This window comes from Bacillus sp. 179-C3.3 HS, from assembly GCF_047229225.1.
Classification (GTDB): Bacteria; Bacillota; Bacilli; order Bacillales; family Bacillaceae; genus Bacillus.
This window is the reverse complement of the sequence record NZ_JBFEFT010000008.1, coordinates 57,672-113,243: the sequence shown is the minus strand read 5'-3', so window position 1 is coordinate 113,243 and position 55,572 is coordinate 57,672. Positions and strand designations below refer to the sequence as shown.

Here is a 55,572-nt window from a genome sequence, read left to right as displayed (position 1 = left end):
AGTCAAACAATCGAAACGGCGCTACCAGCAGCCTAAGCCAAAAACAAAAAGCCAAATAAAAAATCGGGTCACTCATTTGCGAAGCGTGCCAACTGACCACAAATCAAAGCCCGTCCTTCTCAAAAAGAAAAGCCAAACGCATTTGACCGTGATTGAAGGCAAGAAAAACAAAAAGAAAAATCGTGCTTTGTTTTAAAATGTCCAGCTTTTTAAAAATTGCTCGGCCTTCTGTCTACCTAGATCGACGAGCGCCCTTTTCTTTTCTGTCATGAGCTGAAAATCAGTGGCGATGACGTGTTCGACAGGAATAAAAATAATATGACGTTCGTGTTTTGTGGCGATATGTCTTTCGTCATGTGCACCACGCATCGTTTCAAAAAGAGCGCCAAACAGTTCAAACGCATTGCGTATGGAGTGTTGAGGGCGTTCTTTTTCGTTTGGGGTTAACGTCACACCAATAATCGGTCTTTTTTTCTTTTCAGCAAATAACCAAATGGGGAAGTTACTAAGCACCCCGCCGTCCACAATGGTACAGATCCCTTTGGATGACTTCAGTTGAACAGGTTCGAAAAAATAAGGCAGACTACAGCTCATTCGAATGGCACGTGCAACGGAAAACCGGTCTGGGTTTAAGCCATAAGAGGGGAGGTCATCTGGGAGGACAAGGATTTTTCCATTTGTTAAATCGGAAGCGATGATTTTTAATGAATCTTTCTTTAGGTCGCCAAACACAGTCACCCCTTTTCGTTTCAACACTTCTGTGAGCCATTTTTCTAGCCGGTCTCCTTTGTACAGACCGAGACGCCAATAGATGGATACCCATCTCAGCATTTTAAACGGAATGAAGTGACACCTCTTATCCAATAATTGATGCTCATCCATTTCTTCTAAGAGCTTCACGATCTCCTGACTTGTAAAGCCAGCTGCAATTAGTGATGCAATGATGGATCCAGCACTTGTACCAGCAAGGCGGACAAATTCAAAGCCTCTCGCTTCAAGAGCTTGATAGGCACCTGCAAGCGCAGCACCTTTAATGCCTCCACCCGAGAAAACACCATCTATCTTCATCAAGGAGCCCCCTTTTCCTGTCACACTATTAATAGTGTAGGAGCTTTTGCCTTCAATTAGAACTTTAATCAAAAAGGACACCCTATTGCAGGGCGTCCTTTGTCTTAAGATTCTTGATTCGTTTGTTCGTTTCTTTTTTGGACCACTTTCAGCTGTGCACAACGTTCTTCGTTTTCTTCAAAGTATTGAACAAGATCGCCGATACGGTCGATACTGTTCCAGCTTAAATGATGCTCAATGCCTTCTACGTCATCATAAATTTTCTCTTCATCTACACCAATGATTCTTAAAAATTGCTCTAGCAGTTCATGTCTGTATACGAGACGTTTACCGATTTTTTTCCCTTTTGGTGTTAAAATCAGTCCACGATATTTCTCATAAATGAGGTATTCATCTTTATCTAGCTTCTGAACCATTTTTGTTACAGAGGAGGGATGGACAGCGAGGGCTTCTGCAATATCAGATACTCTGGCATATCCTTTTTCTTCTATCAGCATATAAATTTGTTCAATATAATCTTCCATACTTGGTGTAGTCATAAAACCCCTCCAAAATGCACCTTTACTTAATAATCATCCCAATTCTACACCATTGCCCTTTAAAAAACAAGAAGGGGCTAAAGCCTTATCGCTTGTAATTCCACTCATCTGACGCATATTTTGTTTTAGCTAAATGGTGAACAAACGATAATTCTTCATCTGTCAGTTCATACGGAACAAGCTCAATATTCAAACCTTTTTCAAATCCTCGCTTAAACGCAATCCGTGCATCGTCAATTGTACAAGTCCGGTCGGATATCGCATTGATGGCAACCGCTTTGTTTTTAAAACTGCGCTGCATGCGTTCTCTCACTCGATCGTTTGGATACAAAAACAAATCGAACAATTTGTCCTCATCTAAGTCAATTAAAATAGAGCCATGTTGGAGGATAACACCTTTTTGTCTCGTCTGTGCACTTCCTGCAACCTTTCTCCCTTCTACCACAAGCTCGTACCAAGAAGGTGCATCAAAACAGACAGAAGATCTTGGATTTTTTAAGCTTTCTTTTTCTTTTTCTGTACGAGGAATGGCAAAGTACGCATCGAGTCCAAGCTCTTTAAATCCCTCTAATATCCCTTCTGATATCACGCGGTACGCTTCTGTTACTGTTGCTGGCATTTCTGGATGTTCTTCAGACACGATCACACTGTATGTCAGTTCCTGATCATGAAGAACCCCCCGGCCTCCTGTTGGTCTCCTGACAAACCCTAAACCGTAACGCTCGACTGCTTCCATGTTAATTTCCTTTTCAACATGTTGAAAATAGCCAACAGACAAGGTCGCTGGATTCCAGCCATAAAAGCGAATGACTGGCGGGATGAGTTTCTCACTGTGCCAATAAAGTAAGGCTTCGTCCATTGCCATGTTAAAGGCAGGGTCTTGCTTTCCTGAGTCAATGAAACACCATTTCTCTTTTTGCATTTAAAAATCCCTTCTCTTTTACGTAGTCAATGTGAAATGACGGTGGTCACCACTGGTTTTGTCTCCCCATCAGTCTATCAAATCGTGGTGAAATTGAAAATAATTCTTTCTATTTAGGATGACAAGTTTCTTTTGCTTTACTATAATAGTATTTGTCTAAAACGTACCATCAAACAGGTCCCCCTGTATTGATGTTTAAGAAGGAGTCGAGTCGCATTGCCAATGTTCAACTATATCGTCCTCGCACTAGCTGGACTTTTCGTTCTTTATTCAATCGGCAATTTCATCTATCAGCAGCGAATTATGAAAACGCTGACGGAAGAAGAATTTATCAAAGGCTACCGAAAAGCACAGCTCATTGATGTGAGAGAGCCGAATGAATTTGAAGGCGGACATATTTTAGGGGCGAGAAACATCCCGCTTTCGCAGCTAAAGCAGCGTAAAAATGAAATACGCCCTGACAAGCCTGTCTATCTCTATTGTCAAAATAACTTACGAAGCGGAAAAGCCGCACAAACTTTACGTAAAAACGGCTGCCGTGAAATTTACAATTTAAAAGGCGGCTTTAAAAAATGGGGCGGCCGCATTAAAACGAAAAAATAAAAAAGACTCTGGGAGCTATGCCCCCTGAGTCTTTTTTTATTTCCTTTCAAAAACAAGGATCGGATTTCGTGCAGCCTTTGTTTCATCCATGCGCTTTACAACTGTTGTATGCGGCGCTTCCTGTACCACTTCTGGATTCTCTTCAGCTTCTTTTGCTATGTGAATCATCGCTTCAATGAATGCATCGAGGGTTTCTTTTGATTCCGTTTCTGTTGGTTCAATCATGATACATTCTTCTACATTCAGCGGGAAGTAGATGGTTGGCGGATGATAGCCGAAATCAAGTAATCGTTTCGCAATATCAAGGGTGCGTACACCTAATTTTTTCTGACGCTTCCCTGACAGAACAAATTCATGTTTACAATGGCGATCAAATGGGAGATCGTAATGGGCACTTAAGCGTCGCATCATATAGTTGGCATTAAGCACAGCATTGTCTGTGACAGCCTTAAGCCCATCAGGTCCCATTGAGCGAATATACGCGTATGCACGCACGTTAATACCAAAGTTTCCATAAAATGGTTTCACCCTGCCGATGGATTGTGGACGATCATCATCAAACTGAAAGCGCCCTTCCTTTTTGACTAGGACTGGTTTTGGCAAGTATGAGATCAGATCCTTTTTCACTCCGACTGGACCCGATCCAGGACCCCCGCCTCCGTGTGGACCTGTGAAAGTTTTATGAAGATTTAAATGAACAACGTCAAAGCCCATATCTCCTGGTCTTGCTCTACTTAACACGGCATTAAGGTTCGCTCCGTCATAATAAAGCTTTCCGCCTGCTCCATGAACGATTTCTGCCATTTCTACAATATTCTCTTCAAATAGTCCAAGTGTATTTGGATTTGTGAGCATGAGTGCGGCTGTTTCCTCATTTACAACACGCTTTAAGTCTTCTAAATCAACAAGACCGTTTTCATCAGATGCAACGGTAATTGTTTCAAACCCAGCCACTGTCGCAGAAGCAGGATTCGTTCCATGTGCAGAGTCAGGTACAATCACTTTTGTTCGCTTGAAATCTCCTCGTGCTTCATGGTACGCACGGATCATCATCAGCCCCGTCCATTCTCCATGTGCTCCTGCTGCTGGCTGTAATGTCACAGCATCCATCCCCGTAATTTCTTCAAGGTGTGCCCCTAGGTCATAAAGTAGTTCTAATGCACCCTGAACGGTGTCTGCCTCTTGAAGCGGGTGAACGTGAGAGAAACCTGCCAATCGCGCGACCTTCTCATTGATTTTCGGGTTATATTTCATTGTACAAGAGCCAAGCGGGTAAAAACCTGAATCTACCCCATGATTGCGTCTTGATAGCGCTGTGTAATGACGCATAATATCAAGTTCAGACACCTCAGGCAGCTCCGCGTCTTCATGACGGATATACGTTTCATCAAATAAATCTGGGAGCTCCTGCTCTGGTACATCTAAATCAGGTAAGCTATAACCAATTCTTCCTTCTTTGGATAATTCAAAAATAAGCGGCTGATCTTGTTTATTCATGGCGATCCCCCAATTCCTTAATGAACGTATCAATTTCTTCTTTTGTCCTTAGCTCTGTCACTGCAACAAGCATGTGGTTCTGAAGTTCAGGGTAGTCTAGACCTAAGTCATAGCCTCCAATGATCCCTTTTTCAAGCAAGCGTTTATTCGCTTCTTGCACAGGCTCGTTTAACTTGATCACAAATTCATTAAAATGTGCACCATCTATGTCCGCTTGTAGCCCATGTTTTGCGACCTGCGTTTTCGCATAATGCGCTTTTTGCACGTTTTGATATGCGATCTCTTTCATCCCCGATTTACCAAGGGCTGTCATGGCAACAGATGCAGCTAACGCATTTAGTGCCTGATTGGAACAAATATTTGACGTCGCTTTATCTCTTCTAATATGCTGCTCACGGGCTTGGAGTGTAAGTACAAAACCACGAACGCCATTTTCGTCCTCTGTTTGTCCAACCAAACGCCCCGGCACTTTTCTCATTAATTTTTTCGTAACAGCAAAGTAACCGCAATGTGGTCCGCCAAATGCTGCTGGAATGCCAAATGGTTGTGCATCCCCTACCACAATGTCTGCACCGAGTTTCCCTGGTGGCGTGAGTAAGCCAAGTGCAAGCGGATTGCTTGAAACGATGAATAAACTTTTCCCTTTATGGGCAATAGGTTCGATGTCTTTTAATGGCTCTACTACACCGAAAAAGTTAGGATATTGCACAAGTACAGCCGCGGTCTCTTCACACACTGCCTCTTCTAATGCAGCTATATTCGTGAGCCCGTTTTGCGTAGGCACCTCGACAACCTCGATATTCTGACCTTTGGCGTATGTTTTCAGTACTGCTCTTGATTCAGGATGAACCGCCTCAGAGACGACAACTTTTTTCTTTTTTGTATGTCCCGCAGCCAGCATCGCCGCTTCCGCTAATGCTGTTCCGCCATCGTACATGGAGGAGTTAGCAAGATCCATGCCTGTCAGTTCGGCAATCATTGTTTGAAACTCGAAGATTGCCTGCAATTCACCTTGTGAAATCTCCGGCTGATACGGTGTATATGCTGTATAAAATTCAGAACGTGAGATGACATGATCTACAATAATAGGCTGGTAATGATCGTATACACCGGCACCAAGAAATGATGCGTATGAAATGGTATCCTTGTTTTTTGCGGCAAGACGAGATAATTCTCGCACAAGCTCTGTCTCTGATGCAGCCTCTTTTATATTGTATAATCCTTTGAATCTGACTTTTTCAGGGATATCTGAGAAAAGCTCGTCAATCGACTCGACACCGATGACTTCTAGCATTTCTTTTTGATCTTGCTCTGTTTGCGGCAAATACCTGTGCTTCATCCGTTATTCCCCCTCGTTATTTAGCTCTTTTGTAAAATGGTGTGGCGACAATTTTGGCTTTTAAGCGTTTTTTTCGAACTTGCACTTCCACTTCTGTCCCGATCGTTGCCAAAGGCGATTGGATCAAGGCAAGCCCAATATTTTTCTTTAATGTTGGAGATTGTGTACCCGTTGTGACAAACCCAATTTGTTCCTCTCCTGAAAAGACAGGATAGTCTGTCCGCGGAATTCCTTTATCGATCATTTCAATTCCGACAAGCTTTCGCTCGGTGCCGGCTTCTTTTTGTTGTTTAAGGGCGGTTTTCCCAATAAAATCTATTTCTTTTTCCGTTTTAACAGCAAAACCGATTCCACCCTCTAAAGGTGAAATATCCTTTGATAGCTCCTGACCATACAGTGGCAGTCTCGCTTCAAATCTTAAGGTGTCCCGTGCACCTAAGCCGCATGGAATTAACCCTTTTGACTTGCCTGCTTCTAATAGCGAAGACCAAATATGGACGGCATCTTCTGCCTGACAATAGATTTCAAACCCGTCCTCACCTGTATAGCCTGTTCGTGATACAAGTACTTCTTTTTGTGTCACAACGGTTTCTGATAGAAACGTAAACGGCTTGAGTGATGCCACCTCTTCATCCGCAACATCGTTTATGATGTCGCGAGCAAGAGGCCCTTGGAGCGCTAACAGAGCGATTTGATCAGAGACATTGATAATCGACACATCGTCTTCATCTTGATGACTCAACAACCAATCAAGATCTTTCTCAATATTTGACGCATTAATGACAAGCAAATAGTTGTTTTTTTCCTTTTGATAGACAAGTAAGTCATCGACTGTCCCGCCATCTTCATAGCACATCGCTGTATACTGTATCTTACCGTCTGTTAGCTTCGAGATATCATTCGTTAATAATCGTTGTAAAAAAGGAAGGGCATCACGGCCTTTAACTTCAACCTCTCCCATGTGAGAAACATCGAAAAGCCCTGCCTTTGTCCTAACAGCCTCATGTTCTTCTTTAATGGAAGAAAATTGGACAGGTAATTCCCAGCCCCCGAAGTCAATGGTTTTTGCGCCAAACGTTTCATACGCGTGAAATAGCGGTGTTCGTTTCAACATCAATCGTTTCCCCCTTTTTTTAATCGTGCGAAACACAAGCTGAATTTTCAGAAAAAATCACAGCAAAAAAGGACAGAGAACTCCCTTTTAACAAAAAGAAGTCTCTGTCCTTTCACCTGAAAGTTTACAGCACAACATCATTGTGCGTTTTCCCCTTTGGTGGTTCGCTCGTATCTATGCAAACACTCTCCAGAGTTGCGTCCGGTAAGAGTACTTTTGCCTGAGAGATTCACTGAACAAGTTCAGCTTGCTCCTTCGGCGCCTGCCAGTGCTAAATAACCGCCAAGTCTCTCCCCATACCATCATCCGCTCATATTCTCAATCTTTATTGGACATACTATCAAAAAGAGTGACTTATGTTCTTGATCACTTACCAACATCCTACCATTAGAAATGGATCAAGGGCAACAGAAAAAATCATTAACATTTTTAAAATATGAAGCCAACATCGTTCGCTTTTATAAATATATATAGGCTTTAAAAGATCAATAAAAAAATGAAGCGTTTGAAAACAGAACAATTTCATCAATATCTTGATAGAAAGGCAGGTCATGTCATTGGATATTCAAACGATTTTTGATCAAGAGTGGGCCACTGAATTTCACCAGCGTCTTGCACACGATGGACCATGGGCAAATTGGGATCTATACCGTTTGGCCACACAAGTGCAGAAAGTGACGGCGATTAACTCATTTGAAGGCTTGCAAGCTCCTGCACACCTGACATCTTTTACGCCCTTAAAGCACCAACTCGAAGTAGCCAGAAGAGTCGTAGAAGACATGAATGGTAAAGCCATTTTAGCAGATGAAGTGGGTCTTGGAAAAACCGTTGAAGCAGGTCTCATTATCAAAGAATACATGATTCGTGGACTTGCCAAAAAAATACTCATACTCGTCCCTGCCTCTCTAGTATCACAATGGGTGCAAGAGCTGCGGACAAAATTTTATATTGACGCGGTCGAACAGAAAAAAAGCTATGTGTGGGAGCAATGTGATGTGGTTGTCTCATCGATCGATACAGCCAAAAGACAGCCACACCGAGAGACGATTTTATCCATTGCTTACGATATGGTCATTATTGATGAAGCCCATAAACTGAAAAACAACAAAACAAAAAACTATGAGTTTGTGAGAAATTTAAATAAGAAATTCTGTCTCTTGCTCACAGCAACGCCGATCCAAAACCGAATCGGAGAAATTTTCAACCTTGTCTCCCTTCTGAAACCAGGACATCTAGGAAATGAACACCAGTTTAAAGATGTCTTTGCCAACAAAGATCTACAGCTTGAAGATCACGACCAGTTAAAACAACTCGTCAACAAAGTTATGATTCGAAATCGTAGGCAAGACACTGGCATCGAATGGTCAAAACGTCACGTAAAGACGATTACGATTGATTTCTCTCCAACAGAACAAGCATTATACGATGAAATCTGTAAGCTCAAAGACAATCCATCTTATTCGAAACATATGTTTTCCATTATGACATTGGAGCGCGAATGCTGTTCAAGCCGAGAAGCCGTCTATATGACCATTAAAAAAATGCAAGAAGAAGAACAACACATCATAGGATCTTCTGCCACTGGACAAATCATGGAGAAAATCAACCAAGTGACCCAAAATTCAAAAGCATTAGAAGTCGTTAAGCTCATTCAGACACTCAATGAGAAAGTCATTATTTTTACTGAATACCGCGCGACACAAATTTATTTACAATGGTTTTTACAACAAAATGGTATTAGCTCCGTTCCGTTTCGAGGTGGCTTTAAACGGAGTAAAAAAGATTGGATGAAAGATTTATTTAGAGAGCGTGCCCAAGTTCTCATTGCGACAGAAGCAGGTGGTGAAGGAATCAACCTTCAATTTTGTAACCAAATCATCAACTACGACCTTCCATGGAACCCAATGCGTTTAGAACAGCGAATCGGACGTATCCACCGTCTTGGGCAGGAGCGGGATGTCCACATTTACAATATGGCGACAAACGGTACCGTTGAAGAGCATATTTTAAAGCTTTTGTATGAAAAAATTCATCTATTTGAGAACGTCATCGGAGAGTTAGATGATATTTTAACTCGGATGGATATCAAAGAGAAAGAAACAGAACTTCATCATATTCTTTTCCAGTACAAGTCTGATATCGATATGAAAAAGAAACTAAGCCAGTTTGCTTCCCATTTAACAGAGGCACAAACACCACTTTTAGAAAAAAGACAGCAAGGCTCTTAAAGGAGAGTGACACACATGGAGCAGCAAGATATTCATACATTTCTTCTACGTTTCTTTCAGGCGAATCAATGTGACATCTTGGAGGAAAGCCAGGGACATTTGACCGTACAGTTAACGATTGAGATGGATAAAATGATTATGAACCGCCCTTTTTATTGGCATTGGCTTGAAAAAACAGGTGGTGTACCAGAGCCTCGTCAACTCACATTCATCACAGATCAACAAAAAGCAGGCGCCCAAGTAGAAGGTGAATTTATCCATTTCGGTTCACCCCGATTATTTCAAATATTCGAGGCTGTGAAGCAGCAAGGCCGGTTTATCCGGCTATACGAACGAGTCAATCCTCTCGGAAACCATCAAACAGCACTAGAGCCATGGCTTGGCCTAAATGTCAAAATATCCTATATGGCAGATCGTAAAAAGGATAAGCTAATGTCACTTGGTCTCCACCTCATACGCGGGGAAATCGTAGAACAATTTCAGGAAAAGCTGGAAACCCGCGAACTGTCGTCGCACATTCCTGATTACTGCTTTACGATGAGTGCCATGATCAAGCCTGAGAGTGGATTGAAACGCCTCTATCAGTTAATGGATCGATATGCACGCGAAGAACCAAACGATTGGGCAATCAGAGCCATTCAAAAATGGAAAGAAGATTCGGAACTTTTAAATCAATTTTATGAAGGGACTTCAGACACATCTGTAGAATATGAAATAGAAAGACAAGCACTCAAAACATTATACGAACCAAAAATCAGTCTCACGATTGAAAATGGTGGACTTTTTTACTTACAACAAAAAAGAGGAAGCTAAGCACAGCATATCATAGCTTTTCTCTTGATACGACTTGCAATTTTCGATCAATCGGAATCAACGTTTGTCTGTTTGTATTGGGCGGAAACATGACGCAAGCAATCTATGAGGTCTTACCACCTGAGTCTTTCCATTTAATGCGTTAAGTGCCTGAAATACATGATTCAGTATTTTAGGAGGTATTTGTATGGAAAAGGAAACGAAAAAACTAGACAGTGAATGGGTTCAATTGTTAAATGAAGCGCGTAATGCAGGAGTGACAGTCGAAGAAGTGCTCCATTTTCTCAAATCAACCGAAAAGTCCTCTGGGTCTCCCCACGTGGTAAGAAGTCATTCTATCAAACCTTTCTGAATGTGCTATAATATCGAAAGGAAGGTGATGACATTGATTGGCCAGCGTATTAAACAATACCGCAATGAAAAAGGCTACTCACTATCAGAACTGGCCGAAAAGGCTGGGGTAGCGAAGTCCTATTTAAGCTCAATAGAAAGAAACTTGCAAACAAACCCCTCCATTCAATTTCTTGAAAAAGTCTCCGCTGTTCTGGACGTCTCGGTTCATACACTTTTAAACGAAAATGATGAAACCGAATACGATGGTCAATTAGATAGTGAATGGGAAAAACTAGTTCGAGATGCAATGACATCAGGGGTTTCTAAAAAGCAATTTCGAGAATTTTTAGATTACCAAATATGGAAAAAAAAGCAAGAAGAGGAGTAAAGCGCTCGTTTTGGGCGCATACTCCTCCAATTACTATACAGACGTTGATATCGGTCTAAAGACTGGTTTTATTATTTATCTTCGCTGTGTGCTTTTTCGTTTTCTTTCACATAGCCTTTTTCATCCGTATGCTTTTTCGGATTGATCGTTAAACCATTCCACTGAGTCGCTTCGAAGGAAAGATCAATTTGAATCGCATCGCCTTGGTATTTATTTTGGATATACTGACCAGATTTATCTTTTGTCTGGTCGTTCACAAATTCAATGATCATTTCCACTTTATCGTAATCAAACGGATTTTTTGGAATGCCGTCATAATCAGGAGCCACTGTTCCATCCACAGTCGCTACATTGATTTTACCACTTTCATGTAAAAACTTCGCATCGACGGCTGGACGAAGCTTTTCAAATGCCGCCTTATCCTGTTTTGATGTTAATTGATGCAAGTCAAGCAGGTTTGCAGCATCTAAAATAATATTCTTCGGATACCCATTCCCACCTTCAGCTCCAACCGTGAGCACACTCACCTGGAATTGGCTGAGGAATTCTTCTGCCGAATTTTTGCTTCCATTCTTCGCAGAAGATCCATCTTTGAATTCGCTATAATCAAGGCTCATTAAGACTTGATTAATGGCGAGTGACCCCTTGTTTTCAAAATTGAATTCCTTTTTAATTCGGTCACCAGGTTTTAAGTTTGCAAGGTTAATGGCTCCGGAGTTTTCTTTTGCAGATAAATCTAGTTCTCCTGTAGAATAGACCGCATTTGCCTTTTCAATATCATTGAACGCAGCCCAAGTTCCCCCGCCAATTAAGGCGATTCCTAACGCCCCAGATAATACACCTAAACGAATTGATTTTTTAATTGCCATGATAAAACCCCCTATAAATTTGTTTTATTGAAACCTGATTAGGTTACAAACGAAAAGTTATGCTTGTTCCTCTGACATTTGAATTTCTGCCACTTGTTTTCGATTTTTTGCAGCCCCCACAAAGTGGATGGTAGAGTACACAAGCAGCATGACACCCGGTATAATCAGCAACAATGCTGTGCCAGCCGAAGTGCCAGCGTACGAGAGTAGTTTTCCTGCATAAGGAATATGAATTCCCTCGTATTTTGCTGCTACTTCATTCGCTTTCACTGGCGTTCCATCTTGATACATATTGGCATCCCCTTTGGTCTCAAAGGTTTTGCTCGTCCCCTCACCTTTTACGCCAACAATTCGGTGAGTCACAAAGGATTGCTTGTCATCCTGCTTTCCCTGAAATGTAATAATATCGCCTTTTTTAAGCGTTTCTGGTGACGTCATTTCTTTCACCAAAATCAGAGATCCAGTAGAGAACTCCGGTTCCATTGAACCAGATAACACTTGCTTTAGCTGATAACCAAAAATTTGAGGATCTCCACCTGTCGTTCTTGATGACAACACCACAATAATACTTGCGATCATCAGTGTGAAAATCACTACATATAGGATACTTCCAGTCATTTTCATCCATTTTTTCATGGTTCTTCTCCCCCTATAGATCATTTTTCATTATCGTTCCGTTAGGTCTTTTTTTCTTTACATTGAGAGAGTTTCATATGCTTAGACCAAAAGAACGGGTGTTTAGATGAGTTAAATCCTGTAGGATAATAGATTTTAAATGCATAAACCCCATTCGTTTTCGCCATACTTGTCGTTACGGTCATCGACTCCTTTGATAAAAGGGTAGTGATGGATCCTTTTTCAAGGATATGGCCATCCTGTATCGGGTTCTGATCACTACTCAGTTTGTGTAATTCCCATTTCCATTCCGAGTGTGTAATCGAACGCCCAACATTTCTCAAGGTCATACTTAGCGTATGCGGAGCACAAACAGTTCCCTTGGTGTTCGTCTGATTTGTAAGCTTCAAATGACTTTTATCCCACTTCTTCATCTGACAATTCTGATCTGTCTGCTCAAAATTTTCACACGTTTTCATCTCAAAGTTTGCCGTCTCAACATCATTAAAAGAAGCATTTGTAGAGGTTGTCATGCGAGACATAAAAATCAAGCAAATAGCGCAAATGAGTACAAAGAGCGACTGCTTCATCAATCCTTTCAACTCCTTGAACGACTGTTCTTTAAATAGAACGATTACATACAGTATAAGGAAATACTCATAAAAATCAAACCGTCAAATTAGGTCATTTTGTTCTTAAACAAGAACGATTACGAGAAAATTCTTCCATTTTCTCGTTCTTTCGCCATATTCAATATTTTTTTCCGTGTCATTTGTACTCATTAAAAATTTACATAAAAGTGCAAGAATTGGGCAAAATAGTCATGATTGAGGTGATGTAAGTTGACGTTTAAAAAAATATGGATCATCTTCACTTTACTGATGGGAGTCACGATACAAGACATACCCGCTATAGATATGATGGGATATGCTTCCGCTGTAGATCAATGGGAAAAAAGAGCAGTGAATGAAGCAAAGAAGAAATATCCATTAGCGAACGTTTTATTTAAACAAAAAGTATGGGACCGATATCGGGAGAAAGAAGCGGTGAAACAGTATCATATTACGCTAAAAGACCAAACGAAAGAGTTCGGGGTATTTGTAACCATTTCTTATAATCCCCACTCCAACAAGGTCAATAAAATCATTGTTGTTGAAGAATACAGTGAATAAGACATAAAAAAACCGCCTGTTGGCGGCTTTTTACTTATGTCGATGACGTTTTTTTAATAACATGGAAACTCCAAAGGGTAACACGCCAAACATACGCTGTGAAAATGGTGGTTTTGTATCAATTTTTTCCTGTTTATGCTCTTTTCGAGCGTCACGTGGTGTATTCATATATTTAATGATTTCTTGTGTCATATATTTCACGTAGTCATTTGATTTCAACGAACGCTCACCTCTTCATATTTAAAGTGTTACCAAGTAGCATCAATTTATACATTGGCTATTCAGGGAGCGTCCATTTGATCACTGCACCTGTGTTCCAATCCAAAACGAGTTCTCGTTGATCTGCTACACCATCTTTTGTTGTCACTTTTACCAACATACGGATGTGTAGTTTCTTTTGATCACACACGATTGAATTGAGCGTCACACGGCCATCTTCGGTGTCAATATCGACATTTTGCTGATCACAAAGACGTTTGGTTTTACTAACGGCTTCTCTTAAACCCATTCTTAGAAGATGATGTTTTTTATAAAACGAAATGGTCAGTTCGGCGCTTGCTAGCTCTTTTTGCAACCCAATCGTCATCGAGCCTAATATCAATAGAAAGAAAAGAATCGTCGCAAGTATGTGAGGATAGATAAACCCTTCTTCCCTTTTCACGTTTTAGGAATCACTCCTTTATATGTGAAAAAGATAGCTTCATGCACCTTCCCTTTCATATCCGTGACTGCAAGTAACGTTGTTTGTTGTTCAGTCTTCACACGCATTTGTTTGACCTTTTGCAAGAGAGGTAAATGACCGGATTTGTCGATTCTCTTTCGGATCATATCTCGATAAAGCTCAATGGTCACAACTTGCCCTTTCCCTGTGATATACTCTAACACTTCCCCTTTTTCCGCCACGCTAACTGCCACTGCCGCAGTTAACTCCTCTTCTAATTGCTGCACCGTTTGCTTCCATTCTATTTGTGAGAATTGATGAATGTTTTCAAATGAATGTCCCTTTTCAGCAATAGAAAAAAGAGAGATACAACCAAAAGAAAGGAGGACGAAAAGTTGCAAGTGCCAAAGTGCTTGAATGAATGTAAATCCCTGTTCCCCACTCTCAGCCCCGTAAGCATACGGTCTGTCGTTTTTGTAATTTGTACAATACACACCCCTTCTGTTGATCCCATTTGAATACATAGACGATTTCTCCTCTTTTCATTTTGACGGATTGTTTTTTTCCTGTCATCAAAGCGATATTCATTTGTTCATGTAACACTTGGTATGCATCTAGTCTCGCTCTTAACTCTTTCTTCTCAATCAACAGCTTTTCATAGGTTGGGATAAGTATGAGTGCTGTGAATAGGAAGAGTTGGCATGCAAACAGCACATCAATCGTACTAAATCCCTTACTGTTTCTGAACATGAATTCGACCGCTCCCTAAATAAACCGTCAATTTATATACTTGACTACCAAATTGAAAAACAATAGAACCTCCTGTACTTGGATGACCGTTTGCATTAAAGTGAACGACTTGTTGGAATGTAGAATGCTTGATGATCCCTTTTTTATGTTGATATGAGGTGATGACCCGATCATTTTTTTGATCAATAACCTGGTAGGAAACACCCTGCGGATGAAACTCAATACTCACCCTGGCTTTTTTGATAAATGCTGTATAAGACGCGAATTGAAAATCTTGTTTGATCATATTCACTTGCCTTTTTGCTTCCACACTTTCTAATATGCGCGGTACCTTCCCTACGACAAACGACATCAGTATAGACAGGATGAATAGAATCATGAGCTGTTCAACGAGCGTAAACCCCTTCTCTTGTGAAGTGAATTTATTCATGTTTGACGTTGCCATTTTGAATCACAATGGCTTTACCATTCGGACAAGTTAATCCCGGTTTGACATAGCCTTCTTTCTCTAATTCTGCTAAAGAAGGCGTCTTGCCATCATGTTCTAGTTCATAGGCCATCACCTGTGTACTGACCATTGATTTTAACCCTTCACACCCCTTTGCCTGAATGCTTTGATGATGACGTGTTATATTCGGAATGGTGATCAGTAACAAAATTGAAATCACAAGCATCACAATTAACATTTCTAACAGCGTGAATCCTTTATCATTCATGCTCTGGCCTCCTCATACTTGCTCCATTAGTTGATACATTGGTAAAAGAATAGATAAATACACGATGAGTATAAGAAACGCTGTCAAACCATAAATGACTGGTTGTAACCACGCCATCCATTTTTCAATTTTCAGTTCTGTATTTTCTAACAAGAATTGACTGTATGTGTACATCTCTCGCGCCAACATACCACTAGCTTCACCATGCTTAATCACAGCTGCGAAGTGTTTTTCAAAGTAAGGAGATTGTCCGACTTGATGTTCCATCGTCTCTCCTTTTCTTAAATCCTTGATCATTTGTTCAGATATTTCTTGTAGAAAGGGTAAATAGTTCTGCTGTTTGAATGCTTGCAAACTGTCGTATATTGATAACCCTGCTTGAAGAAGCCCACTAAGTTGAAGAGAAAAAAGATACGTATGCATCAGTTGCATTCCTTTATAGATCAATGGCACACGGCTCATCACGCTCAATTTCTCGAGCGTCGATTTTTTCTTAAAACAGACATGGTAATATACTACAAGCCCCATACACATACATCCTGTCGTCAAAAGTAGACCGTGTAGAAATTGAAAAAGAGCAAACATTCCTTGAATGAGCCATGATGCCTTCGTATCCATTGATGAATATAATTGGGAAAATTGCGGGATGATCATCTGTTGAACAAGCATCAATACAACAATCACTGTGAACATGAGAAAAATAGGGTATCGTAACATACGCTTGAACGATTCTAATTGCATACGTTTTTTCTCTAAAAAGCGTGCACTTTGTTCTAACGCACGTGATAGACTGCCATGTTTCTCTGAAAAACAGAGGATAGCTACAACTTCTCTTTGAAAATGAAGCTTCTCCAAAACAACATAAAAAGGTTCACCTTCTCTCAACCACTCGATTCCTGTCTTGATAAATAGCTGTTGTTTTTTTGTTAACTGAATATTGATCATGGTTAATGCGTCGATCAATGTATATCCAGCTTGAATCAATTGTGACAGTTTTGATAAACATTCTGCCTGTTCCTTTACTGACCATGCTTTAGAGGCTCGCTTCTTCATAAACCCAGCGATGATATGTGTTTTTCGATAAATAGCCTAATGCCACTCCTTTACGAATTAATCTTTGCAGTGTTTCATATGACGAGTGTGCATATTCTCCTTTTGCTTCTTTGATACACTCACCAAGCTCTTTTCCATAAAGCAGTTCAAATACATTTGTCCGTCTGACCGATCGATTTAATTTACAGTAAAGTTGACATGTCTCACCACAAAAAGGACACGTCAGCTCGATTAATCGTTGTGCAGCAATGGCAACCATTGTTTGTTCAAGCTCATTCATCGTTACACCAAACTCAAGCATTCGATAAAGGGCACCTTTGGCATCTTTTGCATGTAAAGTACTCATCACTAGATGCCCAGTCAATGCCGCTCTAATTGCAATTCTTGCTGTTTCGGCATCTCTTATTTCACCTAACACAATCATGTCTGGATCATGTCTTAAAATGGCGCGTAAACCTGTCGCATACGTCATACCGGCTTTTTCATTGACTTGGACCTGTAATACTTCTTCATTCCTCGTTTCCACAGGATCTTCAAGTGTGATGATATTCCGATTAAAATGCTCCTTAGCAAATTGAATGAGTGAATAGAGCGTCGTTGTTTTTCCTGAATTTGTTGGTCCGGTAAACAACAGAAGTCCATGAGAATGATTTAGAAATGATAATAACTTCGTAGAAGCTTTCGGAAATAAAGAGAGGTATTTTGTTTGTGGTACATGATCTTGCGGTAAAATTCGAATGACTAAACTCTCATCGTACACTGTCGGCAAAGTTGACATCCGAACAAACACTCTTCCTCTTCTGAGCATGACGGCTAATGACCCATTTTGCGGTTTCCTTTTTTCGCCGATATCCATAGATGATAAAAATTTAAAATGTGCGATTAACCGCTCTCCGCTTTTTTTATCAATGGTCCGTTGTTGAATGAGATCTGAATCTACCCGAAAAGAAACGGAAGCTTCCTTTTCTTTTGGCACAATATGAACATCAGATGCACGCATGCGACATGCTTCTTCTAACAGCTCTTGTCCTAAATGTTCAATGCCATACAAATGGCTCACTCCTTTCTCTGACCACATTGTAAAGTCTTGAAAGCCTGTCTGACAAAAGAGTAAATGACGATTTTCAACCGTATCTTTGTTTGAAAATCATGGTTTTAAGGTGTCTTTCATTGGAATTTTAAAAAAAGCCATATAAAAAAACCTGACTTTTACAAGTACAGGTTTTTTGTTCAATTCGCTTCTTGCTGCTGCTCATCAAAGATACGAAATCCTCTTTTTTCTAGCGCTTTAGCAAGGCTATGTTCAGTTTTTACTTTTGAGAAATCAATGCCTAGTTTCACAACCGTTTGTGCGATTTCTGGACGAATACCTGAAATAATGGTTTCAATTCCGAGTAGCTTCGCACTATCCACTACTTTAAACAGCTGATAAGCAACCATTGTATCCACGACTGGTACGCCAGATATATCAATGAATAAATGCGCCAGTCGTAATCTTGAGGCTTGTTCTAGCACAGATTCCAAAATGATTTTTGCGCGATACGTATCGATCTCACCGATCAGCGGCAAAATCCCAATCTCTTTTGACACAGGGATGACAGGTGCGCTCAGTTCTTGAATCATTTCCCTTTGTGCGTTCAATTGATTCAATGTGACGCGATCATATTCTTCTGATAATCGTTCTATCATCTCATCAAAGGTAAAATGAAAATGCACATTCCATTCGCATACATCTTTCACCGTCACGTCAAGCTCAGTGACCTGTGTGAATTTTTCGATTCGCGAACAGAAAATATGACGAAACACCTTAAACTGTCCAATGATTTCAAATAAAGGAACTTCATGAACTGCACGATCACGCGCGATATCAATTGACCATTTTTTAAGATGATTCTCAACTTTTTCTGATACCGTCACAAGTGTTGCAGCAATGGTTTGAATAAACGCCGTATTTTGTTCCTTTAGCTTGTTTTCTGTCTCTTCTGATTCATGTTTCGAATACAATGAGCCTTCTTCTGTTCTTGTTTCCAGCCATTCCTCGGTCATGATTGGTGCTTCTTTTAAAATAAATTCATATAATTGCTGAGATTTTTCATTTTCCATTAACTACTTCCGCTCCTTTTTCACACACTCGCGATAAATCAACTTTTATGAATAAATGACCGTAAATGGTGAACAATATCATTACACATATCAAAATTGGGCTATAGCCAAGTGGTAAGGCAATGGACTTTGACTCCGTGATCGTTGGTTCGAACCCAGCTAGCCCAGTTCAGTACAAAAACGAAGACGGCTGAAGCATCTTTTCAGCTAATCTTCGTTTTTATTAGGATACCGATTGGTGAATGGCTTTCTTCTTAGAAATTTTCATTAATTCGCCTGGGTTATATCCAACGACTAATTTATCTCCTTTAATAATAATCGGTCTGCGGAGAAGCTTTGGCTTTTCAATGAGAAGTTGGAGTACTTCATTTACTTTTAAATCATTAATATTTAAATTCAAGCTTTTAAATGCTTGACTTCTAGTAGCTAAAATTTCATCTAATCCTTCTGTTGTTAAGGAAAGAATCTTTTTTAATTCGTCTAAAGTCGGCGTTTCTCTGAAAAGGTGACGCTCCTGAAAATCAATTTGATTGGCCTTTAACCAATGTTTAGTTTTACGGCAAGATGTACAGCTCGGGTATGAATAAAATGTAATATCACTCATTCGTCTTCCTCCTTAGGTCGTTAACCTTTTCTCTTATGGAGTTAGTACCCTGATGCTTTTAGACATAAACTCATTTTTATCACTTTTTTAAAAAAATATTTTTATTCCATCAAATAAATGTTCACACGATGTCAAAAATGTAAATGTTTACATATGAAGGCGCTATCAGCTATAATATGAAACAAAGGGGTTTTTAAGGGGAGGGAAAGAAATGAACCGCATGTTCCGCGTGCTTGGCTTTTGGACGGGTATTTTTGCCGTGATGTTCTATTTAGGGCATATGAAAGATGCTTCGTTGCTGTTCTTCGGTCAAACCGTTCTTTTTGTATTTTTATCCTACTTGAATTTATCCGAAAGGATGTATATTTACATTTTCGGAGCGTACTTGACGATTTTCTTTGCCGGATTTACATATTATTCGATTTTCATCATGGTTCCCGGTACCGGACATTAAGAGAAAAAAGCATCTCTCCTTAAAGAGATGCTTTTTTCATGTGTGCTAAAGGGTAAATCCATTGATAAACGGATTTTGCTCCTGCTCCGTCAAAACCGTCGTTTCCTCTCCATGTCCACTTAAAACAAGGGTGGATTCAGGCAATGACAACAATTTGTCATGAATGGATTGTAACAATACTTGCTGACTGCCCCCAACTAAATCTGATCTGCCGATGCCACCTTGGAATAATGTATCACCCGAGATGACAAATCCCTCTTCCTTAGAATAGTAAGACACACTACCGGGTGAATGCCCAGGTGTGTGGAGCATTTCTAACGAAAATGATCCGATCCGAAGAGTTCCCTCTGACGTAATGAGTTCTTCAGGCTCTTTCACTGTAATCCCATTTCCAATCAACCTTGCTGAACCATTTAGCTCAGCATTTGTCAGCCATTCTTTTTCTTTTTCATGTACATATAAGGGAATTCCCCACTCAGCGCGCACCTCATCTGCCGCTCCTATATGGTCGAAATGGGCATGTGTCAGTAAGATTGCTAGTGGTGTGAGCTTCTTTTCTTTTACATAAGAAATCAGCTTTTGCGCTTCACCACCCGGGTCAAATATTAAGCATTCTCCTTGCTCGTTTTTCCAAATATACGCATTCGCTTGTACATAGCCTAGTGGCATTCTTCTCCAATTCAAATCCATCACCTACTTTATTCATTCTCTTTATTATGAAGGCTCATCGGAAAAAATTCAAACAATCGTCAACTTGATTCTACTCGACAAGCTTTATGAAAACGGTTAAAATGAAAAGAAAGGAAATCAAGGGGATTGATGACAAAGGGGGACTTTCATATGATGCTCGTCATTATTTTTGGTCTAGTCACGATTTTAGCCGCTCTTGGCATTTATCGCTCACTTAAAAAAGTGAACGTACTCGCCATCGCTTTTGCTGGCGCTACATTTTTGGTTTTTGGATGGTTTACCGTCATGACTATCATCTATAGCGGGTATCCAACCGCACATTAAAAGCCTGCATCTTAGCAGGCTTTTTTTATTGATTCAAATGCTTATTCACACTGTCTATTTTACTTTTTAGTGTCGTCGTTTGATCGCGCCTGTCGTCAATCCGGATGTTTGTTGCTACTCTATGTAATCCTTTTTCAAACGGGGCCTCATGAATACGCTGAATGACCTCAAATAAAACAGATAATTTTCCCTCAATTAACGTATTCATTGGCGTTAATTGATATGTAATCTTTCCTTCTTTTTGAAACTTTTCTAATATGATTTGCACATCTGCTACATATTGACTCACACTCGGTGTGTCTGTCCCTATTGGAATGATCGTAACGTCTGCTATTGCCATGTGTCTTGCTCCTTTCAACGCTCTTTCTGTTACTCATCCTTATTGTACCTCATCACGGTTTGAAAAAGCCATGATCACGTAGCATCTAACGTCGATTCATCACGTTCTAACGTTAAATCCATTCTCCCTACCTTCCCAATCTTTGTGAACAAGAGTAAACAAATGCCAGAAATCGCTTCAATGACACCTCCTGCTGCAATGACATAGCCTGAACCAAATAGGGTGGCCATATACCCACCAATAAGAGCACCTAACGGAATCATTAAATATGAGATCATATTAATGATGGCATATACTTGTGGCTGATCCTCTGCCTTAACTGATAATTGAATCATCGTATGTTCAGGTACATTGACCGCACTGATCGCTGCACCTAACGCGAAGGCTGATACAAACAGTAGAGGCAAGATCGCATTCATTCCGGTGATAAAAAACGCCACCCCGTCCACAATGCCTGCGCCAATAAAAAGCAAACCATACCGATTCACTTTCACTTTTGTCAACAAAAAACCCATCAAAAATGCGCCTAATGCCGTTGTCACTTTGATGAATGAATATACCACTGGACCGCTATTTAATTCCTCAGTTAAGTAAATCACCGATAATGCTTCCCACGGTGCTGCAGCAAAATTGGAGCACACGCAAAAGATCGCTAAGGGAAATAAAATATGATGCTTTCTCACAAGAAAAAATCCTCTGACTAATCTTTTGCCATACGATAATCCCTTTGTACCTTGATCATTGCCCTTCTCTACTTTATATGTAATCAATAAAACCAATAAGGCTGACAGGAGATATAGAGGAATGATTGCAAGCATCGTCATCCCCACTCCAACAAAAGCAATCATTACCCCGCATACAGTCACCGTCACAATTCGCACAACATGACTGGCTGATTGAATGGACGCATTCGCTTTTTGAATGACGTCCTCATGGACAAGTTTCGGAATGATGGAGACAGATGCCGGTTCATAGGAACCACCAGTCGCTGAGTGAAGCAGCATGGCTCCAATAATCAGCCATAATGGAGAAAAACCATGAAAATAACTTAGACATATCGCTACAATAATTGCCGCTCGTGTGAAGTCCGCAAAACACATCCAAAATTTCAATTGATTTGGCTTCATCATCGGTGTGATGAACGGCCCTACGATCGCTTGTGGGACAAAACTAACCGCAATCAAAAAAGCTGTCCCTATCGCCCCTTTTCCTTCTAACACTAAAAGCCATAAAATCGTATTAAAAGACAAACTATCTGCCGTCACTTTGCACATTTTAGAAACAAATAAATACGTGAAATTCCTTTTCCACATGCTTTGTACACTCAACGAACGACATCCCCTTATAAATATCCTTATTTTTACAAATCCCTCTTTCAGAATAGCCCACAAGGTGAATCTCGTCAATCACTTCACCACTGATTTTATTGACAATAAGAAATTGCTTGTCTCATGAAAAAAGCACCTGTACAGGTGCTTTTTTAAAACTTGCATGCCTCCCATAAAAGGGGCCTTGTTTTTTCATAAATCGCATCGAATTGATTCATGGAGAGAGGATTTCTTCCCCTGCCTAGCTCAATTGTATAACCTTCATTTTGAAATTGATAAATAAACCAATCACGAAACCCTGCATAGCTGTCTAGATATTGTACCGCCTTGTATCCGCTAGCTCGTTCAAGCCTTGTGACCGTTTGTTTAGAAACAGCCGGTTCATATCCTAGAAACCCCCAATAAATTTCTTCTCCTTGTGTATGAATGGCGATGAGCCGGTCAAAGCGTTTACGTAACGCAAGATTTGCCATTGCCTTTGCTTCTGGTTCGGTTAATGGCTTGTGACCAGGAAAGTCTCTATACGTAGGTGCCTTTTGTTCATTGCGGTAATATTCAATTTCCCAATAAGCCGGAAATTGATTGTTTAAATCCACTCCTCGAATATTCGCCTTCCATTCTTGATAATGAGAGTATCCGTGATTAAGCAGTTTGAGCTCTTCACTGGTGAAGCCCAATGATTCAGGACCATTACGAACCAAATCAACCCCGTCTGGATTGACCATCGGCACGATAGATATCGCTGTCGTTTGCAAAAGACGAACGGCCTCATGGTGTCTTGCCTGCACAGGGTCAGACGCTGCTAAACAAAGTGATTTCAACCATTTTAATAAAACAGAGGTAGTTATCCATTCATTGGCGTGAAATGAGGCATTGAGATGAATGGAATGAAGATGCTGAACAGGTTCTGTACAAATTTCATACAGAGGTGTATGAAGCACCGAGTACCCAATCACATGAACTTGAAGGAAAGGGAATATACTGGTGAATTCTCTCAATTCCGCCTCCAAGTGTGCACTATCATATTCATATGTCCCATTCATCCATTCATCTGATTGCTGCAATCGATACGGGGCAATAAACGCTTGCAATTCAGGTATCGATTCAAATGAGTGTATTCCTTCTGGGAGCCTATATCCCGGTAATTGAACATGATCTGTACTCGCCGCTTGATTCGATAAAGTAAAAGCAGTTTTTCCGATGCCAAGATGCTTTGCTAATTCACCTGAATGAACATCATCATGGCGCCATTCAATTTTCCCAAAAGACGTTTTCTCCATTTTCATCCCCCCTGTCACATACTATATGAAACGAGGAGCAAAAAAAGAAAACCTCCACTTTAGATAAAGTAGAGGTTTTCAAATGGGTTAGACCGATTTATTTGCCATCAGCTTCCCCATTGGAAGTTTCAGCGTTTTGTTTGTTACGCTCATTAAATCTAAGGAGATCTCCATAGATGATTTGGTCTGAAAATTGCAGCTCTTGCTTCGCTTTTTCTTCATACGGTTGACAAACCGTTGCATCATCTTTAGGTTCACCCGTCTTTTTATCATAGCAGACACCATCTGTGTAGACACTGTCCTTCGTAATAAAGCTTCCATCACGAAGTACGGTGAAATCATTCGTATCTTTTGATAACAAGTCATGACCAAACTGAATTTGGTTACTTGTATCAACTCCTAGAAGATTTAACACAGTTGGGCGGATATCCACCTGTCCACCGACCGTATCAATTTCCTTCGGTTGCTTATCTGTGATACCTGGGATGTGTACAACAAATGGTACTTTTTGTAGCTGTACTTCTTCAAATGGGGTGATTTCTTTATTTAAGAATTGTCCCATTGCTTCGTTATGGTTTTCGGAAATTCCATAATGATCTCCGTATAAAACAAAGATTGAATTATCGTATAACCCAGCTTCCTTCATCTTTTCAAAGAATAGCTTGAGTGCTTCATCTTGATAACGCACTGTTGGGAAATACTTGTTTAACGTTTTACTTTTCGAATCATACTCGTCAATTAGTTTATCTTCTTCGTCAAGATCAAATGGGAAGTGGTTGGTTAATGTAATCAATCTCGTATAGAAAGGCTGCGGGATATCTTTCATGAGTTCGACTGACTGCTCGAAGAACGGGCCATCTTTTAGTCCCCAACCAACGGAATTCTCCTCATTCACATCAAACGAATTAATATCAAAGAACTTATCATAGCCAAAGCTATCATAGATAAGGTCACGGTTCCAGAAGCTTTTGTTGTTTGCATGAATCACCGATGAGTGGTAACCCTTTTCCTTTAGAAGCTCAGGTGTTGCTGTAAATTCATTATTTGGATTTGTAAAGAACACAGCGCCTCTTCCTAATGGATAAAGAGAATTATCAACGATAAACTCTGAGTCAGACGTTTTCCCCTGACCTGTCTGGTGGTAGAAATTATTAAAGTTGTAACTTTTCTTAATTAATTGATTCAAGAACGGAGTGATTTCTTGCCCATTCAGTTTTTCATTGATCACAAAACTTTGAGTTGACTCAAGAGAAACATAAATCACATTACGTCCTTTTGCTTGACCAAACGTCTTCTCATTTCGATCCGTTTGATTCGCACTCACATAGTTCTCAATTTCGGTCAAACTATTGCTGTCTGCAAGCGCTCGTTGGGCAGACTGTTTCGACTGTAAGATCCCATCATAAATATGAAAATTGTATAAACTGATATTCTTCACAAGCATTTCACGATCAAATGAACGAGTTAACAGCTCTGGTCTTTCAGTTTCAGCCAATCCAAGGTTAAAGAAGAAAGTTGCTGCTACAAATAAATAATATGCTGCTCTTTGCTTGCGTGAAATGGTGATATCTGTTCTAAAGGAAGGCTGTTTTTTATATAGCCAAATTAAAATGATGATATCGACGAACATCAATAAATCAACTGGTTCAATTAATGAGGTAATACTTGACCCGAGGTCACCCATATTGTTTGTTTGAAATAGGACGGGGATGGTTAGAAAATCGTTATAGAATCGATAAAATACGATGTTCGCTAATAAGATAAATGTCAGGATAAAGCTAGTGACGATGATATAGCGATTACGATTTTTCTCTTTAAAAAATAAACCGATACCGAAAATAAACAAAAGAAAGCTAAGTGGGTTAATAAACAGGATAAACTCCTGCATGAAATTTTCAATTTTGATGTTAAAGCTAGATTTATAGATGACGTAGGTTTTGACCCACATGAACAATGTCGCTATCAGTAAAAATGAGATCGACTTTAATCTTTTCTTTCGCATTGTAACCTCCTTATGCTAAAACGCACACAGGTTGGGACGTGCCCCAATGAATGGTGCTTGTTCAAAAATAACTAAAGTATATCTTATCCTTTCTGGGTTAGAAAATCAATCTTTTTTTCCCCATGACAACTTTATGAATATGCTAATCTGACAATTTAATGCCTATACACTGCATATTTTAATCAAAATGACATCACTTTGACACGTTTGTTTAAGGTCGCCATTTGTTTTTTGCCATCCAGGCACCGCCAATGACACCTGCATCGTTTCCAAGTGAAGCAATCACAACCTCAACGTCCTCCCCGCAAGCAGGAAAAGCTCGCTCTTTCACGACGCGTTCAATGTTTCCTCGAAGTAGCTCCCCTGCTTTTGAGACGCCACCACCAATGACAATTTTCGTTGGGTTTAAGGCACTGGCGAGATTCGCTAGTACAAGACCAAGGTGTGTTGTGACTTGTTCGACAACGCGCATACCAAGTTCATCACCACAACTTGCCGCTTCAAATACAGCCTTTGCTGACAACGAATGGGCTGCGCCAAGTGATGTTGTATATTGACCTGCGTCAATTTTTTCTTTTGCTATTCTGACAATGCCTGTTGCAGACGCAATGGTTTCAATACAACCCGTTCTTCCGCAATTACACGGGGCACCATTCACAGGAACTGCACATATATGACCAATTTCCCCTCCGGCACCCGTTTCACCTTGAACGACTTCTCCATTCACAATGATACCACCACCAACACCTGTGCCGAGTGTGACCATCAACAGATTTTTCGCACCATCACCTGCACCTTTCCACATTTCACCAAGGGCGGCGATATTTGCATCATTTTCAATAACTGAGGGAAGTCCCGTCTCCGCTTCTAAATGATCTTTCAAGGGATAATTTACCCAGCCGAGATTCGTTGTTTTGTAGACGATACCTGACACTTTATCCACCGGTCCAGGTGCGCCCATTCCAATCCCGATCAGAGCTGATTTGGGCATACTGATGTCAACGAGTTTTTGATCGATCGATTTCGCAATATCCACTGTGATCGTCTGCCCTGATTTATCCGTCGGAATTTCCCACTTGTGCTGAATTTCACCATAAGCATTGATAAACGCAAGTTTAATTGTTGTCCCCCCAAGGTCAACACCTACAAACCAATCCCCAGTCATACGCTCTCCACCTTCACATGGTTTTTCGATTTAATTTAGCCAATTCCATTTGAAGGATGGTCATAGCGCTTGACCATTCGGTCCGATCAATGATCCCCGCTGTGTACATCTCCTTCAATTCATCTGCCATCCATTCTATTTCTAATTCCCGATCTCCAAAATACACATAATTTCCAAATCTCATCAGCAATTGCTGAACATCATAAAAAGTTTTCATTCTTCTCACCATTTCTTCAATTCAACAGATAGGATAAGCGTATTCATAAACACGCTTTCAGTCAAGACATTCAACGGGTCTTCATGTTCTCAATATATTGTTTCATTTTTAAAAACTGCTCGTTTTGTGGATCTTGCTTAAGCGCTTTTTGAATTTGAATGTCTGCGTTCTCAGGATCTCCTTGTTCTACATACAGTGCTGACATGTGGTACAGCTTATTTGGGTCATTAGGATCTTTTAGAAGTGATCGTTTTAAAGATTGTATCGCATTTTCAATATGGCCAAGCTGTGCTTCAGAAAGTGCATATATATGCAGCGCTTCTGCTGATACCTCTTCTTTATCTACGAAGTCTTCTAACTGTTTACTCGACTCAATAAATTTCCTTTCATCGAATAAACGGGCTGCTTCACTGATTGCCGCCGCTTCTTTTTGTGCATCAGATTGAAATCCTGTATACAAGCCAGTACCACCAATCACGAGTAGGAGAATACTCGCAAGCAGCATTTTGACAGGATGAGATCGCTTAGGTAGGCGCACAGCTAAAGCCGTGATCAATCCGCCGACAAGCCCCCCTAGATGTCCTGCATTATCAATGCCAGGTACAGTGAAGCCAATGCCTAAATTGATGAGAATAATGACAATGATGTTCGTGCCCATTGTTCGAAAGAATAGCTTTCGATTCGAGATTGCTAAATACAGTAGTGCCCCTAAACAACCAAAAATCGCTCCTGATGCACCTGCTGCGATCGCCGTATTGAATACAAAGCTAGCGATTGTTCCAAAGATGCCGGAAATGAAATAAATGAGTAAGAACCTACTTGAACCATATATTCTCTCAACAGCCGCCCCGACAGACCAGAGAGCGAACGTATTAAAAAGTAGATGCGTTAGCCCTATATGCAAAAACATAGGTGTGATGAAACGCCACCATTCGCCATTTAAAATCAGTGCATTCTGTTTAGCGCCGAAAGCGGTCAGTGTGGCGGTGTTTGTGCTTCCTCCTGACAACTCAAGCAAAAGAAACATCACAACTTGAATCGTCATCAGTAAATACGTAAAGATGGGCTTGCCATTTTGAAAGACGGCGCGCTCTTGCTCTCGCTTTCTCTCTTGGTCATCAAACGCCTGAAGGACTGTTCGTTTTAGGTGTAACACATCTTCATCCGTATCTAGCTTAGCTTGCTCTACATCAATTGAAAGTGATGTGTTCAACCATTTCTGTAGCTCGTGCACATCTTGTTCAAGTGCAGTCTCATTCAGTAATACCGGAGTAATGGTGATTTTCTTTTCTTTATGTGGTCGACCGTTTAGATCCTGCCAATCATCCACTGGGTATTCTGAAGAAAATTGAAGTTGCAAGAGATGGAGAGATCGTTTTCTCATCGCTTCTCTCAGCTGATTCATACGATACGACTGTTCTTCCATATCACGAACCATCTCTTGTCTAAAATTCACTTCTCTTCTATATAGACGGATGAGATCATACCCAGAGTTTCGCGGTGCTTCAAAAAAAATTTCTTCTTCTGGGTACGGACTTTGAATGACTTCGTACCCTTTTGCTCTTAGTTCATCAACCACTCGCCAAAATAGACTATCTATTTGATTCATTCATTCGCGCTCCATTTTTAACATTATTATAGCAAGAATCTGACTCACACGCATTTCTGAACAAAAAAATCCCGACTTATGCGGGATTAGAATGCTTGACGAATAAATTTCGTCCGAAAATATGGGATTTTCATCAACCATTTAATGAAGAAATGACGGATCTGATTTTGACCTAAAATCACGTTCATGAGTCTATAGCGATTTTGCAGAAGAACGTATGCAAACAGCGTGAGCACGATACTCCAAATCAATTTGTTCATGATATTCCCTCCTATGTTCGTATCGTGGCTTAAATGGGATTTGTTTATGCATGAACACCCATTTTTATCATAATGGGTTCTGTTCCATCAAAAAACCGCTCCTGATGTATCAGAAGCGGTTTTGCTTATTTAGATGACGCTACCATCTGTGCCCCTTTTTCGGTGACAATGATGGACACTGGGATGTCGTGTATTTCAGCAGGAACTTGCGCTATTTGTTGTACAGAAAGGCATACTGCAATGGCCTCACCTGGGTAGTCCACCAAATAGCGATCATAGTAGCCGCCACCATATCCGATACGATAGCCTTTAGCATCAAAACATACGCCAGGTACGATCATCAAATCGATCGCCGTTTTCTCGATCGCTGTAGAATTGACAGGATCTGGTTCTGTCAGCCCAAAGTAGCTGGATGTCATCTTTGTTTGAGATGTATATTCATAAAACGTCATTTCTTTCGTTTGTGGAAAACAAGTCGGCACACATACCGTTTTCCCATGTTGCCATGCTGCTTCAATCAAAGGTCTCGTCGGAATCTCTTTTCCCCTAGACATGGTCATGGCAACTGTTTTTGCCTGTTTCCATGCTGTTAATTGAAACAAATGCTTGTAAAGTAATGCCGTTTTATGCTCAAATTCTTCAGAACTCATGTCGTCAAGCCGTTCTAATGTTTGAAGCCTCAGGTTTTTTTTCACGCTGATCATCTCCCATTATAAAAAAACAGCAGGAATACTCCCTGCTGCTTACTTTGTTTCACGATGTAAAGTTTGTTTTTTATCACGTGAGCAATACTTTTTGAATTCAACGCGATCTGGATTGTTTCGCTTATTCTTTTTAGTAATATAGTTACGCTCACCGCATTCAGTGCAAGCTAGAGTAATATTTACGCGCATGTTTTTCCCTCCAAACTAAAATCAATTCACATTCAGACCTAACTATAATACCACTTCTAGCTTAGGAATGCTAGAATGTTTTTTAAGCAAATTTATTTTTCAGCAGATTCCGCTCAACCTCTTATCATCGTGAACTTGCCATTTGCTTGAAAAAACACCCATCCCCCTAAAAAACCACGCTCATTGTCGTATTCTATACTTAGAAACCCCTGTCTTACCCACAGCCCAATTTATTCCATGACCCTCTTTATTTTAACAGCGAACGACGTTTTCATACGCGTTTCCCATATAAAATGAAAAAAAGGTGATTTTCTTCATCAATTCCTTTAGAAACTAGCATTTTTGTGGTATAAAAAAGAAGGGTCGAAAACTGTCTGAAACAATCTTGAGAGCCTTTTTTTGGCTTTCACCATTAAAATACGTATAAAAGGTGATGAAACATGGAAATTGCAATTATTGGATTGCTTGTAGTCAGTATTGTACTGATCGCATTCTCATATTTTCAAAGAGAGCCGATTAAAGAAGTTGAGCAAGAACTTGAAACACTTCAACTATCTGCCATGCAAGAAATCTATAAACTGAAAAAGAAAATGAAGGTTCTAGAAGAAGAATTACTTGAAACAAATATTGTTGTCCGTAATCATTCAGAAATTGATCCTTCAATTGCAAGACAAATTATTTCAAAGCATCAAAATGGCATGTCTCCTGAGGCGATTGCGCGCGCAGAGCACGTATCTGTCGAAGATGTCAACACGGTCATTAAAGACAACAAGAGGGTGCTTGTATGACGAAAAAAAGCATCCAAACGTTTGCCGCAGGTATGATTCTTGCCACAGGGGTTTTGGCGGTTGTCTTTTTCTTCACAGGAAAAGATGAAGTAGAAGCTGATTCAACAACAAAGGATACCCTTTCAGCAAAAGTGACTGACACTGATGTGAAAAACTATTTAGACTCTAAAAAAGAGGTATCTGTTAACCGTGACACTTACCAAGAACTGCTCAGTTATAAAGAAAAAGCACTAAAAGCAAGTGAAGACGGAGATACGAATAACGACAAACAAACAACAGAGAAACCGAAAAATAAGTCCATTAAATTCGTGATTAAAAACGGTATGAGTACAAGTGATGTTTCAGACATGCTTGAAAAAGAAGGAATCATTAACTCTTCTAAAGATTTTAATGATTACGTGATTGACGCCGGCTATCACAAAGAAATTCGTGCAGGCAAATTCAATCTAAAGACAGGTATGACGTTCAAACAGATCGTCAAAGCCTTAACAAAATAACAACAAAAATCCCCTGGAAGCAATCAGCTCCAGGGGATTTTTTTATCCGAATCGTCCAGATATATAATCGTTTGTTCGTTGGTCATTTGGTTCTGAGAACATCACGTCTGTATCATTTATTTCCACAAGCTCGCCCATGAAGAAAAAGGCTGTTCGATCCGATACCCTTGCCGCCTGTTGCATATTGTGCGTGACAATGGCAATGGTATATTTCTCTTTGAGAGTCATAATCAATTCTTCGATCTTTAATGTAGAAACAGGATCAAGTGCTGATGTAGGTTCATCCATTAACAAGATGTCTGGGCTTGTCGCAATCGCTCTTGCAATACAAAGACGTTGCTGCTGTCCACCAGAAAGACCTAATGCAGGTGCATGAAGTCGGTCTTTTACCTCATCCCAAAGCGCGACATCACGTAGCGCTTTTTCAGCGATCTCTTTCAACTGCTGTTTGCTCTTAATGCCATGAATTCTTGGACCATACACGACATTATCAAAGATAGACTGTGGGAATGGATTTCCTTTTTGGAACACCATTCCAACGTTTTTCCGTAGCTCAACTAAATCGACACGGCCTTTTAAAATGTTGTCGCCATTATACAACATTTCTCCAGTGATTTTCACTCCTGGTACTGTTTTGACCATCAGATTTAACGTTTTAATAAACGTTGATTTCCCGCATCCTGAAGGGCCAATAATGGCTGTGACTTCATTCTTCCTGATATCTAAGTTTATATTTTTCAGCGCATGATGCTGACCGTACCAAAGGTTCATATCATTGACACGAAACACATCTTTTGTTGCTGTTTCAGTTGCTACTGCATTCATCAATTCCACCCGCCTTATCCAAATCGTCCATTGATATAGTCTTCTGTTTTTTGCTGTGCTGGACGTGTAAAGATCCGTTCAGTCAGGTCGTATTCAACTAAATCACCATTTAGGAAAAAGGCAGTATGATCAGATACACGTAACGCTTGTTGCATGTTATGCGTCACAATGACGATAGAATAATCCTTTTTCAAATCCGTTAAAAGCTCTTCAATCTTAGCATTTGAGATAGGATCAAGGGCAGATGCAGGTTCATCTAATAGAAGCACACTTGGCTTCATGGCAAGTGTACGCGCAATACAAAGGCGCTGCTGCTGACCGCCTGACAAGGATAAAGCCGAACGATGAAGTCGATCTTTCACCTCATCCCATAATGCAGCCTTTGTTAAGCTTTCCTCTACCGCATCATCTAGAAGCGATTTTCTTTTTTCCCCCGCATATTTCAGCGCATGGGTAATGTTATTATAGATGGATTTAGGGAATGGATTTGGTTTTTGGAACACCATTCCGATTTCTCTTCTTAAGTTCACAACATTAATGCGATCGTCGAGGATATTTAACCCTTCATACATGATCGCCCCTTCACACCTTGCGCCTGGAATGAGATCGTTCATACGGTTAACACTTCTTAAAAAGGTTGACTTACCACACCCAGAAGGCCCGATTAATGCGGTAATGGCATTCTTTTCGATATCAAACGAAATGCCATTCACTGCTCTTTTCTCACCATAATAAATACTTAAATCCTGCACCTGTAAAATCTGTTGTGCCTGAAGTGGAGCCGTTTTTGCTGCCATCTCTTTTTTTTCTGCTAGCATTTGAACCATATCCCCTTCACACCTTTCTCCAAATTATTTTGACGTAAGCTTCTTATGAACAAATGAGCCGAGCCATCTAGCTGCTAAGTTGAAAATTAAAACAGATATCACAAGTACCGCAGATGCACCATTTGCAATCGATTGTGCATCGAGCATGATTCCTTGCGTATTGACGTTCCATATATGAACGGCTAATGTTTCTGCCGGTCTAAAAATATTCAGTGGAGACGTTTCGGAAAACGGACTCCAGTTTGTAAAATCAAGTCGAGGTGTTGAAAGACCTGCTGTAAAAAGAAGTGCAGCAGCCTCACCGAAAACTCTTCCTGATGCTAAAATCGCACCAGTAATAATTGATGGAATCGCGCCTGGAATCAAAATCGTTTTGACGGTATGCCATTTTGTCACACCAAGTGCGAGAGATGCTTCCTTCTGATCTTTCGGTACTGAACGAAGTGCATCCTCGGTCACCCTCACCATAACTGGAAGGTTAAACACAGTAAGTGCAAGTGCTCCACCGATAATCGTATAACCCCATCCTGTTAAATTCACAAACATAAGTAAACCAAACATTCCAATGACAATTGACGGAAGTGATGACAGTACTTCAATACATGTACGAATAAAGTCCGTTAATTTATTTTGCGGTGCATACTCAGCCATATACACCCCACCACCGACACCTAGCGGAACTGTAATCAGCATTGTAATGATTAAAATGTAAAAAGAGTTAAACAGCTGATCCCGAATTCCTCCGCCGGATCCAATCGCGCTTGAGCGTGATGTAAGGAAATCAAGATTGATTTCTTTTACTCCGTTGAAAATGATATAAGAAAACAATGCGACAAGAATTGCTGCAATAATGGCAGCACATAAGCCAAATACAAACGTGGCAAAACGATCGGTCATTTTGCTATTCATTAAACTTTCCTCCTAGCAGACAAGTATCTAATAATGAGTATGAACATAAATGATACAACTAGAAGGACAAGACCCATTGACCAAAGTGTATTATTTTCAACACTTCCATACGTTGTGTGACCCATGTTTAACGTAATAATGGTCGTTAATGTACCAGCTGTGTCCATAATGCTCTCTGGTAAATTACGCGTGTTTCCAATGACCATCTGTACTGCAAGGGCTTCTCCAAAAGCTCTTGCCATTCCAAGTACAACTGCTGTCATTAAAGTCGGAAGGGCTGCTGGAACAAGGACACGTCTAATCGTTTGCCATCTTGTTGCACCTAAAGCATAAGACCCTTCACGTAAACTTTTTGGCAGTGAAGCCATTGCATCTGTTGCAATAGAAGTGACAGTTGGCAAGATCATAATAGAAAGAACGATCGTTCCTGCTAGTACACTGTGTCCTGAGCCACCTGACTTAAATTGTCCAATAAACGGTACCAATACTGTAAGACCTATGAATCCGTAAACAACGGATGGAATCCCTACAAGCAATTCGATGACTGGCTGGAGAATCTTCCGTCCCCATGCAGGTGCAATTTCTGTCATAAAAATGGCGCCTGCAATTCCTAACGGAGCTGCAATAAGAGCCGATAAGAGCGTGACGGCGATCGATCCAAAGATAAATGGAAATGCGCCATATTCAGGATTCTCTGCTGTTGGGTTCCAATTGATACTGGTTAAGAACTCAATCGGGCTTACACCATTTACAAAGAAAGATTGTAACCCCTTAATGCCTAGGAAGAGCGTGATGGCTACTGAGACTGCAATCATTAAGATTGCACAGAATCTCACCAAAAGACTTCCTCTTACTTCATCCATTTGCCTATTTTTTTTCGAGCTAATCAGCCGATCGCTCGCATCTTTATGTTCTATCTGTTTCATTTTTTTCTACACTCCTATGAATGTCATAAAAGGAAAAGTGAAAAGCTCCACTTTTCCTTCATTATCAATTCAAGACCAATTTACTTATCTGTTTGTTTTCCTTCTGCATCTCGCTCTACTTTCATATCAGTGACTGAGATGTAGCCTTGGTCTTTTACAACTTCTTTTTGTACTTCGTCACTCATTAGGTAGTCTAAAAATTGTTTTGTTAGACCGTCTGGATCACCTTTTGTATAAGAGTGTTCGTATGCCCAAATTGTATATTTACCGCTTTGTACATTGCTTTCTTCTGGCTCAACACCATCAATGCTAAGCGGTGTAATTTTGTCATCTGTTAAATATGAGAAGGCAAGGTATCCAACCGCACCTGGTGTTTCTGCAATCAGCTTTTTCACTGTGTTTGAAGAATCTTCTGTAATTCCTTCTGCAGGTGTTTCGCCGTCAAGTGCATATTTCACAAATGTTGCACGAGTTCCTGAAGAATCAGGTCTGTTTACAAGTGTGATTTTTTGGTCTTTTCCGCCAAGCTCTTTCCAGTTCTTTATTTTACCCGTAAAGATTTCTTTCAATTCGTCTTTTGTAACGTCTTTGACACCCACTTCAGGGTTAACCGCTGCTGCCATACCGACAACTGCGACTTTGTGGTCTTTTAACACTTTTGCGTCGATTCCATCTTTCTCTTCTGCGAATACATCTGAGTTACCAATTTGTACAGATCCTTCTGATACTTGAGAAAGTCCTGTACCTGAACCGCCGGCTTGTACTTGAATATCGGCTTTTGGATTTTCATCCATGAATTTCTCTGCTGCCGCAAGAACTAAAGGCTGCATCGCTGATGATCCTGAAATGGTAATGGAACCTGATGCCCCGTCTGAAGCATTTCCTTTACTGTCTTTTGAATCATCGCTTGAGCTGCTGTTTCCGCATGCTGTGACGAATGCTAACATTGCGATTGTAAGGAAAGTAAGCAGCCATAATTTGTTCTTTTTCATTTCAAGAATACCCCCTGAATAATTTGTCCTACGGGTACTACATTAAAGGTTCTTTATTAATTTCGTTTAAAAGGAATGTTAAGGTTTTGTAAATGTCGGCGCTTTGTAGAGGAATTGCGAAGTTTTTCGGGATTTTTGTCAATTTCAACCGAACATTTTGTAGAAATAATGAAAAAAACGCCCACAAAAAGTGAGCGTTTTTACCTATGGAAGACCTAGTCATTTGTTTCTGCTTCATTTTCAATTTTATTTTTATTTTTTGCTTCCGTATCATCGCTTTCCTGTTTTGATTTCAGTTCAAAGTATTTATCTAATACTTGTTCACCAATTTCATTTGTGATTGGATAGCGCTGACTGTAGTTCTGATACACCCACGGAACAACGACTGAAATCGCCACTTCTGGATTATCGGCAGGCGCATAAGCTACTAGTGTCGTGTTATATGTCGGTGTACCACGTTTACTTTCAATTGGTCCGTCATAAAATGACTGTGCGGTTCCTGTTTTCCCAGCGGGTTTATACTTTTTGTTCCCAAAGTTCGGATATGCTGTCCCTCTTGGACTTTGCATGACAAGCTTAAATCCTTGTTGTACACGTTCGATTTCTTCATTTGTCATATCAAGCTTATTTAATACGTCAGGCTTGACTGCGTCCGTGACAGCGCCAATCCCGCGCTGTGGATCTGGCTCTCTGACTTCTTTTACAAGTTGCGGGCGTAAACGATAGCCATCATTTGCAATTGTTGAGACATATTGCGCCATTTGCAGCGGTGTATACGTATCATATTGTCCGATGGCATAGTCAAGGAGAAGACCAGATTGTGTAGATGTTCCTCTATAGCCTGTTGCTTCGTTCGGAAGATCTATTCCTGTTTCCACTCCAAGACCAAATTTACTGAAATTGTAGCGGAATGTATCGAATGCTTTTGTATCAATTGGGAGTGGCCTGTTCTTTCGGTATTCTCCTTTCCCAATTGCAATTGCTGTTTTAAACATATAGACGTTTGATGAGCGCTGTAATGCGGTTAAATCATTAATGAGTCCCATATTTTGATAAGACTTCTTTGGTGGAGACTGCGCGATATACAGCGGTTCATCGTACTGGGTGCTTCCAACATCAATCACACCCGTCTGATAACCTGTTAGAACAGTTGCTCCTTTCACCGATGAACCCATGGCATAAGATGATGTCATGTTTCCTAGCGCATAATCATCGAATTTGTACTTTCCATCTTTATTTAAAATTTGCTTCCCTGCAATCGAAAGAACCTCTCCATTTCTCGGGTCCATCATCACAACAAACGCACGATCAAGAAGCTCTGTTCCACTTCTTTGCTTCGCACTTCTTAAATTCTTTTCAATGATGTCTTCGACAGCTTTTTGGAGCTGAATATCAATTGTCAGTACAAGGTCTTTCCCGCTTCTTCCTTCAGTTAAGACTTTAGAGCTTTTGACATTCCCATCTTTATCGGTTGTACTTTGTTCTTTTTCTTTCTGACCTTGTAGTACATCTTCATATTGAAATTCGAGATAACTTTTCCCTACGCGGTCATTTCGGCTATAGCCTAGTGAGAGATAATGATCAAGCAGTGTTTGCGGAAGACCTTCATCACTTGAAGAGACACTACCGAGAATACTGCGAAGCAACCCTTTATAAGGATAACTACGCTTCCAGTCGATTGTGACATCAACCCCTGGGAGCTCGTCCAAATGCTCAGAGACGTATGCAATTTCACTTGCTGTCACATCTTCATTTTTAATAAATTGTGGCGTAAGGGCATAACCTGCGTCCATCTGTCGTTTAATGGCGAGCACTTGCAAATCTTTTTTGGTGAGCTGGTTTAATTCTTTATCTGTGATGCGCTCAAGTTGCAGTTCATATAACGCTTCATCAGAAAGTTTATCGTCACCCTTTAATTCTGATTCTTTTTGAACAAGCTTTTTCGCTTCATTCGGATGCGTTAAGATCCAAAAGTCTTTTTTATCACGATCTGTGATTTTCTTCGTACTCACTTGAATCATATCCGCTAATTTAGTCGCGACTTTGAGACGCTCTTCATGAGAGGTCGTTGACGTTCTCGTATAAGTAATGGCATTCAGCGCTTGATTGCTGACAATTGTATTATAGTTTCTGTCATAAATTTTCCCGCGTGGAGCTGATGAGCTGACATTGACATCCTCTTGTTTCTCTGCCTGCTTTTTATAATCTTCTCCATTAACAATTTGCACAAATCCTAGTCTGACAACAACACCGGTAAAAATAATAAATGCAGCTAAAAATAATAAATTGAGCCGAAGCGGAAGTGTTTTGCGCCCTTCCTTCGCGTCTTTTTTGTTTTTCTTGTTTCTCATCTCATCACCTTTCTATCAAGAAAGAAATGGCACCCCTTTTTGTGTATAAAAGGTGCCATCATCATTTTAGCGGTTTTTGAATCACTTTTCTAGAAATTCGATGCCAAGTAGGCGTGATGTTATCTTTCTCCTTTAATAAGATTCGTGTGAGATACAGGCTTTTGACCGTCAGCCTCATTCATTTCGCCTGCTTTTTCCTTCAAGTGAATGTCTTTGACAAAATAATAGATGAGTGTGTGTCCCGCTCCTAGCACGACGAGCGATGCAGGTACACCGATTTCAACACCTAATAGTGTCACTGATAAGAGAAACAAGAGAATGGAACAAATACGCCCTGCATTTAAAAACAATTCTCTGACGACGATATATTCAATTCGAGCCTTCCTTGCATACCGGGCATGTCCGATCACATCATACGTTAAAGACACATATGGAACTAGCAAGAGAGGATAACCGATGGCGATGGCCACTGCATACATGAGCAGTGATACATAGGATAGGTGAAACACGATTAAGAAAATGGCACCGTAGAGAATCAGCCCGCCAAACATGATGGCTTTTTTTCGCCATTTCTTCTTAATCAACCGTGTAGCGAAAAAATAAGTAAAAAAAGCGACGCCTGAATTCACAAGACCAAATGTGCCAAGAGCCAGTTCACTATTTGTGGCGATAAACACAAAGACACTGATTAAAAAGACAAAGACCCCTTCTCTTAGTCCTTGAAAAAAGTGTGCCGACGTAATCTTACGCCAATTCTCATCAGCGTGTCGCTCTCTCCAAATTTGTTTGATCATAAACTTGCCTTTTGATTGCCTTCTCTTAAGAAAGAAGCTCATGATGACTGCTAGCGAAAACAAAATGAGAGATAAAGTGAAAATAACGGTATAGCCTGTATCGTCTGTTAATTGAGAAATGACGATACCCGAAAGAAGTGGACCGATCATGCCAGCTGTAGATGTGAGAACACCTAAAAAGCCATTAAAAAAATCTCTCGTTTCAGGTTCTGTGATTTCAAAGGTCAATACATTAAAAGCTAGCCAGTAAAAACCATAACCAATCCCAAGGACACTTCCTAATAAGACAAGCCGCGCCGCCGCTTGTTCTCCTGCTAATAATACAATTAAGTAAAAAGCGGCCAAGAAGATGACACCAAAACGAAGAACAAATGCGCGATCGATTTTTTTGGCGAGCTTACCCGCAACTAAAAAAGTGATAGGCTGTAATACAACAATCGCCAAGTTATAAATTGCAATATCTGTAAATCGTCCAGACTGTTTCCATAAATACACATTCACAAACGTATTTGAAAGCGCGATGGCCAGTGCGTATAATCCGCCAATCGTGAGGAGGAGCAATAAATCTCTTGTGACATCCATGTCCCCAAACATTTTTTTCAATCTGCTCATATATTTCATTCTCCTTTTCTACACAATAGTCTGTCTCATCGAAAGGTAGATATGTAAAAAAAGGAGGGAAAATATAAAAAGACCCGCTCACATCGAGCAGGTCTTTTCATTCGAACAATTGATTTATTTTGCTTCGCTGTATAGGCGAGCAACTTCATCCCAGTTTACGACATTCCAGAATGCTGAAATGTAATCAGGACGACGGTTTTGGTAGTTCAAGTAGTAAGCATGCTCCCAAACGTCAAGTCCTAGGATTGGTGTTTTCCCTTCAGTTAAAGGAGAATCTTGGTTTGGTGTGCTTGTGATTTCAAGTTTGCCATTGTTCACAACAAGCCATGCCCAACCAGAACCAAAGCGTCCTGCAGCTGCAGCAGCGAAATCAGTTTTGAACTTTTCAAATCCACCTAGTTCTTTTTCGATCGCATCTGCAAGTTCACCAGTTGGTGCGCCGCCACCATTTGGTGAAAGAAGCGTCCAGAATAATGAGTGGTTTGCATGTCCTCCGCCGTTGTTACGTACTGCTGTACGGATGTTTTCAGGCACAGAGTTCAAGTTAGCTACAAGCTCATCAATTGATTGGTTTTCAAGAGCTGATACACCTTCAATTGCTTTGTTTAAGTTTGTAACGTATGTGTTATGGTGTTTCGTGTGGTGAATCGTCATTGTTTCCTTGTCGATATGTGGTTCTAATGCGTCATAAGCATATGGTAATTCTGGAAGTTTAAAAGCCATGGTTAAATTCCTCCTTAGTAATGTATGTACTGAAATGCTTCCTAATTTAGCAAGCCATTCCTTATTCAAAGAGTATCAAAAGAAACAGCTAGTTTCAACGTTATTGCTCATGATCTGAAACATTTCAGTGATTATGTTGTATTTAGCCCTTTTAAATCATTTTTAAACACTTTTTTATCAATTTAGCGAAGCACATAAAACAAAAAAATTCCCAGCATCAGTGTTTGGATAAAACCTTTTGCAAATACACCTGAGACAAATCCAATCAATGAGCCTACACCAACTTTTATACTCGTCTTCACATCTTTACGATGAACAAGCAGCTCTGCAAGAACACTTCCGATAAAAGGCCCTAATATAATCCCTGCGATCGGAATGACAAATGGACCTATTAACAAGCCAATCGTACTCCCCCATATGGCAGCTCGACTACCGCCAAAACGCTTCACACCAATCAGGTTTGAGACGTAATCAGCTACAAACAAGACGACTGTTAACATCACTTGAATGAGCCAAAATGTGAAAGTAAGCGGTTCAAAGCTGAAAAAGACACCATATAAGATAAAACCAAGGAGCATAAAAACAACACTAGGGATAATTGGATAAATGAGACCAACAAATGCCACGACAAATGCACAGCCAATCAGTATCCAATACAGCACATCCACGTCATCACGCCCCCTTTTTATCAACTGCCTTTCATTATGCCCCATTCCCCTTCTCTTCACCAGCCATATAGGTGATACTTGTACTTGATGGATAGACATTGATACAATGTGAAAGAACAGAAAAGAATGTAGGAAGTGAAACGGTTGAACGTATTTAAGTTGTTAGTAAAAGGAATTTACTCACCAAAAGATATTGCAAGAGCACGCTTTTCAGGGATTGGAAAAGCCATTTTGTTTATTTTTATTTTGTCATTGATCGCATCTGTCCCTCAGGGCTATCATATGAGTCAACAAATTTCGAATACCATATCCGGATTTGAACACGTGATGAAAAAGGACTTTCCGGATTTTACGATTGAAAAAGGGCAGCTTCAAACAGATCAAAAGACTCCGATAGAAAAACAAGAAAACGGGGTCACCATTATCTTTGATCCTGATGAAAAAATAAAATCAAGTGAGATTGAAACAAAGCAATTGGCTATCGCTCTATTAAAAGACAAAGCGGTGATTGCGATTGAAGGGCAAATGACTGATATTCCATACCAGCTCCTTGGTGGTACGTTGACAAAAGATGATCTCGCACAAGTGACAAACCAAAACCAAGCAGTCATCATTCCAATCATTTGCGTCTTACTTTATCTATCAACAGCGGCTCTCATGTTTATCAGTGCCACGTTCCTCGCCATGCTTGGTACATTTATTAAGCGAATGCAACGTAAGGAGCTATCCTTCCAAATGCTTTGGAAGCTCTCGGCTTATTCTCTCACATTAACAACCGTCTTTTTCGCCATTATGAGTGCGCTAAACACGCCGGTTGCCAACTCATTTTTATTAAATTGGGCGATTAACTTTATCTTTTTATATCTCGTTGTAAAAGAAATACCCGCTAAAAAATAAACCACTTTTCTAGTGGTTTTTTTCTTTCCCTAAAAAGGCTTAGTAGAACGAACTAGACCGAACAAATCTCGCTTTTTACCCCTTTTTGGTTCTATCATTTCCGGACATGCATACATTTGAAGTAAAATCATAAAAGCGGTGATCAATATGCGGCGAATTATTTTTTTACTTGTTAGCTTGTTTGTGCTCTTTATTATCTTTTTTGATTTAAAGTACGGTACGATTCCTCATCAAGCGGGACACGCTGTTCCTGCAAATGCCATTCAGACCTCTGTAGACACATCATACAAGACGGTCACTGTCAAAAAAGGAGAGACCGTTGTATCCATCGTCCAAACAAATCAGCCTCTTGAAGAAGTCATCGAGGATTTTGAAGCGCTGAATAAAGGCGTCAAAGCGAATGAAATCCAAGCAGGCAGCACATATAAGTTTCCGGTCTACGAGAGATAAAACGTTAATTCCTTGTCATTCATACAAAGAGACTGTTACAATATGAAATGTAAAACACGTCGTGCATGGTCATTGCATTGCATGTACACTAAGGAGCGATTGACAAGTGAGTGAAATCACACATCGTACTAAAACGCGTCCCGTAAAAGTGGGGCCTTTAACTATAGGTGGAAATAATGAAGTCGTCATACAAAGTATGGCAACGACAAAAACGCATGATGTCGAAGCGACAGTTGCTGAAATTAAACGTCTTGAAGAAGCAGGCTGTCAAATCATACGAGTCGCTTGTCCTGACGAACGAGCAGCAAATGCTATTGCTGATATCAAAAAACAAATCAACATTCCACTTGTAGTCGATATTCATTTTGACTACAAACTTGCACTAAAAGCCATTGAAGCTGGTGCAGACAAAATCCGTATCAACCCAGGGAATATCGGGAGACGGGAAAAAGTAGAAGCTGTTGTCAAAGCAGCGAAAGAAAAAGGCATTCCAATCCGTATTGGTGTGAACGCCGGTTCGTTAGAGAAAAAAATCCTTGATAAATACGGCTATCCAACAGCAGATGGAATGGTTGAAAGTGCACTACATCACATTAAAATTTTAGAAGACCTAGACTTCCATGACATCATCGTTAGTATGAAAGCATCTGATGTCAACCTTGCGATAGAGGCGTATGAAAAAGCGGCGAAGGCGTTTGATTACCCTCTCCACCTCGGCATCACAGAGTCAGGAACTTTATTTGCCGGAACTGTAAAAAGTGCAGCTGGACTTGGTGCGATTTTAAATATGGGAATTGGAAACACACTTCGTATTTCACTAAGTGCTGATCCAGTTGAAGAAGTCAAGGTGGCACGTGAGTTATTGAAATCATTCGGTCTTGCATCAAATGCAGCCACACTGATTTCTTGCCCAACTTGTGGAAGAATTGAAATTGACCTCATTAGCATCGCAAATGAAGTAGAAGAATACATCTCGAAAATTAAAGCTCCGATTAAAGTAGCCGTTCTTGGCTGCGCTGTAAACGGTCCTGGTGAAGCCCGTGAAGCCGATATCGGCATTGCAGGCGCTAGAGGCGAAGGTCTCCTGTTCCGCAAAGGAGAAATCGTGCGTAAAGTACCAGAAGAAACAATGGTCGAAGAGCTGAAAAAAGAAATTGATAAAATTGCTGAAGAACATTACGCAAAAATGGAAGCTGAGAAACAAAAACTAACAAACGCATAATAAAACGCCTGACAGTGATGTCAGGCGTTTTTCTGTTCTTATTAAAAGAACGGGGTGATAAAAATGCCAAGGATGACGGAAACAATCCCAATCCCGATTGACCATGCGCCAAGCCCTTGTGCTCCTTTTCTTCTTGCCATATAACCAACGACAATCGCGGTTACCCCTAATAACACTGGGAATACAAACAGTGAGATAATCGCAATGGCAAGAGCGGTATAACCTAGCCCTTTACTGCCTGATTCGTCACCTACACGGTCACGTCCTCGTCTGTCTTCTCGATCTCTTGATGCTTGATAAGGCTCTGCGATTTCAGCAGCTGTTTCCTCTAAATAGCCATCATCGTTACTAAAGTTCGTGTCGATTTCTCGATCATTACGTGTAAAATTGTCTCTTTCCATCATCAATTCCCCCTTTTGTTTAATAGAAAGGAGCTTTTTTAGTATGAGCAGAAATGTCTGTTTCATGTTTGCTAAAACTTACTGGAATTGTGAATAGATTATGTTACACTTTAAGAGTATAAATATGAGGAGTGTGGGCATGTTACGTTTAGGAATTGATATTGACGGCACTGTGACGGCGCAGGACACTTTTGTTCCCTACTTAAATCAGTCGTTTCAATGTGCCATCACACTAGAAGATATGACAGAATATGATTTGACGAAGCTTTTAAAGATTTCGAATGAAGAATTTTGGGGCTGGATGGATCAGCAAGAGCCTCTTATTTATAAACACGCGAAACCTGCTGAAGGTGCAAAAAACATCTTGAATCAAATGAAAGAGCATCACAAATTGATCTATATCACAGCAAGAAGAAAGCATCTCACAGATGTGACGTACACATGGTTTCAAGAACATCAAATTCACTACGATGACATCGAGCTTGTCGGGGGTCATCATAAACTCGAAGCTGTTCAACAACACAACATTGATGTGTTTTTCGAAGATCATCATGGAAATGCCACAATGATCGCAAAAGAAGCCAATATCCCTGTCATTCTTTTTAACTCCCCTTATAACCAAATGCCAACTGACGACAGAATTATCCGCGTCAATCACTGGAAAGAAGCGGATCAGTGGATAAAGCAATATGAAAAAAGACTACAAACAACCTATTAATGACAGCCACAAAAAAGCCGATCCCTCAACAGATCGGCTTTTTTAGACTGGATGACCTTCTTTCATTAAAAAATGATACAAGGCTCCCTTCATCCCTGCTTGATTCAAGTAGTAGCATGGTTCAATGCTCACCTGAATGTCTTTCCAAGCAGGCAGTGTATGTAAATACTTTTCAACGTTTGAAATTAAATCTGATCTGCCACTCACACCGCCACCAATTAAAATTTTTTCTGGATTAAGAGTTGCGGTGACATTATAAATACCTACAGCAATTCGTTTATACCACTGTTCAAGCATCATTTGAATGGACGGATCATCTGACGCCTGTTCAAATATCATGCGACCGTCTATTTGTGCACTTTGTGGAATTTGTTGCTTTTCTTTATAGGTACGAATCAAACCAGCAGTTGAAGCGGTGCTATTAAGGGTTGTAAATTGTCCATTTTCCGTTTCAGTTAGCATCATGCCAAACTCCCCGCCTCGAAAAGAAGCCCCGCGAACGAGCTGTCCGTTCACAAAAATACCACCACCTACACCTGTACCAATGGTCATACAGATAAAATTGTCACACCCTCTGGCATGACCGCTATTTCTTTCGGCTAACGCTGCACAGTTCGCATCATTCTCCACTTCCACCCGAAGTGAAAGACGTTTTTCCAAAAGGGTTTTGATATTGTGACCATTTAGGGCAATCACTGCCCCTGCAAATTCTGTATAACCGGTTTGACTGTCCACAAAGCCAGGAAGACTAACAGCAACACCACTTACTTCATACATTTGTTGATATTGTTTCACGACACCTTCCATTGCCTCTAAAAACGGCGCAAGCTGATGACAATTCGTTGCATAGTCACCACTTGTGATGAGATCTCCGCTTTCATTCATCAATCCATGTTTTGTTTTTGTCCCGCCCACATCAAATACCACGTAATAAGCCACGTTGTCTCCTCCTCACCATCATGATGCCTGTTGATCTCATTTTAATGAAACGTGGGTGAAATGTAAAACGTTTTCAAAAGGGGTGTAAAAAAAAGCCAGTTCGTCAACTGGCTCGTTCATGCATGCACTTCATTCGGTTCACAAGAAGGACATGTACCGTAAATCTCAAATTTATGTCCGCTAATATGGTAATCCTTTAAATCTGCTTCTAACCTGTCCATTGGGCAGGCATCAATTTCCTTTGTTTTACCACACGCAAGGCAGATAAAATGGTGATGATGATGAGAAAAAGAACATTTAAAGCGGAATAGCTTTTCACCTGACAGCTCCGTTGTTTCCAATATGCCCAATTCCTCATATAAGGAAAGATTTCGATAAATCGTATCGAAGCTTAGTCCCGGATAATCCTCATTTAATGATGTTAACACATTTTTAGCTGTTAAGTATTTATCAGAATCAGAAAACAGTTGCAGCATATCTTCACGTTTGCTTGTATATTTGTAGCCTTTTTCCTTTAATAAATCAAGCGCTTCTTGTACGTTCATGATGATTCCCCCTTCTGAATTTCTCAATACTAATACACCCAATCAAAATCAATATGGACAGCATCACAATGGTTCCGCCCGGCGCAAGGTCCAAATAGTAACTTAAAATTAATCCGACAAGCACCGATAATTCACCAAACAATATTGAAAGAAAAATAGCTTGTTTAAACCCTTTGGCAATTCGAATACTTGCAGCAACAGGTAACGTCATGAGCGCTGACACTAGGAGCGTACCCACGATACGCATAGATGCCGCAATGACTAACGCTACAACTAGGATAAAAATAAAATGAATCCATTTTGCTGAAATGCCAGATGCTTTTGCATGTTCTTCATCAAACGAGAGTAAAAACAGCTCTTTATACAATAGCACCACGACAAGTACGACAATGACAGAAATGGCGATAATCACCCAAAGATCTACTCTTGATACTGCACTCACACTACCGAACAAATAACTAAACAAATCCGTATTAAATCCATTGGCTAGTGAGATGAAAATCACGGAAACACCAATACCGCCAGACAAAATAATCGGAATCGCTAGCTCCTGATAATGCTTATATACCGACCTTAGCCGCTCAATGAACAAGGACCCTGCGACAGAGAATGCCATCCCTAAGTAAAGTGGGCTCACACCTGTCAGCAAACCGAATTTTTTATCAAGGAATAGACTTGCTGCAATCCCCGCAAGTGAAACGTGACTAAGAGCGTCAGCAATAAGAGACAGCCGTCTTACGACAATGAACACACCAAGTAAAGGTGCGATAAATCCAATGAGCAACCCTGCAAAAAACGCATTTTGTAAAAATTCATATTGAAAAAATGGAAATAACATTATTCGTGTCCCCCATGATGGTGATGATGGTCGTGATGAATCACTTGAATGTCATGCCCATAAAATTGAGACAACGCCTGATCATCCATGGAATCGAATGTTTTTGCATCTCCGTGAAAGTGCAATTGCTGATTTAAACAAGCGACATGCGTCACTTTATCAGATACGGTTCCGACATCATGTGTGACGAGAATCAATGACATCCCTTTTTCTTGATTTAATGTTTCTAACAGCTGATAGAACCCTTCAACGGTTTTTTGATCAACCCCAACCGTCGGCTCATCTAAAATAAGGAGCTTCGGCTGGCTGACAAGAGCTCTTGCGATAAAGGCACGCTGCTGCTGACCTCCAGATAGCTCTCCGATGTTTTGATGTTTTAAGTCTTGTATTCCTACTGAACGAATGGCCTCTTCTACCTGCCATTTATCCTGCTTATTCATTCGCTTGAATAAGCCAATTTTCGCCGTCAGTCCACTTGCAACTACCTCGTATACTGAGGCAGGAAACCCTGTATTAAAGCTATTCGCCTTTTGGGAAACAAAACCGATTTGATCCCAGTCTTTAAATTTTGAAACAGGCGTACCAAATAGTTTCAGTTCCCCTTTTTGAGGTTTTATCAGCCCGAGCAGGCATTTTAATAAGGTTGTTTTACCAGATCCATTCGGTCCCACCAGCGCTAGAAAGTTCCCTTCCTCGACTGTTAAATGAATGTGATCAATGACATTTCGCTGTCCATACGAATAGGAAACGTCCTTCATTTCAATAATTGGCTTTGCCATGAATATTTCCACCTTTAACACAATATAAAAGAATGATTACGATTTATACAGCAAAAAGAAAATGGCAAACGCCATTTCCTTTGTTTATACACTATATTTCATTATATAAAAGAAACATGAAAAAGTAAAATAAAAGCTAATGAATCGCCGTTTTGAACTTTCCGCCCCTTGTTTCATGTGTATCCATAATCGTGATAAAAGCTTGGTCATCAATTTCAAATACGATGGATTTTAGCTTTGTAATTTCAAGCCTCGTCACAACGGCATAGATGACATCTTTTTCTTCATCTGAATAGCCGCCTTTTCCTCTAAGCTTTGTCGTTCCTCTACCAAGACGGTGAAGAATCGCATTGGATATTTCATCAAAATGATCGGACACAATAATGACCGCTTTTGTTTCATCTAATCCTTGAATAACAGCATCAATCGTTTTCATTGCCAAATAATATGTCATGACAGAATACATCGCTTGCTCTGGTCCAAAAACAAAGCCTGCCCAAATGAAAATGAACACATTGACGATCATGACAAACTCACCGACTGAAAAAGGTATTTTTTTCGTGAGTAGAATACCCAAAATTTCAGTCCCGTCCATTGATCCGCCATTTCGTATCACTAACCCAACACCAAAGCCAAGTAATAGTCCTCCAAATACAGTCGCTAAGATCGGCTGATTTGTAAAGGCTTCGACATGATGTAATGATGTTTCAATAAGAGCCAAGCTGACAATTCCAATGACAGTGGATACAAGAAAGGTTTTCCCGATATGTTTGTATCCCGATATCATAAATGGAATATTTAAAATGACAACAATCGTCGCAAAATTAATGAATGGGTTATCGGTAAAAAGATAATCCAAAATAAGTGCGATGCCGATGATGCCCCCATCAATAATATTGTTTGGCACTAAAAATAATTCGATACTAACTGCTGCACATGCAGCTCCTACTAAGATCAGAAAGATCCTCATGATAAAATGAGGCACTGATTCCTTTCTATGATGTGTTCGATTTGCCATAGGTTCTCCCCTTTTACACTTGTTAAATTTTCAATGAACATGATATTGACTTTCTTATTTTATCATTTCACGGAGCCAAATGAAATTTATTGCACATTTTCCGGTTTCGCCCATACATTGTTACAGAGGGGAGGAGTTTGCATTGATTTTAATCCAAAAAATTGTGCTCCAACGGCTGAATCAGATCACAGCAAATGATTTGTTAAAGTATGCAAAGCAGTATGGGGTTAGCTTAACGAACAACCAAGCTGTCGAGGTCGCCAAACTCATGAATGGGAAAAACGTGAATATCTTTCATGATGCTGAACGAGCTAGGCTTCTTAAACAAGTGGAAGCCATTACGTCTAAGCAAACAGCACAAACCGTCAATGATCTATTTAATCAATTTTCAAGCTAAGCAAAAAAGGGCCGCATTTAGCGGCACCTTATCGAGTTGCATGTCATTGTTTACTGTTGCGTAATTTTTTCTAGTAAGCCTTCATCAAATTGCTTTTCTTTTAGCATAGCAATTTCAAACTTGTAAGGTGGTTTTTTGTTCTTTTTATCTTCACCTACATAAGGCGTTTCTAAAATTTTCGGCACATCTTGCAGCTGCGGATGATGCACAATATAGCTCAGTGCATCAAATCCAATTTCACCAAAACCGATATTTTCATGTCGGTCTTTTCTTGCGCCTTGCACATTTTTACTGTCATTGATATGAAGAACCTTGATGCGATCAATCCCAACAATTCGATCAAATTCCTCTAAAACACCATCAAAGTCGCTGACGATTGGATATCCTGCATCATGCGTGTGGCACGTATCAAAGCAAACGGAAAGCGCTTCGTTATGTGTCACACCATCAATGATTTGGGCAAGCTCTTCAAAGCTTCTTCCGCATTCCGAGCCTTTGCCGGCCATTGTTTCGAGTGCAATTTGAACCTCTTGTCCTTTTACAATGACTTCATTTAAACCTTCGATGATTTTTTGAATTCCAGCCTCTGCCCCTGCCCCTACATGTGCACCTGGGTGAAGAACAATTTGTTTCGATCCAAGCGCTTGTGTTCGTTCAATTTCTGAGCGAAGGAAATCAACCCCCAGCTCAAAGGTAGCAGGATTGACAGTGTTCCCAATATTGATAATGTATGGTGCATGTACAACGATATCTGTCATGCCATGCTCCTTCATATGTGCTTGTCCAGCTTCAATATTGAGGTCTTCGATTTTCTTACGGCGTGTATTTTGCGGTGCACCCGTATAAATCATAAACGTATTCGCACCATAAGAGGCAGCTTCTTGACTTGCAGCAAGAAGCATATGTTTTCCACTCATGGATACATGCGATCCAATTTTCAACAATGGTTCTCCCTACTTTCCGTTACGCTTTGTCTTTCTTCGCTCTTGTCTCTTAATTTTATCGATCTCACGCGTCATTTTCTTTTTATATCCAGGTTTGACGGCCTTCGGTTTTTTCACAAGACGCTTTGCTTTTTCTTCAATTTCGTTTGGTGCTTTTTTGCGTCTTTGGCGTTTCAAACGGTCATCAGCATCTCGCCATTCTCCGTGAACGATTGTTTTGTTTTCAAACACCACGCCCATTTTCTCAATCTGTACGAGTGCATCCTCATCTGCTAGATCGTAAATGGTCATCGCAATTCCAGAAGAACCCGCTCTGGCTGTTCGTCCTACACGATGAACATAAAAATCAAGATCAGACGGAAGCTCATAGTTGATCACGTGGCTAATTCCCTTAATATCAATTCCACGAGCGGCAAGGTCTGATGCCACAATATAGGTAAACTCTAAATCTTCAATTTGTTTCATCACTTTTTTACGTTCACGTGGTGTTAGTCCGCCATGAAGTACACCAATTTTCATTCCTTGTTCTTGAAGGAAAGCAGCAATTTCATCTACTGTTGATTTTGTATTGGCAAAAATGATGCCTAAATAAGGCTGGATATTTGTAACCATCTCATGGAGCAATTTTAATTTGTCACGTTGTTTTGATGGAATTAAAACATGCTGAATGTTTTCAGCCGTCATCCGTTTCGGTTCAACATGTGCATATTTCGGGTTGTCCATATATTTTTTGAGGAAAGGCTTTAATTTTTCAGGAATCGTCGCTGAGAACACAAGCATTTGCAATTGTTCTGGCATTTGTGCACCAATCCGGTCCACATCTTCCAAAAATCCCATATCTAGCATTAAATCCGCTTCATCAATCACGAGGGATGTCGCTTTGTATACATTCAATGCTTGTTCATGAATGAGGTCAGCAATACGTCCAGGGGTACCGACAACCAAATGTGGTTGATTCTTCAGCTTTTGAATGGACTTTTGTTTATCTGTTCCACCAATGTAGAGCTTCGCCTTGATTTCTTCTTCTGGCGACGCGTTCTTTAAAATCGTCTGAGCTTCTTTGAAAATTTGATTGGCTAATTCTCGCGTAGGTGCCGTTATCACCACTTGTACTTGTTCTTTGCTTGGATCAATCGAATGAATGAGCGGTACTAAATACGCATGGGTTTTCCCTGTACCTGTTTGTGATTGTCCAATTACACTTTCTCCTTTTAAAACCGCTGGGATGATTCTTTTTTGAATATCAGTTGGCTCGTAAAAGCCCAATTCATGAATCGCATCTATAATAAAAGGCTTTAATTCATATGTCGTAAATTTCGTTTCTTTCATGTTTTCACTCCTTAAGGCAAATGCCTTTTTGCTCATCTCCCCATTATAGCGGATTTTTAGCAAAAAAACCATGTCCGCTTTTCTCACAGGAAACCATTTGTTGCTTCCTTGCATACCCTATGAAGAGAAAGAGTTTCAGGAAGGGAGGTACAAGTATGTTAGGGCAAAGGCCTATGGGCGATTTTCAACCGCGACGTCCCTCACGCCGGCACCTTGGAAATGGTGGGCCGTCAGAGATATTTCAAAGGAATCAACCCGCACCTATCAACCAGCCTTTTCAAGGACAAGGAAATCAACTTCAACATATGATGCCTCGTTCCCCGTCTGTACAAGGCGGTGGTTTACGCGGTGTCGGAGGGATTCCAGCAGGCGAGAGCCGGGCACTGGGCGGTGGAGCCGGTATCAAAGGCATGCTCGCAAAATTTCTTCCTGGCGCTGGGGGAGCAGGAATCTCTGGAGGCGGTGCGGGTGCGGGATTACAAGGAATCCAGAGCTTCGCAAATCCAGCGACCTTATCAAGTATGCTAGGAAATGTTCAGAAAGTACTCGGGGTCGCGCAACAATTCACGCCAATGATTCAGCAATACGGCCCTTTAGTGAGAAATCTACCTGCAATGATTAAGCTGTACAGTCAGCTTGGGAGTGCAGATGATGATGCGGAGACGAATGATGCGGACGCCGATTCTAATGAGACCAATGAGGAAACAGTGAAAGAACATGAAGAAACGGCAATCGATGACGAGCCAAAAGAAAAAGACAAACAAGAAGACAACCTAATCAATGAAGAAAAAGATCATTCAGATCCTAGCACATCATCTCCTGAAGAAACACCGAAGAAAAAATCGGGACGCTCTGTTCCAAAACTATATGTCTAGTGATCTTTTGAAGGCGAAGTGTCCATATCGTATAACAATCTTTGATATATACACTTACTTTGGCTATAATGGTAGCAAGAGAATGAAGAAAAAGCCGTTTTTACGGCTTTTTATATTGTTCTTCTCTTTTGCAGCACTTCCCTACAGGAGGACGAATAAATGAATGTAATCAAAATCTCACCGCGTGGCTATTGCTACGGTGTTGTAGATGCAATGGTTATTGCTAAAAACGCCGCCCTTGATCAAAACTTGCCACGCCCGATTTATATACTAGGTATGATTGTTCACAACAAACATGTGACAGATGCCTTTGAAGAAGACGGGATCTACACACTTGACGGCCCGAACCGATTAGACATTTTAAAGCAGGTCGATAGCGGCACAGTGATTTTCACCGCTCATGGTGTGTCACCAGAGGTTCGTCAAATCGCAGAAGAAAAAGGCCTTGTCGCCATTGATGCCACATGTCCAGATGTGACCAAAACCCACGACCTCATTTCAGAAAAAACAGCAGATGGCTATGACATTATTTATATTGGGAAAAAGGGTCACCCTGAGCCAGAAGGCGCTGTAGGCGTAGCCCCGGACAAAGTGCATCTGATTGAAACTGAAGCTGATATTGAAGCGCTCGATCTGACATCAGATAAACTGCTCATTACAAATCAAACCACGATGTCTCAATGGGATGTCCATGACTTGATGGAGCTGATTAAAGAGAAATACCCTCATGTCGAATACCATCAAGAAATATGTCTTGCTACACAAGTGCGACAAGAAGCTGTTTCAGAACAAGCCGGTCAAGCAGATTTAACCATTGTCGTTGGAGATCCAAAAAGTAATAACTCCAATCGATTGGCACAAGTCTCAATGGAGATCGCAGGAACGAAAGCGTACCGGATTGGAGATTTAAGTGAGCTTAAACTAGAATGGCTTGAAGGCGTAAACACTGTTGCCGTCACTGCTGGCGCTTCTACACCAACGCCTATCACAAAAGAAGTCATTCGCTTCTTAGAAAATTACGATCCAGCCGATGAATCAACTTGGAACATTGAACATGCTATTCCACTATCAAAAATTTTACCTCGTGTGAAAACAAAGAAATAAGAAAAACGTCAGAGTCACTTGCTCTGACGTTTTTTTATAGCTTTAAAAATACAATTGGCAACTTACATGAAATAATTCTTTTTAAAAAACAGAATAGTAATTGAGTTTCATTAAAAGAAATACTCCCTCATTCCATCTGTGAATATTGGAAGAGTCTTGGTCACTAACTCTTCTGCTGAAATCGGTCTTCCATTATTATTCCACGTGTATGTTACTCCATAGATACTCCAACTCAGTACAGTAGATAGGGTTGTTACGACTTGTTTATCCCCTATGAAATTGGTATTCTTTGTTCCTTTTAGCACAAGATCAGCTATTAACTTCTGCAATTCTTCTTTAATTTTACTTTCTATAATAGTCCCTAAAGAATGATAACCTTTATGGCACAGGTCGCTTAATTCTTTATGGTGATCACACATAGCTAGGAAAATGTTTGCAATGACTTCCTCATTGAATCCATCGTGATGATTAATTCTTTTTTTCAATTTGTCTAAAAAAGTATTGGTGATTGTAGAATGTAGCAACTCAAATTTATCTTCAAAGTGTGCATAAAATGTAGCGCGGTTAATCGTTGCTTTTTCAGCGATATCACGTACCGTTATATAATTGAAGTCTTTTTCGCTGGCTAATGAAATAAATGCGTCTACGATCAATTGTCTTGTACGAAGTATTCTCGGATCATTTTTTTCCATATCGTTTTTCTTCTCCTTATTGGGCTTCATATTGATGTTTAAAAACGACAATTTAACAGAAATGTTGTGTAAACAACTTACTAGCCATTTTGATGGTTGTGAATTGTTCTATCACATCATATCATAACTTATACAACTAGTGTTGCCTAAATTACTAGTGTTGTTTTCAACGACCAAAATGGTTGCGCTTAGTTTAAATCGCAGACGGAAAAAATTTAAAAATAAGGAGAATTAAAAGATGAAAGTAGAGATTTGGTCAGATTTTGCCTGCCCGTTTTGTTATATTGGCAAACATCACTTTGAAATAGGGTTAGAACAATTTGAACATAAAGAAAAAGTAGAAGTTGTATATCGTAGTTTTCAATTAGATCCATATGCGAAAAAAAATACAGGTATGGATATCCATCAAGTCTTATCTGCCAAACATGGTATCCCATATGAAAAAGCAAAAGAAATGAATAATCAGTTGAAACAGTATGCGAAAAAGGCGGGGTTAGATTATCAATTAGATACAATGATTCCTACGAATTCATACGATGCACTTCGACTTTCGTATTATGCAAAAGAGAATGGGAAGATAAAGGAATATATGGATCGAATTATGAAGGCTCACTTCACGGATTCACTAGATATCGGTGACCCAGCAACACTTGCCCAACTTGCAAGTGAGTTAGGTCTTAATGCCAACGAAACGTTGGATGTTCTAGCAAGTGATAAATATAGCGAGAATCTCGCAGCTGATAAAGCCGAAGGTACAGACATGGGGATTCAAGGCGTTCCCTTTTTCGTAGTAGATAACAAATATACCATGTCAGGTGCACAATCTCCCCAAGTATTTTCAGAAACATTACAACAGATTTGGAAAGAAGATTACGTGAATGATAACGCTAAAGAGCAATTAGAGCCATCACTTGATCATTATTGTTCAGATGGAACATGTAAATTTTAAGTTATGTTCAAAATCAAGTTAAGATAAAATCATTTTGTTTTGCTAAAAATCAAAAGGCGATCAAAACATTTGAAGCTATGGAGGAATCAAACGATGAAAAATATTGTAATTGTTGGTGCAGGACCTGGATTAGGAATGTCTATTGCTAAAAAATTCGGACAAAATGGATTTCGTGTGGCGCTTATTGCCCGAAATAAAGAAAAGTTAAACCAACTGGTTCAGGAATTAGAAGGATTAGGTGTTGAAGCAGTAGCATATCAAGCAGATATATTAAATAAAGCAGAAATTGGTTTAGCATTTGCAGAGATCAAAGAAAAATACGGATTTATTGATGTGCTTGAATATAGCCCTACTCCGAGTATCGATACAGTAGCCAATACTTTGGAAGTAACAGAAGAAAATGCATTTTACCAATTTCAATTCAATGTTATGGGTGCAATATCGAGTATTCGAGAAGTCCTTCCAGATATGTTGGATAAACAAGATGGTGCTTTGTTATTTACGACGGGTGCTGCCGCAATCAATCCAGTACCAATGATGGGAAATGTCGGAATTGCTGTTTCTGGCCTTCGAAATTATATATTAAATTTGAGCAGTGAATTAAA

The 55,572-nt window shown here is 40.2% G+C and carries 68 protein-coding genes, 1 tRNA gene and 1 riboswitch (2 of these 70 running past the window's edge); of the genes, 21 read left to right on the top strand and 48 right to left on the bottom strand.

The annotated features are described in order from the left end of the window. A protein-coding gene (locus AB1K80_RS07715; protein ID WP_412856025.1) for an SA1362 family protein crosses the window boundary here: on the top strand, nt 1-196 show its final stretch. Its footprint begins 200 nt before the window's first position; the window shows 196 of its 396 coding nt (coding positions 201-396); its start codon lies beyond the left edge, outside the window; it ends in the stop codon at nt 194-196. Here the strand turns inward: AB1K80_RS07715 and AB1K80_RS07710 are convergent. From AB1K80_RS07710 to AB1K80_RS07700, 3 genes are all read right to left on the bottom strand, one after another. Further along, the gene (locus AB1K80_RS07710) at nt 193-1,068 is read right to left on the bottom strand and encodes a patatin-like phospholipase family protein (protein ID WP_412856024.1); all 876 of its coding nucleotides are present in this window, start codon (nt 1,066-1,068) and stop codon (nt 193-195) included. The two genes, AB1K80_RS07715 and AB1K80_RS07710, sit on opposite strands and share 4 nt — an antisense overlap. A 104-nt stretch (nt 1,069-1,172) precedes the next feature. After that, complete coding sequence (mntR, locus tag AB1K80_RS07705; RefSeq protein WP_412856023.1) at nt 1,173-1,607, bottom strand: transcriptional regulator MntR; 435 nt, start codon at nt 1,605-1,607, stop codon at nt 1,173-1,175. A gap of 85 nt (nt 1,608-1,692) precedes the next feature. Next, a complete protein-coding gene (locus tag AB1K80_RS07700) occupies nt 1,693-2,529 on the bottom strand; it encodes a biotin/lipoate A/B protein ligase family protein (protein WP_412856022.1) in 837 nt (278 codons plus the stop codon). A gap of 222 nt (nt 2,530-2,751) precedes the next feature. Here AB1K80_RS07700 and AB1K80_RS07695 point away from each other — a divergent pair, with 222 nt between their 5' ends. Continuing rightward, nucleotides 2,752-3,132, top strand: coding sequence for a rhodanese-like domain-containing protein (locus tag AB1K80_RS07695; protein ID WP_412856039.1), 381 nt, complete (start codon nt 2,752-2,754; stop codon nt 3,130-3,132). 36 nt (nt 3,133-3,168) lie between these two features. Here AB1K80_RS07695 and gcvPB read toward each other — a convergent pair whose 3' ends face one another. The 3 genes from gcvPB to gcvT are packed head-to-tail and all read right to left on the bottom strand — an operon-like array spanning nt 3,169 to nt 7,082. After that, entirely contained in the window at nt 3,169-4,629 is a 1,461-nt protein-coding gene (gene gcvPB / locus AB1K80_RS07690; protein ID WP_412856021.1) for an aminomethyl-transferring glycine dehydrogenase subunit GcvPB, read from the bottom strand. Further along, on the bottom strand, nt 4,622-5,968 hold the full coding sequence (gene gcvPA, locus AB1K80_RS07685; protein WP_412856020.1) for an aminomethyl-transferring glycine dehydrogenase subunit GcvPA: 1,347 nt from the start codon (nt 5,966-5,968) through the stop codon (nt 4,622-4,624). The genes gcvPB and gcvPA overlap by 8 nt, the downstream gene beginning before the upstream one ends. Nucleotides 5,969-5,984: 16 nt before the next feature. After that, nucleotides 5,985-7,082 carry a glycine cleavage system aminomethyltransferase GcvT gene (gene gcvT / locus AB1K80_RS07680; protein WP_412856019.1) on the bottom strand — a complete coding sequence of 366 codons (1,098 nt, stop codon included), beginning with the start codon at nt 7,080-7,082 and terminating at the stop codon, nt 5,985-5,987. A gap of 198 nt (nt 7,083-7,280) precedes the next feature. Further along, nucleotides 7,281-7,388, bottom strand: a riboswitch (glycine riboswitch). Between the two features lie 251 nt (nt 7,389-7,639). On the opposite strand from gcvT, the gene AB1K80_RS07675 reads away from it, so the two are divergent. The 4 genes from AB1K80_RS07675 to sinR all read left to right on the top strand — a co-directional run bounded on the left by AB1K80_RS07675 (nt 7,640) and on the right by sinR (nt 10,844). Further along, entirely contained in the window at nt 7,640-9,310 is a 1,671-nt protein-coding gene (locus AB1K80_RS07675) for a DEAD/DEAH box helicase (RefSeq protein WP_412856038.1), read from the top strand. A gap of 15 nt (nt 9,311-9,325) precedes the next feature. After that, nucleotides 9,326-10,123 (top strand): YqhG family protein, encoded by a 798-nt coding sequence (locus AB1K80_RS07670; protein ID WP_412856018.1) that lies wholly within the window; start codon nt 9,326-9,328, stop codon nt 10,121-10,123. A 187-nt stretch (nt 10,124-10,310) separates the two neighbouring features. Further along, nucleotides 10,311-10,475 carry an anti-repressor SinI family protein gene (locus tag AB1K80_RS07665; protein WP_412856017.1) on the top strand — a complete coding sequence of 55 codons (165 nt, stop codon included), beginning with the start codon at nt 10,311-10,313 and terminating at the stop codon, nt 10,473-10,475. A gap of 33 nt (nt 10,476-10,508) precedes the next feature. Beyond that, nucleotides 10,509-10,844, top strand: a complete 336-nt coding sequence (sinR, locus tag AB1K80_RS07660) for a transcriptional regulator SinR (protein ID WP_017357978.1) — start codon at nt 10,509-10,511, stop codon at nt 10,842-10,844. Between the two features lie 71 nt (nt 10,845-10,915). Here the strand turns inward: sinR and tasA are convergent, their stop codons facing one another. The 3 genes from tasA to tapA are packed head-to-tail and all read right to left on the bottom strand — an operon-like array spanning nt 10,916 to nt 12,918. Continuing rightward, nucleotides 10,916-11,713, bottom strand: a complete 798-nt coding sequence (gene tasA / locus AB1K80_RS07655) for a biofilm matrix protein TasA (RefSeq protein WP_412856016.1) — start codon at nt 11,711-11,713, stop codon at nt 10,916-10,918. Between the two features lie 57 nt (nt 11,714-11,770). Further along, entirely contained in the window at nt 11,771-12,349 is a 579-nt protein-coding gene (gene sipW, locus AB1K80_RS07650) for a signal peptidase I SipW (protein ID WP_412856015.1), read from the bottom strand. Between the two features lie 41 nt (nt 12,350-12,390). After that, entirely contained in the window at nt 12,391-12,918 is a 528-nt protein-coding gene (gene tapA, locus AB1K80_RS07645; RefSeq protein ID WP_412856037.1) for an amyloid fiber anchoring/assembly protein TapA, read from the bottom strand. Between the two features lie 327 nt (nt 12,919-13,245). On the opposite strand from tapA, the gene AB1K80_RS07640 reads away from it, so the two are divergent. Further along, nucleotides 13,246-13,500, top strand: coding sequence for a DUF3889 domain-containing protein (locus AB1K80_RS07640; RefSeq protein WP_412856036.1), 255 nt, complete (start codon nt 13,246-13,248; stop codon nt 13,498-13,500). Between the two features lie 30 nt (nt 13,501-13,530). Here the strand turns inward: AB1K80_RS07640 and AB1K80_RS07635 are convergent, their stop codons facing one another. The 9 genes from AB1K80_RS07635 to AB1K80_RS07595 form a co-directional block, all read right to left on the bottom strand. After that, nucleotides 13,531-13,719 (bottom strand): YqzE family protein, encoded by a 189-nt coding sequence (locus tag AB1K80_RS07635; RefSeq protein ID WP_412856014.1) that lies wholly within the window; start codon nt 13,717-13,719, stop codon nt 13,531-13,533. A 58-nt stretch (nt 13,720-13,777) separates the two neighbouring features. Then, nucleotides 13,778-14,161, bottom strand: coding sequence for a hypothetical protein (locus AB1K80_RS07630; RefSeq protein WP_412856013.1), 384 nt, complete (start codon nt 14,159-14,161; stop codon nt 13,778-13,780). After that, nucleotides 14,158-14,685 (bottom strand): competence type IV pilus minor pilin ComGF, encoded by a 528-nt coding sequence (gene comGF / locus AB1K80_RS07625; RefSeq protein ID WP_412856012.1) that lies wholly within the window; start codon nt 14,683-14,685, stop codon nt 14,158-14,160. Before comGF ends, AB1K80_RS07630 begins: the two co-directional genes overlap by 4 nt. Beyond that, nucleotides 14,606-14,911 carry a competence type IV pilus minor pilin ComGE gene (gene comGE, locus AB1K80_RS07620; protein ID WP_412856011.1) on the bottom strand — a complete coding sequence of 102 codons (306 nt, stop codon included), beginning with the start codon at nt 14,909-14,911 and terminating at the stop codon, nt 14,606-14,608. The genes comGF and comGE overlap by 80 nt, the downstream gene beginning before the upstream one ends. Then, nucleotides 14,895-15,341 (bottom strand): competence type IV pilus minor pilin ComGD, encoded by a 447-nt coding sequence (gene comGD / locus AB1K80_RS07615; protein ID WP_412856010.1) that lies wholly within the window; start codon nt 15,339-15,341, stop codon nt 14,895-14,897. The genes comGE and comGD overlap by 17 nt, the downstream gene beginning before the upstream one ends. Continuing rightward, nucleotides 15,334-15,627 (bottom strand): competence type IV pilus major pilin ComGC, encoded by a 294-nt coding sequence (gene comGC, locus AB1K80_RS07610; RefSeq protein WP_412856009.1) that lies wholly within the window; start codon nt 15,625-15,627, stop codon nt 15,334-15,336. Before comGC ends, comGD begins: the two co-directional genes overlap by 8 nt. 12 nt (nt 15,628-15,639) lie before the next feature. After that, nucleotides 15,640-16,680 carry a competence type IV pilus assembly protein ComGB gene (comGB, locus tag AB1K80_RS07605; protein ID WP_412856008.1) on the bottom strand — a complete coding sequence of 347 codons (1,041 nt, stop codon included), beginning with the start codon at nt 16,678-16,680 and terminating at the stop codon, nt 15,640-15,642. After that, a complete protein-coding gene (gene comGA, locus AB1K80_RS07600; protein WP_412856007.1) occupies nt 16,661-17,731 on the bottom strand; it encodes a competence type IV pilus ATPase ComGA in 1,071 nt (356 codons plus the stop codon). The genes comGB and comGA overlap by 20 nt, the downstream gene beginning before the upstream one ends. 179 nt (nt 17,732-17,910) lie before the next feature. Next, nucleotides 17,911-18,783 carry an STAS domain-containing protein gene (locus AB1K80_RS07595; RefSeq protein WP_412856006.1) on the bottom strand — a complete coding sequence of 291 codons (873 nt, stop codon included), beginning with the start codon at nt 18,781-18,783 and terminating at the stop codon, nt 17,911-17,913. A gap of 97 nt (nt 18,784-18,880) precedes the next feature. Between AB1K80_RS07595 and AB1K80_RS07590 the strand changes: the two genes are divergently transcribed. Then, a tRNA-Gln gene (locus AB1K80_RS07590) sits at nt 18,881-18,951 on the top strand. 55 nt (nt 18,952-19,006) lie between these two features. Here the strand turns inward: AB1K80_RS07590 and AB1K80_RS07585 are convergent. Beyond that, nucleotides 19,007-19,387 carry a Spx/MgsR family RNA polymerase-binding regulatory protein gene (locus tag AB1K80_RS07585; protein ID WP_412856005.1) on the bottom strand — a complete coding sequence of 127 codons (381 nt, stop codon included), beginning with the start codon at nt 19,385-19,387 and terminating at the stop codon, nt 19,007-19,009. A 211-nt stretch (nt 19,388-19,598) separates the two neighbouring features. On the opposite strand from AB1K80_RS07585, the gene AB1K80_RS07580 reads away from it, so the two are divergent. Then, nucleotides 19,599-19,841 carry a DUF2626 domain-containing protein gene (locus tag AB1K80_RS07580; protein WP_003217440.1) on the top strand — a complete coding sequence of 81 codons (243 nt, stop codon included), beginning with the start codon at nt 19,599-19,601 and terminating at the stop codon, nt 19,839-19,841. A gap of 45 nt (nt 19,842-19,886) precedes the next feature. Here AB1K80_RS07580 and AB1K80_RS07575 read toward each other — a convergent pair whose 3' ends face one another. Beyond that, on the bottom strand, nt 19,887-20,525 hold the full coding sequence (locus AB1K80_RS07575) for an MBL fold metallo-hydrolase (protein WP_412856004.1): 639 nt from the start codon (nt 20,523-20,525) through the stop codon (nt 19,887-19,889). A 156-nt stretch (nt 20,526-20,681) separates the two neighbouring features. Here AB1K80_RS07575 and AB1K80_RS07570 point away from each other — a divergent pair, with 156 nt between their 5' ends. Continuing rightward, nucleotides 20,682-20,855, top strand: a complete 174-nt coding sequence (locus tag AB1K80_RS07570) for a DUF2759 domain-containing protein (RefSeq protein WP_003217333.1) — start codon at nt 20,682-20,684, stop codon at nt 20,853-20,855. A 25-nt stretch (nt 20,856-20,880) separates the two neighbouring features. On the opposite strand, the gene AB1K80_RS07565 is transcribed toward AB1K80_RS07570, so the two are convergent. The 10 genes from AB1K80_RS07565 to rpmG form a co-directional block, all read right to left on the bottom strand. After that, complete coding sequence (locus AB1K80_RS07565) at nt 20,881-21,195, bottom strand: MTH1187 family thiamine-binding protein (protein WP_412856003.1); 315 nt, start codon at nt 21,193-21,195, stop codon at nt 20,881-20,883. A 74-nt stretch (nt 21,196-21,269) separates the two neighbouring features. Then, nucleotides 21,270-22,523 (bottom strand): MFS transporter, encoded by a 1,254-nt coding sequence (locus AB1K80_RS07560; RefSeq protein ID WP_412856002.1) that lies wholly within the window; start codon nt 22,521-22,523, stop codon nt 21,270-21,272. Between the two features lie 152 nt (nt 22,524-22,675). Then, nucleotides 22,676-23,803, bottom strand: a complete 1,128-nt coding sequence (locus AB1K80_RS07555) for a M14 family metallocarboxypeptidase (protein WP_412856001.1) — start codon at nt 23,801-23,803, stop codon at nt 22,676-22,678. A 97-nt stretch (nt 23,804-23,900) separates the two neighbouring features. Continuing rightward, nucleotides 23,901-25,805 (bottom strand): LTA synthase family protein, encoded by a 1,905-nt coding sequence (locus AB1K80_RS07550; RefSeq protein ID WP_412856000.1) that lies wholly within the window; start codon nt 25,803-25,805, stop codon nt 23,901-23,903. Nucleotides 25,806-26,016: 211 nt separating this feature from the next. Next, a complete protein-coding gene (locus AB1K80_RS07545; RefSeq protein WP_412855999.1) occupies nt 26,017-26,970 on the bottom strand; it encodes an ROK family glucokinase in 954 nt (317 codons plus the stop codon). 13 nt (nt 26,971-26,983) lie between these two features. Continuing rightward, the gene (locus tag AB1K80_RS07540; protein ID WP_412855998.1) at nt 26,984-27,187 is read right to left on the bottom strand and encodes a YqgQ family protein; all 204 of its coding nucleotides are present in this window, start codon (nt 27,185-27,187) and stop codon (nt 26,984-26,986) included. A gap of 70 nt (nt 27,188-27,257) precedes the next feature. Continuing rightward, nucleotides 27,258-28,796 carry a rhomboid family intramembrane serine protease gene (locus tag AB1K80_RS07535; protein WP_412855997.1) on the bottom strand — a complete coding sequence of 513 codons (1,539 nt, stop codon included), beginning with the start codon at nt 28,794-28,796 and terminating at the stop codon, nt 27,258-27,260. Nucleotides 28,797-28,882: 86 nt separating this feature from the next. Further along, a complete protein-coding gene (locus AB1K80_RS07530; protein WP_412855996.1) occupies nt 28,883-29,056 on the bottom strand; it encodes a hypothetical protein in 174 nt (57 codons plus the stop codon). 125 nt (nt 29,057-29,181) lie between these two features. After that, nucleotides 29,182-29,751 carry a 5-formyltetrahydrofolate cyclo-ligase gene (locus AB1K80_RS07525; protein WP_412855995.1) on the bottom strand — a complete coding sequence of 190 codons (570 nt, stop codon included), beginning with the start codon at nt 29,749-29,751 and terminating at the stop codon, nt 29,182-29,184. Between the two features lie 48 nt (nt 29,752-29,799). Then, nucleotides 29,800-29,949, bottom strand: coding sequence for a 50S ribosomal protein L33 (gene rpmG / locus AB1K80_RS07520; protein WP_008360061.1), 150 nt, complete (start codon nt 29,947-29,949; stop codon nt 29,800-29,802). Nucleotides 29,950-30,389: 440 nt separating this feature from the next. On the opposite strand from rpmG, the gene AB1K80_RS07515 reads away from it, so the two are divergent. After that, nucleotides 30,390-30,737 carry a hypothetical protein gene (locus tag AB1K80_RS07515; protein WP_412855994.1) on the top strand — a complete coding sequence of 116 codons (348 nt, stop codon included), beginning with the start codon at nt 30,390-30,392 and terminating at the stop codon, nt 30,735-30,737. Further along, nucleotides 30,734-31,234, top strand: coding sequence for an endolytic transglycosylase MltG (locus tag AB1K80_RS07510; protein WP_412855993.1), 501 nt, complete (start codon nt 30,734-30,736; stop codon nt 31,232-31,234). The genes AB1K80_RS07515 and AB1K80_RS07510 overlap by 4 nt, the downstream gene beginning before the upstream one ends. Nucleotides 31,235-31,276: 42 nt before the next feature. Here AB1K80_RS07510 and pstB (AB1K80_RS07505) read toward each other — a convergent pair whose 3' ends face one another. From pstB (AB1K80_RS07505) to AB1K80_RS07465, 9 genes are all read right to left on the bottom strand, one after another. Then, nucleotides 31,277-32,059: a phosphate ABC transporter ATP-binding protein PstB gene (gene pstB / locus AB1K80_RS07505; protein ID WP_412855992.1), complete on the bottom strand. Its 783-nt coding sequence runs from the start codon at nt 32,057-32,059 to the stop codon at nt 31,277-31,279. Nucleotides 32,060-32,073: 14 nt separating this feature from the next. Then, nucleotides 32,074-32,886, bottom strand: a complete 813-nt coding sequence (gene pstB, locus AB1K80_RS07500) for a phosphate ABC transporter ATP-binding protein PstB (RefSeq protein WP_412855991.1) — start codon at nt 32,884-32,886, stop codon at nt 32,074-32,076. A gap of 24 nt (nt 32,887-32,910) precedes the next feature. Beyond that, nucleotides 32,911-33,795: a phosphate ABC transporter permease PstA gene (gene pstA, locus AB1K80_RS07495; protein ID WP_412855990.1), complete on the bottom strand. Its 885-nt coding sequence runs from the start codon at nt 33,793-33,795 to the stop codon at nt 32,911-32,913. Beyond that, a complete protein-coding gene (pstC, locus tag AB1K80_RS07490) occupies nt 33,795-34,721 on the bottom strand; it encodes a phosphate ABC transporter permease subunit PstC (protein WP_412855989.1) in 927 nt (308 codons plus the stop codon). The genes pstA and pstC overlap by 1 nt, the downstream gene beginning before the upstream one ends. A gap of 80 nt (nt 34,722-34,801) precedes the next feature. Beyond that, complete coding sequence (locus tag AB1K80_RS07485) at nt 34,802-35,713, bottom strand: phosphate ABC transporter substrate-binding protein (RefSeq protein WP_412855988.1); 912 nt, start codon at nt 35,711-35,713, stop codon at nt 34,802-34,804. 215 nt (nt 35,714-35,928) lie between these two features. Next, nucleotides 35,929-38,064 (bottom strand): peptidoglycan D,D-transpeptidase FtsI family protein, encoded by a 2,136-nt coding sequence (locus AB1K80_RS07480; protein ID WP_412855987.1) that lies wholly within the window; start codon nt 38,062-38,064, stop codon nt 35,929-35,931. 119 nt (nt 38,065-38,183) lie between these two features. Further along, nucleotides 38,184-39,470, bottom strand: coding sequence for an MFS transporter (locus tag AB1K80_RS07475; RefSeq protein WP_412855986.1), 1,287 nt, complete (start codon nt 39,468-39,470; stop codon nt 38,184-38,186). Nucleotides 39,471-39,593: 123 nt separating this feature from the next. After that, nucleotides 39,594-40,202, bottom strand: coding sequence for a superoxide dismutase SodA (gene sodA, locus AB1K80_RS07470; protein ID WP_412855985.1), 609 nt, complete (start codon nt 40,200-40,202; stop codon nt 39,594-39,596). A 182-nt stretch (nt 40,203-40,384) separates the two neighbouring features. Further along, entirely contained in the window at nt 40,385-40,870 is a 486-nt protein-coding gene (locus AB1K80_RS07465; protein ID WP_412855984.1) for a DUF456 domain-containing protein, read from the bottom strand. A gap of 144 nt (nt 40,871-41,014) precedes the next feature. Here AB1K80_RS07465 and AB1K80_RS07460 point away from each other — a divergent pair, with 144 nt between their 5' ends. From AB1K80_RS07460 to ispG, 3 genes are all read left to right on the top strand, one after another. Then, nucleotides 41,015-41,767 (top strand): DUF1189 domain-containing protein, encoded by a 753-nt coding sequence (locus AB1K80_RS07460; protein WP_412855983.1) that lies wholly within the window; start codon nt 41,015-41,017, stop codon nt 41,765-41,767. Nucleotides 41,768-41,914: 147 nt separating this feature from the next. Continuing rightward, nucleotides 41,915-42,217 carry a LysM peptidoglycan-binding domain-containing protein gene (locus AB1K80_RS07455; RefSeq protein WP_412855982.1) on the top strand — a complete coding sequence of 101 codons (303 nt, stop codon included), beginning with the start codon at nt 41,915-41,917 and terminating at the stop codon, nt 42,215-42,217. A 115-nt stretch (nt 42,218-42,332) separates the two neighbouring features. Then, nucleotides 42,333-43,439, top strand: coding sequence for a flavodoxin-dependent (E)-4-hydroxy-3-methylbut-2-enyl-diphosphate synthase (gene ispG, locus AB1K80_RS07450; RefSeq protein WP_412856035.1), 1,107 nt, complete (start codon nt 42,333-42,335; stop codon nt 43,437-43,439). Nucleotides 43,440-43,480: 41 nt separating this feature from the next. On the opposite strand, the gene AB1K80_RS07445 is transcribed toward ispG, so the two are convergent. Then, nucleotides 43,481-43,840, bottom strand: a complete 360-nt coding sequence (locus AB1K80_RS07445) for a cell division protein CrgA (protein ID WP_412855981.1) — start codon at nt 43,838-43,840, stop codon at nt 43,481-43,483. 139 nt (nt 43,841-43,979) lie between these two features. On the opposite strand from AB1K80_RS07445, the gene AB1K80_RS07440 reads away from it, so the two are divergent. Further along, entirely contained in the window at nt 43,980-44,558 is a 579-nt protein-coding gene (locus tag AB1K80_RS07440; protein ID WP_412855980.1) for a 5' nucleotidase, NT5C type, read from the top strand. Nucleotides 44,559-44,600: 42 nt separating this feature from the next. On the opposite strand, the gene AB1K80_RS07435 is transcribed toward AB1K80_RS07440, so the two are convergent. The 5 genes from AB1K80_RS07435 to AB1K80_RS07415 all read right to left on the bottom strand — a co-directional run bounded on the left by AB1K80_RS07435 (nt 44,601) and on the right by AB1K80_RS07415 (nt 48,677). After that, complete coding sequence (locus tag AB1K80_RS07435) at nt 44,601-45,497, bottom strand: ROK family protein (RefSeq protein ID WP_412855979.1); 897 nt, start codon at nt 45,495-45,497, stop codon at nt 44,601-44,603. A gap of 116 nt (nt 45,498-45,613) precedes the next feature. Next, nucleotides 45,614-46,042, bottom strand: a complete 429-nt coding sequence (locus tag AB1K80_RS07430; protein WP_412855978.1) for a Fur family transcriptional regulator — start codon at nt 46,040-46,042, stop codon at nt 45,614-45,616. Beyond that, a complete protein-coding gene (locus AB1K80_RS07425; RefSeq protein ID WP_412855977.1) occupies nt 46,020-46,880 on the bottom strand; it encodes a metal ABC transporter permease in 861 nt (286 codons plus the stop codon). Before AB1K80_RS07425 ends, AB1K80_RS07430 begins: the two co-directional genes overlap by 23 nt. Next, nucleotides 46,880-47,659 carry a metal ABC transporter ATP-binding protein gene (locus AB1K80_RS07420; RefSeq protein WP_412855976.1) on the bottom strand — a complete coding sequence of 260 codons (780 nt, stop codon included), beginning with the start codon at nt 47,657-47,659 and terminating at the stop codon, nt 46,880-46,882. Before AB1K80_RS07420 ends, AB1K80_RS07425 begins: the two co-directional genes overlap by 1 nt. Nucleotides 47,660-47,795: 136 nt before the next feature. Then, a complete protein-coding gene (locus AB1K80_RS07415) occupies nt 47,796-48,677 on the bottom strand; it encodes a YitT family protein (RefSeq protein WP_412855975.1) in 882 nt (293 codons plus the stop codon). A 142-nt stretch (nt 48,678-48,819) separates the two neighbouring features. Here AB1K80_RS07415 and AB1K80_RS07410 point away from each other — a divergent pair, with 142 nt between their 5' ends. Further along, nucleotides 48,820-49,074: a DUF2624 domain-containing protein gene (locus AB1K80_RS07410; protein ID WP_412855974.1), complete on the top strand. Its 255-nt coding sequence runs from the start codon at nt 48,820-48,822 to the stop codon at nt 49,072-49,074. A 50-nt stretch (nt 49,075-49,124) separates the two neighbouring features. On the opposite strand, the gene AB1K80_RS07405 is transcribed toward AB1K80_RS07410, so the two are convergent. Continuing rightward, entirely contained in the window at nt 49,125-50,018 is an 894-nt protein-coding gene (locus AB1K80_RS07405) for a deoxyribonuclease IV (RefSeq protein WP_412855973.1), read from the bottom strand. Nucleotides 50,019-50,027: 9 nt separating this feature from the next. Further along, nucleotides 50,028-51,347 carry a DEAD/DEAH box helicase gene (locus AB1K80_RS07400; RefSeq protein ID WP_412855972.1) on the bottom strand — a complete coding sequence of 440 codons (1,320 nt, stop codon included), beginning with the start codon at nt 51,345-51,347 and terminating at the stop codon, nt 50,028-50,030. Between the two features lie 155 nt (nt 51,348-51,502). On the opposite strand from AB1K80_RS07400, the gene vrrA reads away from it, so the two are divergent. Both vrrA and AB1K80_RS07390 read left to right on the top strand, forming a co-directional pair. Beyond that, on the top strand, nt 51,503-52,222 hold the full coding sequence (gene vrrA / locus AB1K80_RS07395; protein ID WP_412855971.1) for a VrrA/YqfQ family protein: 720 nt from the start codon (nt 51,503-51,505) through the stop codon (nt 52,220-52,222). Nucleotides 52,223-52,381: 159 nt separating this feature from the next. Continuing rightward, nucleotides 52,382-53,326 carry a 4-hydroxy-3-methylbut-2-enyl diphosphate reductase gene (locus tag AB1K80_RS07390; RefSeq protein ID WP_412855970.1) on the top strand — a complete coding sequence of 315 codons (945 nt, stop codon included), beginning with the start codon at nt 52,382-52,384 and terminating at the stop codon, nt 53,324-53,326. A 110-nt stretch (nt 53,327-53,436) separates the two neighbouring features. Here the strand turns inward: AB1K80_RS07390 and AB1K80_RS07385 are convergent, their stop codons facing one another. Then, nucleotides 53,437-54,018 (bottom strand): TetR/AcrR family transcriptional regulator, encoded by a 582-nt coding sequence (locus AB1K80_RS07385; RefSeq protein WP_412855969.1) that lies wholly within the window; start codon nt 54,016-54,018, stop codon nt 53,437-53,439. A gap of 238 nt (nt 54,019-54,256) precedes the next feature. Between AB1K80_RS07385 and AB1K80_RS07380 the strand changes: the two genes are divergently transcribed. Both AB1K80_RS07380 and AB1K80_RS07375 read left to right on the top strand, forming a co-directional pair. Then, nucleotides 54,257-54,967 (top strand): DsbA family oxidoreductase, encoded by a 711-nt coding sequence (locus AB1K80_RS07380; RefSeq protein ID WP_412855968.1) that lies wholly within the window; start codon nt 54,257-54,259, stop codon nt 54,965-54,967. 69 nt (nt 54,968-55,036) lie between these two features. Continuing rightward, a protein-coding gene (locus AB1K80_RS07375) for an SDR family NAD(P)-dependent oxidoreductase (protein ID WP_412855967.1) crosses the window boundary here: on the top strand, nt 55,037-55,572 show its 5' portion. It continues 151 nt past the right edge of the window; only the first 536 of its 687 coding nucleotides appear in the window; its start codon is at nt 55,037-55,039; its stop codon lies beyond the right edge, outside the window.

Excerpts from the sequence above, each read along its gene's own strand:
- AB1K80_RS07710 (WP_412856024.1), bottom strand. The coding sequence starts at position 1,068 with ATGAAGATAGATGGTGTTTTCTCGGGTGGAGGCATTAAAGGTGCTGCG.
- mntR (WP_412856023.1), bottom strand. The coding sequence starts at position 1,607 with ATGACTACACCAAGTATGGAAGATTATATTGAACAAATTTATATGCTG.
- AB1K80_RS07700 (WP_412856022.1), bottom strand. The coding sequence starts at position 2,529 with ATGCAAAAAGAGAAATGGTGTTTCATTGACTCAGGAAAGCAAGACCCT.
- AB1K80_RS07695 (WP_412856039.1), top strand. The coding sequence starts at position 2,752 with ATGTTCAACTATATCGTCCTCGCACTAGCTGGACTTTTCGTTCTTTAT.
- gcvPB (WP_412856021.1), bottom strand. The coding sequence starts at position 4,629 with ATGAATAAACAAGATCAGCCGCTTATTTTTGAATTATCCAAAGAAGGA.
- gcvPA (WP_412856020.1), bottom strand. The coding sequence starts at position 5,968 with ATGAAGCACAGGTATTTGCCGCAAACAGAGCAAGATCAAAAAGAAATG.
- gcvT (WP_412856019.1), bottom strand. The coding sequence starts at position 7,082 with ATGTTGAAACGAACACCGCTATTTCACGCGTATGAAACGTTTGGCGCA.
- AB1K80_RS07670 (WP_412856018.1), top strand. The coding sequence starts at position 9,326 with ATGGAGCAGCAAGATATTCATACATTTCTTCTACGTTTCTTTCAGGCG.
- AB1K80_RS07665 (WP_412856017.1), top strand. The coding sequence starts at position 10,311 with ATGGAAAAGGAAACGAAAAAACTAGACAGTGAATGGGTTCAATTGTTA.
- tasA (WP_412856016.1), bottom strand. The coding sequence starts at position 11,713 with ATGGCAATTAAAAAATCAATTCGTTTAGGTGTATTATCTGGGGCGTTA.
- sipW (WP_412856015.1), bottom strand. The coding sequence starts at position 12,349 with ATGAAAAAATGGATGAAAATGACTGGAAGTATCCTATATGTAGTGATT.
- tapA (WP_412856037.1), bottom strand. The coding sequence starts at position 12,918 with ATGAAGCAGTCGCTCTTTGTACTCATTTGCGCTATTTGCTTGATTTTT.
- AB1K80_RS07640 (WP_412856036.1), top strand. The coding sequence starts at position 13,246 with ATGATGGGATATGCTTCCGCTGTAGATCAATGGGAAAAAAGAGCAGTG.
- comGF (WP_412856012.1), bottom strand. The coding sequence starts at position 14,685 with ATGTATTCAAATGGGATCAACAGAAGGGGTGTGTATTGTACAAATTAC.
- comGE (WP_412856011.1), bottom strand. The coding sequence starts at position 14,911 with ATGTTCAGAAACAGTAAGGGATTTAGTACGATTGATGTGCTGTTTGCA.
- comGD (WP_412856010.1), bottom strand. The coding sequence starts at position 15,341 with ATGAATAAATTCACTTCACAAGAGAAGGGGTTTACGCTCGTTGAACAG.
- comGC (WP_412856009.1), bottom strand. The coding sequence starts at position 15,627 with ATGAATGATAAAGGATTCACGCTGTTAGAAATGTTAATTGTGATGCTT.
- comGB (WP_412856008.1), bottom strand. The coding sequence starts at position 16,680 with ATGAAGAAGCGAGCCTCTAAAGCATGGTCAGTAAAGGAACAGGCAGAA.
- AB1K80_RS07595 (WP_412856006.1), bottom strand. The coding sequence starts at position 18,783 with ATGGAAAATGAAAAATCTCAGCAATTATATGAATTTATTTTAAAAGAA.
- AB1K80_RS07585 (WP_412856005.1), bottom strand. The coding sequence starts at position 19,387 with ATGAGTGATATTACATTTTATTCATACCCGAGCTGTACATCTTGCCGT.
- AB1K80_RS07580 (WP_003217440.1), top strand. The coding sequence starts at position 19,599 with ATGAACCGCATGTTCCGCGTGCTTGGCTTTTGGACGGGTATTTTTGCC.
- AB1K80_RS07570 (WP_003217333.1), top strand. The coding sequence starts at position 20,682 with ATGATGCTCGTCATTATTTTTGGTCTAGTCACGATTTTAGCCGCTCTT.
- AB1K80_RS07565 (WP_412856003.1), bottom strand. The coding sequence starts at position 21,195 with ATGGCAATAGCAGACGTTACGATCATTCCAATAGGGACAGACACACCG.
- AB1K80_RS07555 (WP_412856001.1), bottom strand. The coding sequence starts at position 23,803 with ATGGAGAAAACGTCTTTTGGGAAAATTGAATGGCGCCATGATGATGTT.
- AB1K80_RS07550 (WP_412856000.1), bottom strand. The coding sequence starts at position 25,805 with ATGCGAAAGAAAAGATTAAAGTCGATCTCATTTTTACTGATAGCGACA.
- AB1K80_RS07545 (WP_412855999.1), bottom strand. The coding sequence starts at position 26,970 with ATGACTGGGGATTGGTTTGTAGGTGTTGACCTTGGGGGGACAACAATT.
- AB1K80_RS07540 (WP_412855998.1), bottom strand. The coding sequence starts at position 27,187 with ATGAAAACTTTTTATGATGTTCAGCAATTGCTGATGAGATTTGGAAAT.
- AB1K80_RS07535 (WP_412855997.1), bottom strand. The coding sequence starts at position 28,796 with ATGAATCAAATAGATAGTCTATTTTGGCGAGTGGTTGATGAACTAAGA.
- AB1K80_RS07530 (WP_412855996.1), bottom strand. The coding sequence starts at position 29,056 with ATGAACAAATTGATTTGGAGTATCGTGCTCACGCTGTTTGCATACGTT.
- rpmG (WP_008360061.1), bottom strand. The coding sequence starts at position 29,949 with ATGCGCGTAAATATTACTCTAGCTTGCACTGAATGCGGTGAGCGTAAC.
- AB1K80_RS07515 (WP_412855994.1), top strand. The coding sequence starts at position 30,390 with ATGGAAATTGCAATTATTGGATTGCTTGTAGTCAGTATTGTACTGATC.
- AB1K80_RS07510 (WP_412855993.1), top strand. The coding sequence starts at position 30,734 with ATGACGAAAAAAAGCATCCAAACGTTTGCCGCAGGTATGATTCTTGCC.
- pstB (WP_412855992.1), bottom strand. The coding sequence starts at position 32,059 with ATGAATGCAGTAGCAACTGAAACAGCAACAAAAGATGTGTTTCGTGTC.
- pstB (WP_412855991.1), bottom strand. The coding sequence starts at position 32,886 with ATGGTTCAAATGCTAGCAGAAAAAAAAGAGATGGCAGCAAAAACGGCT.
- pstA (WP_412855990.1), bottom strand. The coding sequence starts at position 33,795 with ATGAATAGCAAAATGACCGATCGTTTTGCCACGTTTGTATTTGGCTTA.
- pstC (WP_412855989.1), bottom strand. The coding sequence starts at position 34,721 with ATGAAACAGATAGAACATAAAGATGCGAGCGATCGGCTGATTAGCTCG.
- AB1K80_RS07485 (WP_412855988.1), bottom strand. The coding sequence starts at position 35,713 with ATGAAAAAGAACAAATTATGGCTGCTTACTTTCCTTACAATCGCAATG.
- AB1K80_RS07480 (WP_412855987.1), bottom strand. The coding sequence starts at position 38,064 with ATGAGAAACAAGAAAAACAAAAAAGACGCGAAGGAAGGGCGCAAAACA.
- AB1K80_RS07475 (WP_412855986.1), bottom strand. The coding sequence starts at position 39,470 with ATGAGCAGATTGAAAAAAATGTTTGGGGACATGGATGTCACAAGAGAT.
- sodA (WP_412855985.1), bottom strand. The coding sequence starts at position 40,202 with ATGGCTTTTAAACTTCCAGAATTACCATATGCTTATGACGCATTAGAA.
- AB1K80_RS07455 (WP_412855982.1), top strand. The coding sequence starts at position 41,915 with ATGCGGCGAATTATTTTTTTACTTGTTAGCTTGTTTGTGCTCTTTATT.
- AB1K80_RS07445 (WP_412855981.1), bottom strand. The coding sequence starts at position 43,840 with ATGGAAAGAGACAATTTTACACGTAATGATCGAGAAATCGACACGAAC.
- AB1K80_RS07440 (WP_412855980.1), top strand. The coding sequence starts at position 43,980 with ATGTTACGTTTAGGAATTGATATTGACGGCACTGTGACGGCGCAGGAC.
- AB1K80_RS07430 (WP_412855978.1), bottom strand. The coding sequence starts at position 46,042 with ATGAACGTACAAGAAGCGCTTGATTTATTAAAGGAAAAAGGCTACAAA.
- AB1K80_RS07425 (WP_412855977.1), bottom strand. The coding sequence starts at position 46,880 with ATGTTATTTCCATTTTTTCAATATGAATTTTTACAAAATGCGTTTTTT.
- AB1K80_RS07420 (WP_412855976.1), bottom strand. The coding sequence starts at position 47,659 with ATGGCAAAGCCAATTATTGAAATGAAGGACGTTTCCTATTCGTATGGA.
- AB1K80_RS07415 (WP_412855975.1), bottom strand. The coding sequence starts at position 48,677 with ATGGCAAATCGAACACATCATAGAAAGGAATCAGTGCCTCATTTTATC.
- AB1K80_RS07400 (WP_412855972.1), bottom strand. The coding sequence starts at position 51,347 with ATGAAAGAAACGAAATTTACGACATATGAATTAAAGCCTTTTATTATA.
- vrrA (WP_412855971.1), top strand. The coding sequence starts at position 51,503 with ATGTTAGGGCAAAGGCCTATGGGCGATTTTCAACCGCGACGTCCCTCA.
- AB1K80_RS07390 (WP_412855970.1), top strand. The coding sequence starts at position 52,382 with ATGAATGTAATCAAAATCTCACCGCGTGGCTATTGCTACGGTGTTGTA.
- AB1K80_RS07385 (WP_412855969.1), bottom strand. The coding sequence starts at position 54,018 with ATGGAAAAAAATGATCCGAGAATACTTCGTACAAGACAATTGATCGTA.
- AB1K80_RS07380 (WP_412855968.1), top strand. The coding sequence starts at position 54,257 with ATGAAAGTAGAGATTTGGTCAGATTTTGCCTGCCCGTTTTGTTATATT.